General features: G+C 70.0%; 47 protein-coding genes and 2 pseudogenes (2 of these 49 running past the window's edge). 22 read left to right on the forward strand and 27 right to left on the reverse strand.

The features are described 5' to 3' along the window. On the reverse strand, positions 1-190 hold the 5' end (the start) of the coding sequence (locus F4553_RS07270; RefSeq protein WP_184833789.1) for a hypothetical protein. The gene continues 548 nt to the left of window position 1, outside the view; only the first 190 of its 738 coding nucleotides appear in the window; the start codon lies at positions 188-190; the stop codon falls past the left edge of the window. Between the two features lie 227 nt (positions 191-417). Between F4553_RS07270 and F4553_RS07275 the strand changes: the two genes are divergently transcribed. Beyond that, the gene (locus F4553_RS07275; protein WP_184833791.1) at positions 418-2,838 is read left to right on the forward strand and encodes a Xaa-Pro dipeptidyl-peptidase; all 2,421 of its coding nucleotides are present in this window, start codon (positions 418-420) and stop codon (positions 2,836-2,838) included. 160 nt (positions 2,839-2,998) lie between these two features. On the opposite strand, the gene F4553_RS07280 is transcribed toward F4553_RS07275, so the two are convergent. From F4553_RS07280 to F4553_RS07295, 4 genes are all read right to left on the reverse strand, one after another. Then, positions 2,999-4,132 (reverse strand): discoidin domain-containing protein, encoded by a 1,134-nt coding sequence (locus F4553_RS07280; RefSeq protein WP_184833793.1) that lies wholly within the window; start codon positions 4,130-4,132, stop codon positions 2,999-3,001. Between the two features lie 94 nt (positions 4,133-4,226). Continuing rightward, entirely contained in the window at positions 4,227-4,559 is a 333-nt protein-coding gene (locus tag F4553_RS07285; RefSeq protein WP_184833795.1) for a cupin domain-containing protein, read from the reverse strand. 369 nt (positions 4,560-4,928) lie between these two features. Continuing rightward, positions 4,929-5,870 (reverse strand): hypothetical protein, encoded by a 942-nt coding sequence (locus tag F4553_RS07290; protein WP_184833797.1) that lies wholly within the window; start codon positions 5,868-5,870, stop codon positions 4,929-4,931. 86 nt (positions 5,871-5,956) lie between these two features. After that, positions 5,957-6,595, reverse strand: a complete 639-nt coding sequence (locus F4553_RS07295; RefSeq protein WP_184833799.1) for a TetR/AcrR family transcriptional regulator — start codon at positions 6,593-6,595, stop codon at positions 5,957-5,959. 66 nt (positions 6,596-6,661) lie between these two features. Between F4553_RS07295 and F4553_RS07300 the strand changes: the two genes are divergently transcribed. From F4553_RS07300 to F4553_RS07310, 3 genes are all read left to right on the forward strand, one after another. Next, entirely contained in the window at positions 6,662-7,534 is an 873-nt protein-coding gene (locus F4553_RS07300) for a ketopantoate reductase family protein (protein ID WP_184833801.1), read from the forward strand. A gap of 182 nt (positions 7,535-7,716) precedes the next feature. Beyond that, the gene (locus F4553_RS07305) at positions 7,717-9,378 is read left to right on the forward strand and encodes a pectinesterase family protein (protein WP_184833803.1); all 1,662 of its coding nucleotides are present in this window, start codon (positions 7,717-7,719) and stop codon (positions 9,376-9,378) included. 116 nt (positions 9,379-9,494) lie between these two features. Continuing rightward, the gene (locus tag F4553_RS07310) at positions 9,495-10,790 is read left to right on the forward strand and encodes a C39 family peptidase (RefSeq protein ID WP_184833805.1); all 1,296 of its coding nucleotides are present in this window, start codon (positions 9,495-9,497) and stop codon (positions 10,788-10,790) included. A 107-nt stretch (positions 10,791-10,897) separates the two neighbouring features. Here the strand turns inward: F4553_RS07310 and F4553_RS07315 are convergent, their stop codons facing one another. From F4553_RS07315 to F4553_RS07330, 4 genes are all read right to left on the reverse strand, one after another. Continuing rightward, positions 10,898-11,854 (reverse strand): zinc metalloprotease, encoded by a 957-nt coding sequence (locus tag F4553_RS07315; protein WP_184833807.1) that lies wholly within the window; start codon positions 11,852-11,854, stop codon positions 10,898-10,900. A gap of 116 nt (positions 11,855-11,970) precedes the next feature. Then, positions 11,971-13,095 carry a glycoside hydrolase family 18 protein gene (locus F4553_RS07320; protein WP_221469809.1) on the reverse strand — a complete coding sequence of 375 codons (1,125 nt, stop codon included), beginning with the start codon at positions 13,093-13,095 and terminating at the stop codon, positions 11,971-11,973. 189 nt (positions 13,096-13,284) lie between these two features. Next, entirely contained in the window at positions 13,285-13,959 is a 675-nt protein-coding gene (locus F4553_RS07325) for a hypothetical protein (protein ID WP_184833809.1), read from the reverse strand. A 34-nt stretch (positions 13,960-13,993) separates the two neighbouring features. Then, complete coding sequence (locus tag F4553_RS07330) at positions 13,994-14,557, reverse strand: RNA polymerase sigma factor (RefSeq protein WP_312875127.1); 564 nt, start codon at positions 14,555-14,557, stop codon at positions 13,994-13,996. 262 nt (positions 14,558-14,819) lie between these two features. Here F4553_RS07330 and F4553_RS07335 point away from each other — a divergent pair, with 262 nt between their 5' ends. The 4 genes from F4553_RS07335 to F4553_RS07350 all read left to right on the forward strand — a co-directional run bounded on the left by F4553_RS07335 (position 14,820) and on the right by F4553_RS07350 (position 18,727). Continuing rightward, entirely contained in the window at positions 14,820-15,863 is a 1,044-nt protein-coding gene (locus F4553_RS07335; RefSeq protein ID WP_184833811.1) for a glycosyltransferase family 2 protein, read from the forward strand. Positions 15,864-15,889: 26 nt separating this feature from the next. Then, positions 15,890-16,048, forward strand: a complete 159-nt coding sequence (locus F4553_RS07340) for an LPXTG cell wall anchor domain-containing protein (protein WP_184833813.1) — start codon at positions 15,890-15,892, stop codon at positions 16,046-16,048. A gap of 223 nt (positions 16,049-16,271) precedes the next feature. After that, a complete protein-coding gene (locus F4553_RS07345) occupies positions 16,272-17,762 on the forward strand; it encodes an MFS transporter (RefSeq protein ID WP_246466216.1) in 1,491 nt (496 codons plus the stop codon). Between the two features lie 134 nt (positions 17,763-17,896). Continuing rightward, the gene (locus F4553_RS07350; protein WP_184833817.1) at positions 17,897-18,727 is read left to right on the forward strand and encodes a class II glutamine amidotransferase; all 831 of its coding nucleotides are present in this window, start codon (positions 17,897-17,899) and stop codon (positions 18,725-18,727) included. Positions 18,728-18,760: 33 nt separating this feature from the next. On the opposite strand, the gene F4553_RS07355 is transcribed toward F4553_RS07350, so the two are convergent. Further along, complete coding sequence (locus F4553_RS07355) at positions 18,761-19,657, reverse strand: RNA polymerase sigma-70 factor (protein ID WP_184833819.1); 897 nt, start codon at positions 19,655-19,657, stop codon at positions 18,761-18,763. 179 nt (positions 19,658-19,836) lie between these two features. Here F4553_RS07355 and F4553_RS07360 point away from each other — a divergent pair, with 179 nt between their 5' ends. After that, complete coding sequence (locus tag F4553_RS07360; RefSeq protein WP_184833822.1) at positions 19,837-20,223, forward strand: DoxX family protein; 387 nt, start codon at positions 19,837-19,839, stop codon at positions 20,221-20,223. Between the two features lie 15 nt (positions 20,224-20,238). Here the strand turns inward: F4553_RS07360 and F4553_RS07365 are convergent, their stop codons facing one another. From F4553_RS07365 to F4553_RS41745, 7 genes are all read right to left on the reverse strand, one after another. Beyond that, positions 20,239-20,895 (reverse strand): GNAT family N-acetyltransferase, encoded by a 657-nt coding sequence (locus F4553_RS07365; protein WP_184833824.1) that lies wholly within the window; start codon positions 20,893-20,895, stop codon positions 20,239-20,241. Positions 20,896-20,955: 60 nt separating this feature from the next. Next, positions 20,956-22,473, reverse strand: coding sequence for an alpha/beta hydrolase (locus F4553_RS07370; protein WP_184833826.1), 1,518 nt, complete (start codon positions 22,471-22,473; stop codon positions 20,956-20,958). Between the two features lie 62 nt (positions 22,474-22,535). Continuing rightward, positions 22,536-23,795: a Gfo/Idh/MocA family protein gene (locus F4553_RS07375; RefSeq protein ID WP_184833828.1), complete on the reverse strand. Its 1,260-nt coding sequence runs from the start codon at positions 23,793-23,795 to the stop codon at positions 22,536-22,538. Between the two features lie 116 nt (positions 23,796-23,911). Further along, the gene (locus tag F4553_RS07380) at positions 23,912-26,428 is read right to left on the reverse strand and encodes a DUF4832 domain-containing protein (RefSeq protein ID WP_184833830.1); all 2,517 of its coding nucleotides are present in this window, start codon (positions 26,426-26,428) and stop codon (positions 23,912-23,914) included. A 65-nt stretch (positions 26,429-26,493) separates the two neighbouring features. Continuing rightward, positions 26,494-29,166: a fibronectin type III domain-containing protein gene (locus F4553_RS07385; RefSeq protein WP_184833832.1), complete on the reverse strand. Its 2,673-nt coding sequence runs from the start codon at positions 29,164-29,166 to the stop codon at positions 26,494-26,496. A gap of 67 nt (positions 29,167-29,233) precedes the next feature. Further along, positions 29,234-30,598 carry a DUF4832 domain-containing protein gene (locus tag F4553_RS07390; protein ID WP_184833834.1) on the reverse strand — a complete coding sequence of 455 codons (1,365 nt, stop codon included), beginning with the start codon at positions 30,596-30,598 and terminating at the stop codon, positions 29,234-29,236. A 70-nt stretch (positions 30,599-30,668) separates the two neighbouring features. Beyond that, positions 30,669-33,548 (reverse strand): fibronectin type III domain-containing protein, encoded by a 2,880-nt coding sequence (locus tag F4553_RS41745; protein WP_281394995.1) that lies wholly within the window; start codon positions 33,546-33,548, stop codon positions 30,669-30,671. 258 nt (positions 33,549-33,806) lie between these two features. Here F4553_RS41745 and F4553_RS07405 point away from each other — a divergent pair, with 258 nt between their 5' ends. The 5 genes from F4553_RS07405 (at position 33,807) to F4553_RS07425 (ending at position 39,911) form a co-directional block, all read left to right on the forward strand. After that, positions 33,807-34,688 carry a carbohydrate ABC transporter permease gene (locus F4553_RS07405; protein WP_184833835.1) on the forward strand — a complete coding sequence of 294 codons (882 nt, stop codon included), beginning with the start codon at positions 33,807-33,809 and terminating at the stop codon, positions 34,686-34,688. A 14-nt stretch (positions 34,689-34,702) separates the two neighbouring features. After that, positions 34,703-35,587, forward strand: a complete 885-nt coding sequence (locus F4553_RS07410) for a carbohydrate ABC transporter permease (RefSeq protein ID WP_184833837.1) — start codon at positions 34,703-34,705, stop codon at positions 35,585-35,587. A gap of 31 nt (positions 35,588-35,618) precedes the next feature. Then, positions 35,619-36,965, forward strand: a complete 1,347-nt coding sequence (locus tag F4553_RS07415) for an ABC transporter substrate-binding protein (RefSeq protein WP_184833839.1) — start codon at positions 35,619-35,621, stop codon at positions 36,963-36,965. Positions 36,966-37,053: 88 nt separating this feature from the next. Further along, positions 37,054-38,550, forward strand: coding sequence for a glycoside hydrolase family 36 protein (locus tag F4553_RS07420; protein WP_184833840.1), 1,497 nt, complete (start codon positions 37,054-37,056; stop codon positions 38,548-38,550). Positions 38,551-38,741: 191 nt separating this feature from the next. Beyond that, positions 38,742-39,911: an ROK family transcriptional regulator gene (locus F4553_RS07425; protein WP_312875128.1), complete on the forward strand. Its 1,170-nt coding sequence runs from the start codon at positions 38,742-38,744 to the stop codon at positions 39,909-39,911. Positions 39,912-39,922: 11 nt separating this feature from the next. Here F4553_RS07425 and F4553_RS07430 read toward each other — a convergent pair whose 3' ends face one another. Both F4553_RS07430 and F4553_RS07435 read right to left on the reverse strand, forming a co-directional pair. Further along, entirely contained in the window at positions 39,923-40,603 is a 681-nt protein-coding gene (locus F4553_RS07430) for a pentapeptide repeat-containing protein (protein ID WP_184833842.1), read from the reverse strand. Between the two features lie 142 nt (positions 40,604-40,745). Continuing rightward, positions 40,746-43,208: a GcvT family protein gene (locus F4553_RS07435; protein WP_184833844.1), complete on the reverse strand. Its 2,463-nt coding sequence runs from the start codon at positions 43,206-43,208 to the stop codon at positions 40,746-40,748. Between the two features lie 105 nt (positions 43,209-43,313). Here F4553_RS07435 and F4553_RS07440 point away from each other — a divergent pair, with 105 nt between their 5' ends. Then, positions 43,314-43,685, forward strand: a complete 372-nt coding sequence (locus tag F4553_RS07440; protein ID WP_184833846.1) for a hypothetical protein — start codon at positions 43,314-43,316, stop codon at positions 43,683-43,685. A gap of 95 nt (positions 43,686-43,780) precedes the next feature. Here the strand turns inward: F4553_RS07440 and F4553_RS07445 are convergent, their stop codons facing one another. Together F4553_RS07445 and F4553_RS07450 are read right to left on the reverse strand one after the other, a co-directional pair. Next, on the reverse strand, positions 43,781-44,368 hold the full coding sequence (locus tag F4553_RS07445) for a hypothetical protein (RefSeq protein ID WP_184833848.1): 588 nt from the start codon (positions 44,366-44,368) through the stop codon (positions 43,781-43,783). A 108-nt stretch (positions 44,369-44,476) separates the two neighbouring features. After that, positions 44,477-45,097, reverse strand: coding sequence for a hypothetical protein (locus F4553_RS07450; RefSeq protein WP_184833851.1), 621 nt, complete (start codon positions 45,095-45,097; stop codon positions 44,477-44,479). A 62-nt stretch (positions 45,098-45,159) separates the two neighbouring features. Here F4553_RS07450 and F4553_RS07455 point away from each other — a divergent pair, with 62 nt between their 5' ends. Continuing rightward, positions 45,160-45,606: a MarR family winged helix-turn-helix transcriptional regulator gene (locus F4553_RS07455; protein ID WP_184833853.1), complete on the forward strand. Its 447-nt coding sequence runs from the start codon at positions 45,160-45,162 to the stop codon at positions 45,604-45,606. Between the two features lie 47 nt (positions 45,607-45,653). Here the strand turns inward: F4553_RS07455 and F4553_RS07460 are convergent, their stop codons facing one another. Continuing rightward, positions 45,654-46,964: a L,D-transpeptidase gene (locus tag F4553_RS07460; RefSeq protein ID WP_184833855.1), complete on the reverse strand. Its 1,311-nt coding sequence runs from the start codon at positions 46,962-46,964 to the stop codon at positions 45,654-45,656. A gap of 309 nt (positions 46,965-47,273) precedes the next feature. Between F4553_RS07460 and F4553_RS07465 the strand changes: the two genes are divergently transcribed. From F4553_RS07465 to F4553_RS07475, 3 genes are all read left to right on the forward strand, one after another. Further along, positions 47,274-47,678, forward strand: a complete 405-nt coding sequence (locus tag F4553_RS07465) for an RlpA-like double-psi beta-barrel domain-containing protein (RefSeq protein ID WP_184833857.1) — start codon at positions 47,274-47,276, stop codon at positions 47,676-47,678. 8 nt (positions 47,679-47,686) lie between these two features. Beyond that, a complete protein-coding gene (locus tag F4553_RS07470; RefSeq protein ID WP_312875129.1) occupies positions 47,687-48,310 on the forward strand; it encodes a cell wall protein in 624 nt (207 codons plus the stop codon). A gap of 61 nt (positions 48,311-48,371) precedes the next feature. After that, positions 48,372-49,247 (forward strand): MauE/DoxX family redox-associated membrane protein, encoded by an 876-nt coding sequence (locus tag F4553_RS07475; RefSeq protein ID WP_184833859.1) that lies wholly within the window; start codon positions 48,372-48,374, stop codon positions 49,245-49,247. Between the two features lie 112 nt (positions 49,248-49,359). Here the strand turns inward: F4553_RS07475 and F4553_RS07480 are convergent, their stop codons facing one another. Both F4553_RS07480 and F4553_RS07485 read right to left on the reverse strand, forming a co-directional pair. Further along, positions 49,360-49,743: a DUF952 domain-containing protein gene (locus F4553_RS07480; protein ID WP_221469810.1), complete on the reverse strand. Its 384-nt coding sequence runs from the start codon at positions 49,741-49,743 to the stop codon at positions 49,360-49,362. Positions 49,744-49,790: 47 nt separating this feature from the next. After that, positions 49,791-50,543 (reverse strand): hypothetical protein, encoded by a 753-nt coding sequence (locus F4553_RS07485; RefSeq protein WP_184833861.1) that lies wholly within the window; start codon positions 50,541-50,543, stop codon positions 49,791-49,793. 103 nt (positions 50,544-50,646) lie between these two features. Between F4553_RS07485 and dinB the strand changes: the two genes are divergently transcribed. Further along, positions 50,647-51,834 (forward strand): DNA polymerase IV, encoded by a 1,188-nt coding sequence (gene dinB / locus F4553_RS07490; RefSeq protein WP_184833863.1) that lies wholly within the window; start codon positions 50,647-50,649, stop codon positions 51,832-51,834. A gap of 61 nt (positions 51,835-51,895) precedes the next feature. Here the strand turns inward: dinB and F4553_RS07495 are convergent, their stop codons facing one another. The 3 genes and pseudogenes from F4553_RS07495 to F4553_RS43170 all read right to left on the reverse strand — a co-directional run. Further along, positions 51,896-52,504, reverse strand: a complete 609-nt coding sequence (locus F4553_RS07495; RefSeq protein WP_184833866.1) for a hypothetical protein — start codon at positions 52,502-52,504, stop codon at positions 51,896-51,898. Between the two features lie 110 nt (positions 52,505-52,614). Further along, positions 52,615-53,921 (reverse strand): annotated as a pseudogene (locus F4553_RS43165) (glycoside hydrolase family 18 protein); the annotation flags it as partial. After that, positions 53,821-54,993 (reverse strand): annotated as a pseudogene (locus tag F4553_RS43170) (fibronectin type III domain-containing protein); the annotation flags it as partial. The pseudogenes F4553_RS43165 and F4553_RS43170, both read right to left, overlap by 101 nt. 197 nt (positions 54,994-55,190) lie before the next feature. Between F4553_RS43170 and F4553_RS07505 the strand changes: the two are divergent. Together F4553_RS07505 and F4553_RS40050 are read left to right on the forward strand one after the other, a co-directional pair. Further along, positions 55,191-56,651 carry a glycoside hydrolase family 75 protein gene (locus F4553_RS07505; protein ID WP_184833869.1) on the forward strand — a complete coding sequence of 487 codons (1,461 nt, stop codon included), beginning with the start codon at positions 55,191-55,193 and terminating at the stop codon, positions 56,649-56,651. Positions 56,652-56,709: 58 nt separating this feature from the next. Further along, positions 56,710-57,347, forward strand: partial view of a hypothetical protein gene (locus F4553_RS40050; protein ID WP_221470501.1) — the 5' portion only. The gene runs 31 nt beyond the window's last position; 638 of the gene's 669 nt are visible here — the first part of the coding sequence; its start codon is at positions 56,710-56,712; its stop codon lies off the right edge, out of view.

Consider the following 57,347-nt stretch of genomic DNA (forward strand, 5'->3'; position numbering starts at 1 on the left):
CCGTGAACGGCGTCTCCGGCAGCGGGGAGGGCAGGCCCGATGGCGCCGAGGGGGAAGGGCTCACGCCGGCCGGTGCCGACGTCGCGGGAAGCGATGTCGCGCTCGGCGTCGGCGATCCCGGCTGTTCGGAGGCGCCGCAACCGGCAGCCAGCACTCCTACGGCAGCGATGCCCAGCACCATACGTCGCATCAGCGTCCCCCAAGGCTAGATCGAGAGCGTGACGCTAGCGGCGCCGGACCCCGAGCGCAAACCGGCCGGTCCCTTCTCGCTTGTCGGAGTCGGTGAAGCACGGCTGTCGGTGGGGGCATCACAGCCGCGAAGCGGTCTTGAATCACCATCATCGATCTGACAACATCGACAAGCATCATGCTGTCCTGACATTCGGCGACTGTCCACCACCCCTGGAAGGAAGCCACATGCGGTTCACCCACCGCGTACCCATCGCTCTCGCTCTGCTCGCGACCGCCCTCTCGGCCTCGACCACCGGAGCGAGCGCCGCGACGCCGCCGCAGGCCCCGCTCGCCCAGATCGAGGAGCGGGTCTACGTCGAGTCCAGTGTGGACTCCAACGGCGACGGGCGGCTCGACCGGATCGCCATCGACATCGCCCGGCCATCGACGGGCGGGCCGGTTCCGGTCGTGTTCGAGCAGAGCCCTTACCGCAACGGCCTCGCCAATGCCGCCAACCACGGCGTGAACGTCAGCGCCCTGCCGCAGGAGAGCCTGTTCCCGATCAGTCCGGGAAGCGCTGCGACGGCCGGGCCGGGCGTCAGCGTCGCCAAGCCGATCCCGGACCTGCCCGACTGGTACGACGACTACTTCGTCCCCAAGGGGTACGCGGTCGTGCTCGGCCACAGCCTCGGCACCGGCGACTCGGAGGGCTGCCCGACCAGCGGAGACATGCAGGAGACGCTGGGGACGACGGCGGTCGTCGACTGGCTCAACGGCCGCGCTCGCGGCTTCAACGCCTCGGGTGCCCTGGTGACGGCGTCCTGGAGCACCGGCAACGTCGGGATGATCGGCATCTCCTACAACGGCACGCTGCCGAACATGGCCGCCGCCACCGGCGTCGCCGGGCTCAAGGCGATCGTGCCGATCTCGGCGATCTCCAGCTGGTACGACTACTACCGGGCCAACGGGCTCGTCGTCGCCCCGGGCGGATACCAGGGCGAGGACGCCGACGTGCTGGCCCGAGCCGTCGTCGACCGGACCGACTGCACGAGCAGGATCAACCAGATCGAGACCGACCAGGACCGGGTCACCGGCGACTACCGGCAGTTCTGGGCCGACCGCGACTATGTCGGCAAGGCCAACCGGGTCACCGCGGGCGTCTTCGTCATCCACGGCCAGGCCGACTGGAACGTCAAGGGCCAGCACTACGCCCAGTGGTGGGACGCCCTGCGCGCCAACAACGTCCCACGCAAGATCTGGCTGCACAACGGCGGCCACGGCACGACCTCCCGATCGGACTACAAGGCGACCGTCGAGCGCTGGTTCGAGTATTTCCTCAAAGGCGTCAACAACGGCATCCTCACCGAACCCAAGGCCGAGGTGCAGTTCAAGGACGGCACCTGGCGCCAGTACGCCGACTGGCCCAACCCCGGCGCCACCGACGCGGTGTTCAAGCTCGACGCGACGTCGTCGACCGCGCCCGGCGGGCTGACCCTCGGCACGCCGACCGGCACCTCGGCCCAGTCGTTCACCGACAACGGGCGGACCAGCACCGCGACGACACTGGTCGCGAGCCCGGACAGCGCCAATGGCAGCCGCCTCGTCTACCGGACCGGCAATCTCGCCGCCGCGGTCACCCTCACCGGCTCGCCCCGGGTCTCGCTCCGGCTCGCCGTCACCAACCGCAACGACGCCAACGTCACCGCGCTGCTCGTCGACTACGGCGGCACGGGCACGAGCACCACCCCGGTGATCGTCACCCGAGGCTGGATCGACCCGCAGAACCGCAACAGCCGCGCCACCGGCGAGCGGGTCGTGCCGGGCACGGACTACACACTGGCCTTCGCGATGCAGCCCAAGGACTACGTCTTCGCGGCCGGTCACCGGATCGGCCTCGTGGTGATCTCCACCGACTACGACTACACACTGCGCCCACCGGCCGGGGCGGTGCTGCGGCTCAACCCGGTCGCCAGCACCCTGACGATCGCGCAGACCGGCCTCGCGACCGGCAACGACTACGCGATCTCGGTCTCCCCGGCGGCGGGCGCGACCAACCCCGGCGGATCGCTGAGCGCGACGGTCGCCACGGCGGTGACCAGCGGTTCCGGGCAGAGCGTGGCGCTGTCCGCGTCCGGGCTGCCGTCGGGGGTGACCGCGTCGTTCACCCCGTCGACGGTGACGGCGGGCGGCAGCTCCGCGCTGACCCTGAGCACCACCGCGTCGGTCGCGCCAGGCACATACCAGATCACCATCATCGGTACGGGCACCAGCGCCACCCGCACCGCCGCCTACTCCCTCACCGTCAACGGGCCCGGCGGCTGCACAGCCACCAACCCGACCGACGTGGCGATCCCGGACGCCGGGGCAGCCGTGGAGAGCACGATCACCATCAGCGGTTGCCCGGGAACGGCATCGGCGTCGTCGACGGCGGAGGTGCACATCATCCACCCGTACCGAGGCGATCTCGTCGTCAGCCTCGTCGCACCGGACGGGACGAGCTACTCGCTGAGCAACCGCTCCGGCGGCAGCGCCGACGACATCCACCAGACCTACCCGGTGAACCTCTCCAGCGAGACCGCCAACGGCACGTGGCGGCTACGCGTACAGGATGCCGCGTCCGCCGACGTCGGCCGGATCGACACCTGGACGCTGACACTCAGCCCGTGACACAGCACACCACCGCGGCTCCGCGCCGACCGTCCGACGGCGGTCGGCGCGGGTCTGGTCGGCGGGGGCCCCGGGTCGGCTGATCGGATGACGGCGCAGCCGCCCCGGCCGACGCCACGACAGGGGCGCGGTCACGGCATGCCGGCTCGTGTGCCTTTCGCTACGGCCAGATGGACAGCTCGGCGAGGAAGGAGATGGCGGCCGAGGGGTCGGCGGATTGGAGGCGGACATACCGTGCCGTCACGGGTGGCTTGATCATGAGGAGCGCGTATTCGGCGTTCCCGTGCCGAGCACGCTTCGTCCATCGGACACCGTCGTCGCTGGTGCGGATCTCAGGGTCGGCCGAGATGGCGAGACCATGGAGCACGACCGCTGAGATCGGTCTCGGTTCGCCGAGGTCGACCGTGATCCACGTGTTGGCGGGGCATCCCGATGAGGTCCCGGCCGGCGACTGCGACGGCGGGGTGCAGGACTGGGCGGGGAAGGAGGCGGCGTACGCCCCGTCGGTCAGCGGGCACGGCGACAGCGGTGCCGCACCGTCGCGGCCGGCCACGGAGCAGTCGCTGCCGCGGGAGGGGGGAGCTCCCGCCATGCCGGCCAGGGGAACCGACGGGCTGTGGTGCTCGATCGTGAAACCGTTCTGTCTGGTCACGGCGACCGCGTGGAGCTCGGCCTGAGCATCGGCGACAACACGCGCATCGAGCTTGCCGGAGACGCCGGTGTCCTGGGACCAGAGCGTCTGCGCCGATTCGGTGACCAGCAGGCGGTAGCCCTGCGGCTTGGGTGTGTTCGCAAACCCTGGCCATGAGTACGCGATGGATCGCGGCCCCGGCGACACGGAAAGCCCGGCGGGCTCCCAGAAGGCGATCCGTGGCAGCGAGACCGCCGCTTCGGACAGCTCGAACGTGCTCTCGACCCGCGCGCCCGAGGGTGCCGCCGCGGTGAGAACCACCCCTACCGGGTTGCCGAGGAGCGTCTTGGCGTCCTTGCCCTTCATCGCGAACCGATACGTGCCGTCGGCGGCAGTCGTCGTGCGGCGCGTGCCTTTGCACAGGGCCACCTGCTTGGTCAGGCACACGATGCCGATGCTGGTCACGGACGCCGCGACTTCGGCCAGCGCGTCCAACCCATGAGGTCGCGGGACCAGCACGACGCCGACTCCCGAGGCCGGAGTGCCGTTCGCCGCCGCCAGCACGCCGGAGACCACGACCTCCGCGTCGTCGGCGAGGTCGCTGGTGCCGCAGGCGATCCCGAGTCCGGCCACGAGAACGAAGGCCACGGCGCGCATCTTCATCGCTGGATGTTATCGGGTACGCTCCGGTCACACGGTCAGACACCGATCGCGGCGGAGCATGGCTATCCGTGCCGGAAACGGCCCGGGGATTCACCTAGCGCGGAGCTCGCGAACCGTACGCGGGGCCGAACACCACCAGCAGGGCCAGGTCCTCGGTCACCTCGACGAACCGGTGCTCCTCGCCCGCAGGCACGAAGACGACCGCACCGGGACCGACCTCGGCCGTGCCGCTCGGTGTCACGATCGTGGCCCGCCCGGCGGTGACCACGTAGATCTCGTCCTCGGTGTGCGGGCTCTGATCGTCGAGCCCGCCGGCCGGAATGCAGTATGTCCCCACCGACAGGTCCGCGACCCGCAGGTGCTCGACCCAGTCGTTGGCCGCACCGACCGGCGGCGTCCACGCCCCGGCACCCTCGATGATCCGCATGCGCCGAGCCTAACCGCTGCTCCGCATCGGACAATCAGCGAACGACGACCATGTCGAGGCCGGTGATGCGGGCCAGGACCGAGCTGTCGGGGAAGGTAGTAGGGGTGGCCCTCGACCGCCCCAGCACCGGACGGGATCGCCAGATCCATCGACTCCTGGGTACTCGAGACCCTCGTCCCGGCCGTTCTGCACCTCCTCGGCCGCAGCGCATGGTGGCTCCCGAGGTTTCTGCAGCGGGTGCTGCCCAATGTCGACATCGAAGGCGCCAACCTGGCGACGGGGACGGCCCACCCGACGCCGGCCGGAAGGGAGGACTCGCTGTGACCCTGCTCGGTTGAGTCACAGCGAGTCCTCCCGCGGCCACCTGCGCTACGCGACGTAGCCGTCGAAGACGTGGACCCCGTCGAAGGCGCCGTCCGGGTTCGATCGGTTCGTGCCGAAATAGAGCTTGCCGTCGCTGATGCCGACGCCCTCGATCTCGAACTTGGTCGAGTACTTCGAGGACGTGATGCGGAAGGAGAGGTCGGTGGCCGCGGGCGCGGTGCCGGTCGTCGTCGGCGACACGTTCCGGTAGACGAGCACGATGCTGCGGTTGTCCTTGGTCAGCGGGTTGTAGAGGACCTTCTTGGCCGCGTCGTAGAAGAACCCCTGGTTGGCGAAGGTCCCCAGGTCAGGCACCGTGGCGCCGTTGACGAGGGCGCCGTCGACCTGCAGCACGAACGCCTTCGTCAGGTTGATGGTCCCGGAGGAGGCGCGCAGCGGGAGGCTGCCGTTGTAGACGGTCCGGCCGCTCTTGAACATGAAGGTGATCGCGGTACTGGTGACCGAGACCCGGCTGATCCCGGACGGCGCCGCCACGGCCCCGGCGAGCCGCACCTGGTACGACCCGGCGTGGTAATACGTGGTGTCGTCGTAGCGGAGCCGCACCAGCTGCGCACCGCTGTCGTTCATGGTCACCACGAACATGTGGTGCTGTCCGTCGATGTCGACGATCGTCATGTCGTTGGCGTGCCCGAGCCAGGTGTTGGACGAGCCGCCGCTGGTCCCGTTGGCCATCAGCACCCGTGCACCGGTGGTCTTGTGGACGCGGTAGATGACCGAGACGTCGTCGTAGTTGGTGTGGTTCTTGATCGAGTAGAGGTAGGTGGCGCCGGCGGCGAAGCCCTGCGCCCCGGTGCAGCAGCTCGTATCCGGCGTGCTGGCGATGTCGCTGTACGTATTGTAATAGGCGGCATGGGCTGCGGGTCCGGACAGGACCAGCAACCCAAGGACCGTTGCGACCACAACCGACAGTCGGGTGGCAATTCGCATGTCGTCCTCCCCAGGTTCGTCGACGACCACAGGCCCGTTGCCCCAGAGGCCATCGAGTGCACGCTATGTGGACGACCGCAGGGCGGTCAACGCGGCAGCGGGACGGTCGGCGGCGCGCTCATCGCCGCGGCCAGGAACGAGATCGCCCAGCGCCGCGCCGCGTCGCCCGCCACCGGGGACAGGCTCGCCGGGGGGCGCTGGTGGTAGACCTGGACGCGGTCGACGGCCGTCACGGCGAGGATCCCCCGCATCCGGAACCACAGCTCCTCCGGCGGGAGGTCGGGCAGTGCGCGCCCGAATGCCGCCAGGTAGCGGTCGCGGACGGCGTCCTCGGCCGGGCCGGTCCAGCTGCGCGCCTCCTCGGCCGGGTCGCTGATGATCGTCACGATCAGCCGGGACGTGCGGGCGCCGCCCTCGTCGCCGACCGGCATCTCGTCGAAGAGCGGCCCCGCGAACGCCTCCACCAGTTCGGTGACGAGCGGGTCCGGGGTCCGGGCGAGCAGCAGGTCGAGCCCGGCGCTCTGCGCTGCGGTGATGGGCTCGATCACGCGGCGGACGACCGCGGCCAGCAGCTCCGCCTTCGAGCCGAAGTGGTAGCCGACGGCGGCCAGGTTCGCTCCGGCGAGGTCGGTGATCGCGCGAACCGAGGTACCGCGGTAGCCGTGCTCGGCGAAGAGGCGCTCGGCCGCGTCGAGGATCTGCGTACGGGTGTCGGGTGACGCCATGTGTGCGTACTATACATATGTCTGATTCAAACGAACGTATGAATGAAACGAACGTATGAGGTTGTCATGAAACTGCTCGTCTACGGCGCCGGGGTCCTCGGCAGCCTGTTCGCCGTCCGCCTGCACGAGGCCGGGCACGACGTGTCACTCATCGCCCGGGGCGAGCGCCTGGCCGCCCTGCGCCGCCACGGGGTGCAGCTCGCCGAGGGGGGCAGCCCGGCCGTCCGGCAGGTCCCGGTCCCGGTGGTCGAGCACCCGATCGGCGGGTACGACCTGACCGCCGTCTTCGTGCGTACCCATCAGGTGGACGCGGTCCTGGAGTCGCTCGCCGGCGGCGACGGCGACGTGCTGTTCCTGCTCAACTGGGCGGGCGGCCCGGAGCCGCTGGGCGCGGTGATCGGCGGCGAGCGGGTGCTGCTCGGCTTCCCCACGGCCGCCGGCACGATGGACGGCGACGTGGTCCGCTACCGCGCGCCCACCTTCACGACCCGCCGGGTCCCGATGCCGATCGGCGAACCCGACGGCCGCAGCTCCCCGCGGCTGGAGCGGATCGTGCGGGATTTCCGCACCGCCGGGATCAACGCCAAGGCCGAGCCGCGGATGGATGCCTGGCTGAAGACCCATGCCGCGTTCGAGGTGCCGCTCGGACAGGCGGTGAGCGCGGCGGGCGGCCCGGCGGCGCTGGCCGACGATCGGGATGCGGTCCGCGCCATGATCCGCCTCATCCGGCACAACCTGGCCGCCCTGCCGGCGCCGCCGGTCCCTCGCGGGTTCGCCATGCTGCAGACCCTGCCGGAAGGGCTGCTCACGGTCGCATTGCGGCGATTCCTGCGCAGCCCGACGGCAGCGCACAGCGGCCTCGCCGGCGACTCACCTGCCGTGACAGCCGAGTACGCGCGGTTGGCCGAACAGCTCAGCGCCCATGCGGTGGCCCGGTAGGCGATTGCGGCATTCGCCGAGCACGGGGTGCGGACGCGACCGACTCGACCCGCTGACATACGAATGTGTCGATTGACACTCCGGCGGGACACGCGTACGGTCCGTCGGAAAGCGCTTTCCATCCGGGAAGGCCGGCCGCACGCCCCGGCTCAGCGGCACTCTCCGCGGAAAGGACCACCCGCATGACCCTCCCCCGCTCCTTACGCCGCGCCCTCTGGCAACCGGTCGCTGTGGCTGCGGCCGCTCTGGCCATGGTCGCCGCGCTGAGCCCCTCCAGCGCCACGGCCGCTACGCTCTTCGCCGACGACTTCGAGGACGGCAACTCCGCCGGCTGGACCACCTCCGCCGGGACGTGGTCGGTCGTCGCCGACGGCACCAGCGCCCTGCGCCAGTCGGGCACCAGCTCCGACACCCGGGCCCGGGCCGGCTCGTCGTCCTGGACCAACTACACGGTCACGGCCCGGGTCAAGCCGGTCGCGTTCAACGGGTCCAACCGGTTCGTCGCGCTGCTCGCCCGCGCCCAGTCGGACACCAGCTACTACTACGTGACGCTGCGCTCCACGAACGTCTTCGAGCTGAAGAAGCTCGTCAGCGGCTCCTCCACGACGTTGGCCACCACGTCGGTCAGCGTCGCCGCGGGGACCTGGTACACCGTGTCGCTGACCGTGTCCGGCTCGTCGATCAGGGGTTCGGTCAACGGCACGACCACGCTGTCGGCCACCGACTCCCAGTTCTCCTCGGGCGGGATCGGCGTGGCCACCTACTACGCGAGCGCCTCCTTCGACGACGTCACGGTCGCCGACAGCGCCACTCCCAGCCCGTCGGCGAGCGCCTCCGCCCCACCGTCGCCCAGCCCTTCCCCCAGCTCGCCGCCGGGGACGACGATCGTGGTTGCCAAGGACGGCAGCGGCAATTACAGCACCGTCCAGGCGGCCGTCAACGCCGTGCCGACGAACAACACCCGCCGCGTCACCATCACGATCAAGCCGGGCACGTACCGGGAGCTGGTCACCGTCCCGTCCAACAAGCCCTACATCTCGTTCATCGGTTCGACGGGTTCCGCTTCGGACGTCGTCATCACCTACGACAACGCCAGCGGTACGCCCAAGCCGGACGGCAGCGGGACCTACGGCACCACCGGCAGCTCATCGGTCGTGATCGACGCCAACGACTTCATCGCCAAGAACCTCACCTTCGCCAACACCTTCGACGAGGCCGCCCACGACTACAGCGCCGAGCAGGCGGTCGCGGTCACCACCCGCGGTGACCGGCTGGTCTTCGACAACGTGCGGTTCCTCGGCAACCAGGACACCCTGCAGCCCAGCTCCCCCAGCACCGCGACGGTGAGCCGGGCCTATTACCGCAACTGCTACATCGAGGGCGACGTCGACTTCATCTTCGGCCGCGGCACCGCCGTCTTCGACCGGTGCGAGATCCGGTCGCTGAACCGCAACTCGTCGAGCAACAACGGCTACATCACAGCCGCCTCGACGACCAACACCAATCCGTACGGGTACCTGTTCACCCAGTGCACCCTCAGCGCCCAGTCCGGCACCGCCGCCCAGAGCGTCCACCTCGGCAGGCCCTGGCATCCCAGCGGTGACGTCAACGCGATCGCCCAGGTGCTCTACCGCAACTCCACGCTCGGCGCCCACATCAAGGGCACCCCGTGGGCGGACATGTCCGGATTCTCGTGGCGCGACGCCCGCTTCACCGAGTACCTCAACACGGGACCGGGCTCGACCGTCACCGCCGACCGGCCGCAGCTCGCCGCGGCGAGCGCACCCAACTACACCGCGCAGAAGTTCCTGGCCGGAAGCGACGGCTGGAACCCCGTCTCCTGAGGACGCTTCACCGGAGACCTCCGGGGCGCCCGTACGAGGGCGCCCCGGACAACCATGGGAAATCTCTTCCTATTGATCTACCCTGTGAGGAATTTTCCTTCAAGGGAGTGGGATCCATGGACCGAAGACAAGCCATCCGCCTCGCACTCGTCGCCTCCGCATCCTCGGCCGGGGTGCTGCCGGCGGGCAGCGCGTCCGCCGGCGGCGGCAAGAAGCCGACCCCGCCACCGGTCGCGGCTCGCGACATCCGCTACCGCCGCTGGAGCACCGACGCCGACTTCACCACCGGCACCGCGACGGGCCTCGCGATCTCGGCCGGAGCACTGACCATCGCCGCGCCGGTCGGGCAGCGTTCCCATGCCGACCCGGTCACCGGCAGCTCCGGGCTCTACGACTACGCCACCTGGACCTCGCCGGAGGTGGCGCTCGGGTTCGCCGCGACCGAGGCGATCGCGTCCTGGACCGCCGTCACGCCCGGCGGGACCTGGATCGAGGTCGAGCTGCGCGGGATCACCGAGCTCGGCAACACCACCGCCTGGTACAACCTCGGCCGCTGGGCAGCCGACGACACCGTCATCGCCCGCACCTCCGTACCCGCGCAAGCCGACCTCGACGGGCGCGTCTCCATCGACACGTTCGTCGCGGCGGCCGGGCACGGCTGGGTCCGGTGGCAGCTGCGCGTCACCCTGCTGCGACCCGCCGGCGGCGGCCTGACACCGCAGGTGCGCTCGGTCGGCGCGGTCGCCTCCAGGCTGCCGGCGCCGGGCTCGGTCACGCCGAGCGCACCGCAGCTCGCACAGGGCGTCACGATCGACGTGCCGAAGTACTCGCAGAGCATCCACGAGGGCGAATACCCGCAGTGGAACGGCGGCGGCGAGGCGTGGTGCAGCCCGACGTCGACGTCGATGGTCGTCGCCTACTGGGGGACCGGGCCGACCTTCGCCGACTACGCCTGGGTCGATCCGTCCTATGCGGACCCGTGGGTCGACCACGCCGCCCGCCACACCTACGACAGCAACTACGCCGGCACCGGGAACTGGCCGTTCAACACGGCGTACGCGGGCCGCTTCGGCCTTGACGGCTTCGTCACCCGGCTGCGCTCGCTCACCGAGGCCGAGCGCTTCATCGCCGCGGGCATTCCGCTGGTCTTCTCGCTCTCGTTCAAGAAGGGCAAGGTTCCCGGACTGGACTACGGCACCAACGGACACCTGCTGGTCCTGGTGGGTTTCACCGCCACCGGCCAACCGGTCCTCAACGACCCCGCCGCCGCGGCGAGCGACGCCGACGTCCGCAAGACCGTCGGCCGCGCCGAGTTCGAGACGGCCTGGCTGGACTCCAGCGGCGGTCTCGCCTATGTGATCCACTCCGCGGCGGCGGCGCTGCCGACCGCACCGGCCCAGCCGAACTGGTGAGCGCTTAAAGGTGGGACCAGCCCGGATTCGCAGCCAACTGGTCCCACTCTCCACAGCGCCGACGGCGGATCAGGCGTCACAGCAGCGCGCCGACGCCGGACGGCCGGTCAGGCGCGGTAGGCGTTCCACGCGTCGAGCATGCGCGTGGCCTGCCCGGCGGTGAACTGGAACATGCAGGCGTCGTCGGTGTAGTCCATGAAGTTGCGGATCGGGTCCAGACCCGGCTTGTTGGCGCAGGTGTCCCGGTTGACCGGGCAGCCGAAGGCGGCCGACGCCTCGGCCGGGGTGTCGGAGACCTGGTCGCCTCCACCGTTACAGCCGCCCTGGAAGGTGTGGTAGAGGTTCAGCCAGTGGCCGATCTCGTGGGTGGCGGTGTCGCCCTCGGCGTAGGGCGAGGCCGTGCCGCCCGGCACCGACTCGGCGAGGATGACCACGCCGTCATAGGTGTTCAGCTTCGACTTGGGGAACGTCGCCCAGCCCAGCAGATCGTCGCTGAGCAGGCCGGTGTAGATGTTGAGCGTGCCCGCGCCGCCGACCCGCAGGGCCGCCTTCATCTGCTTCTCCGCGCTGGAGCCGTAGACGATCGGGTACCAGGCCGGGTTCGTCACCCGGTTGATCGACTGGAGCTGGAACGCGAACGCCGTCGCCGCTCCGCCGGTCGAGCCCGCGTATGCCTGGTTCAGCACGGTGATCTGGCTGTTGATCAGCGAGTCCGGGATGTTGCCGTTGGCCCGGGTGCCGTCCTCGGAGATGACGTGCACGACGACCGGGATGGTGACCGTCGCACCGGCGGCCGCGATCGGCAGCCGGAGCTGCTCGCGCAGGCGCAGGGCGCTGCCGAGGTCTTTCTCCCGGCTCGCGAGCTCGGCGGCGGTGATCTCGTTGGGGTCGTGCTTGGCTCCGCCGCCCGGCTTCGCCTTCGCGTCGGTGTGTGCGGCGGCCGGTTCGACGCAGATCGCGCTGACGGACGCCGCGACCGGCGAGACGGCCGGGTTGACGGTGAGAACGGCCGCCGCCGCGAAGGCGGAGAGGCCGGCGATTCTGATGGTGCGCCTCAGGTTCATCGTGCTCCTTGAGATGAGGGTGAGCCAGGGTGCGGGTGTCGGCGAAGCAGTGAGGCTCGGTGACCGATCGGTCGCCGAGCCTCGTCGCCTATCAGGCGATGCATGGAAGATATTTGTCACTCACCGCTGCTGAGCAGGTCAGCTCTGCCGCAGCGGCGGCAGCGGGATGGGGATGTTGAGGCTCGTCGCGCCGACGCCCATACCGCCCTCGCAGGTGTTGGGCGGCGCGGTGCCGACGCCGCGTGTGGACGGCTTCTCCGCCGCCCAGAACATGAACCCGAGCAGCCCGGCCGTGGTGCCGGCACCGTTCGGCGCGGCCGACTGCACCCATGGCGCCGTCGCCTTGGTGACGGAGCTGTTGTAGTTGGTGCACTCCGGCCGAACCTTGCTGCCCTCGGCGATGTAGAGGCCGCCGGTGAACTTCGCCGGTGCCAGCGGTGGCACCACCGGGTTGTACTGCGACTTGCCGTCGATGTGCTCCTGCCAGTTGGCCTAGCGGTCGAGGCCGAGGGCTGGCGGGCCGAGACCATCGCATTGGCGAAGTCGAGCACCGGGGTGTCGGTGCGCAGCCAGTCCGCGGTCGCCTTGCGGTTGATGTCGATCAGCCAGCGGTCCCCCGCGGCCGTGTCGATGGTCAGGCGGGCGGTCGGGTCCGAGCCGCTGGCGTTATAGGGATGAATCGCCCGGTACGCCGAGATGAAGCTCTGCAGGCCCACCAGGTTCGGATTGGTGTTCTGCTCATAGTCGATCTCGATGCCGACGCCGAACTGCGTCGCGACCGCGGCCGCCCGCTGGCCCAGCAGCGTGCCGTTGGCGGCGAGCGCCGAGTCCCAGTCGTCGGTGTAGGTGATGCCGCCGATGGAGAACATCACCCGGATGCCGCGCGAGGTGAAGTAGTTGACGATCTCCTGCGTCATCCCCCGCGGCACACCGTTGAGCGTGGCCGCGTCGGTGGTGAGGTTGAGCAGCCGCAACGGGTTGACGAAGCTGAGCACGACCAGGTTGACCGAGGGCCGGCCGTCGCCGCGGTCGACGAGCCAGTGGTTCTGGCTGTCGAACTGCGCCACCGTCCGCACGGCGCCCCACAGGCAGGCGTCGTCGCTGCAGTGCCAGGCACCGAAGATCTGGATCGGGGTGACCGCGAGTGCGGCCGGTGCCGGCGGGGCGGCGCTGACCGCGCCCGCCGGGATGAGTGCGAGCACGAGGGCGCAGAGCGCCACCCATGTCCGTGACCGTCGCATATGGACCTCCAGTCGATAGGGGCCGGTGCACCGGCGGCGTGACTGGGGTGACCGCCGCCGGTGCACCGGGGATACCGGGGGTCGACAGTCATCGAGACCGACAACTGTTAAGACCCCTGACTGTCAGGCGCCATGCGGGCCGTCGATGTCACTGTGGTGGGGGCGGCGGGTGCGACGCCGCCCCCACGTTCATTTCGCCCGGCCGCCTCGGCTGGGGTGCGGGTGGCCGGGCTTGGCGGACGGGCCGTTCTTGCCTCTTCCGGCCAACAAGTCCGAGCAGTAGCTCTCGATCCGATCCGATCCCCCCGCCGCCGACACCAACCCGGCGAACGCCGGACTCTTCGCCGCCTTGCCGTCGGCGCGGTCCGGATGCCTCAGGTAGGACGTGCAGAGCCCCACGGCGTTGGCGGCGGGCTTAGCCGGGGTGCCGCGACCGGGCGTGCTGCTCGGTGTCGTCGTCGGCGCGGCCGAGCCGGGCACATGCGGCGGCTTCGGCGCCGGAGAGCTGGCCGCGGGTGCGGGGCGCAGCGGGTTCGGGAGCACACCGGCACCGGCCGCGACCGCGACACCGCCGACGGCGACCGCCGCCACCAGCGCCACGACCTTGACGGTGAGCAGCCGACGCCACGCGAGACGGCGTGGGGGTGCCTCCACCTGCACGACAGAGGCACCCCGTCGAGCAGCGCGGAACGCGGCCATCGCTGCCGCCTCGCCGGTGAACTCCTCGGGCCGACCCGGAGCGCCGGCGGCGCGGAGCAGCTCGGCCAACCGGTCGTCACCGGACGGCCGATCTGGCGCCGCTTCGCGCAGCAGTCGCTCGACAGCGTCGTCGTCGTGGAGTCCCCCACGTCCGTGCTCGCTCATCACATCTCCTTCAGCGCCGACGGGCCCACGAATGTCACTCCCCCGTCGCCGGAGCGATCAGCTGAGCCAGTCGGCGCAGGCCACGATAGGCGGCTGTACGAACAGCCCCCGCCCGCTTGCCCAGCACCCGGGCCGCGGACTCGGCGTCGAGCCCGACGACCACCCGCAGCAGCACCGCCTCGGCCTGATCCGGCGGAAGGGTCGCGATGAGGGCGAGCGCCGCGTCGGTGGAGATCGACTCACCCGCCCCGGTCGGCGTGTCGTGTCGGCCCGGCAGCTCGATCAGCGCCTCCGTCGGCACCGTCAGGACGGGACGTCGGCGGTGATGCCGCAGGTGGTCCATGGCCCGGTGCCGGGCGATCGTCACCGCCCAGCCGCGGAAGCCGTTGCCGTCGCCCCGAAAGGAGGCGAGGTCGCGCACGATGTGCAGCCAGGTCTCCGAAGCGACGTCCTCGGCATCGTCACCGACGAGGATCCGCAGGTAGCGCAGCATGCCGGGCTGCACCGAGCGGTAGAGCGTCCCGAACGACTCCTCCTCGCCGCGCCGTGCCCCCGCCAACGCCCGGGTGAGCTCGTCGAGGTTGTTCGGGTCGGCCACCCGGATGCCCCCTTCGTCGCGTCGGCGCACAGGCGTGCGGGCACTGATTGTGCACGGCTGCGGTACCCGGTGTGAACTGCGGCGGCAGGCTCGGCCGTTATGCGGCTTTCATCTGGCCGCCCGGCCTGCCGGGAATCGGGCCGCAGCACCCGCGGATAGGACTACCGGCATTCCACCTAACGGCTATTTGCGCTGGTGACGAGCGCGACAGCCAGACTCAGCGGCGTGGCACAAGGCGCCGACCCGTCGGTAACTTCGGCGCGTGCCCCCGCTCACCGTGCTGATCCCCGCCCACAACGAGGCGGAGACCATCGCCATGGCCATCGACTCCGTCCGCCGGCAGACCCACCCGGTCGACGAGATCATCGTCATCACCGACAACTGCACGGACGACACCGCCCGGATCGCGGCCTCGCTCGGCGCCACGGTCCACGCCACCATCGGCAACCGGCACAAGAAGGCCGGCGCCCTCAACCAGGTCCTCACCGACCTGATCCCCCGCGCCGACGACCGCGACCGGGTCCTCGTCATGGACGCCGACAGCTGCCTCGATCCCGGTTTCGTCGCCGCCGCGCTGCCCTGGCTTCCCGCCGGAAGCAGTTACGGCGGCATCGGCGGCACCTTCCGGGGCAGGCGCTCCGACGGCACGCGGCGCCTGCTGCAGAGCTGGGTCGAGGAGGCGCAGCGCAGCGAGTACGCCCGCTACGAGCGCGACGTGCGACGCAAGCGCGGCGAGGTGCTCGTCCTCACCGGCACGGCGACGATCTTCAACGTGGCGGCGCTGCGCGAGGTGGTCGCCCTGCGCGGGCAGGTCTACGACACCGAGGTCCTCACCGAGGACAACGAGCTCACCTTCGCCCTGCGCCACCTCGGCTGGCAGGTCCGCAGCCCCGCCGGGTGCACCCTCACCACCGAGGTCATGCCGACCTGGGGCGAGCTCTACCGGCAGCGGCTGCGCTGGAAGCGCGGCGCGATGGAGAACCTGCGCCAGTACGGGCTGACCCGCTTCACGCTCAAGCACTGGGGCTATCAGGTGGTCGGCTTCGTCGGCGTCGCCGTCACCGCGCTCTACCTGGCCAGCCTGGCCTACGGCGTAGGGGCGGGCTCGCTGCACCTGCAGGCCCTCTGGATCGGCGTCACGGCCGTGTTCCTCGCCGAGCGCGTCGTGACCGTCCGCAGCCGGGGCCGCCGTCCCATGCTCGTCGCCGCGACCCTTCTGCCGGAGATGGCGTTCGACCTCTTCCTCCAGGCCACGCACCTCAAGGCACTCGCCGACGCGGTCTTCGGCCGCCGACGCGAGTGGTAATCCCTCACCCCAAGGAGAACACCCCCATGTATGGATCAGGAACAGCGGCCGGCGGCGCCACCGCAGGCGCGATGCTGCCGGTCACCGGCTTCAACATCGTCTGGTACGCCGTGGCCGGCTTCACCCTCGTCTCGGCGGGCCTGGCTCTGCTCCGGCTGCTGCCCAAGCGCACCCCGGCTGCCTGACCCGAGCGGCCGTGCTGCCGGCACCCCTGAGGTACCGCCGACAGCACGGCCCGTCCCCTCGGTGCAGGAGGCTGCGCTGCGGAGCCGGGTCTCCTCGGGACCTGATCTTCCACTTATTTGCCTAACATAGGCATGATTGCCCGCAGAACGGTGCAAACATCTATCGTCGATGTCAAGCGGTCGCAGGCGCGGCCGACCGGCGTCCATGGGCACAGGTGTTGACATGACTGATCTGGCGACCCGCCGGGCCGCGACGGCGACGCTCATCGCGACCTGCGTATCCGCCCTCGTCGTGAACGCGAACACCTCCGCCGTGTCGATCCTGCTGCCCGCCATCTCGACGGACACCGGCACTCCCGTGACCACACTGCAGTGGGCCGTCACCGGCTACTCCCTCGTCGGCGCGGCGACGATCGTCACCGCCGGCGCCCTCGGCGACGTCTTCGGCCGCCGCAAGATCTTCATCGGCGGCCTGGTGCTCTTCGTCGCCTCGTGCGCGCTCATCGCGTTGTCCCAGGGCGGTGGCGGGGTCATCGCCGGCCGGTGCATCCAGGGAGCCGCCGGGTCGACCATTCTCGCCTGCGGCATGAGCCTGATCTCGGCGGCCAATACCGGCCAGGCCCAGATGCGCGCGGTCACCCTGTGGGGGGCCGCATCCGCCATCGGCGCGGCCGCGGGCCCGCTCATCGGCGGCCTGCTCGTCGCGACCACCGGTTGGCAGGGGCTCTTCTGGATCGATGCCGTCATCGCCGCTGTCTGCGTACCCGTCACGATCGCGGCCGTCCGGGAATCCAGCGATCCGAACCGACCGCGCTCCATCGACGTCGCCGGCACGGTGCTGATCGCCGCGATCCTGGCACCGATCATCTTCGCCCTGACCGAGGGATCGGCCTGGGGCTGGCTGTCGCCCAGGACGATCGGCTGCTTCCTCGTCTCGATCGCCGCCGCGATCGGCTTCGTCATCGTGGAGAAGCGCATCAGCGCACCGCTGCTCGATCTGCGGCTGCTGCGCAACAGGACGCTCGTCGGGGCGACCCTGGCGATCCTCATCGGCTCCGGCACCCTGAACGCGATCATGTACATCGTCAGCCTGTACTTCCAGAACCCGGCCGCCCTGGGCATGAGCGCGCTGGAGACGGGCTTCGCCACGCTGCCGGTCGCCGCCGCGGCGGTGATCCTCGCTCCGATGATCACCCCGATCGTCGGCGAGATCGGCGCCAGGAGCACGGTCGTCGCCGGTTTCGCCATCATGACCGTCGCGTTCGTCGTCCTCACCTTCGTCGCCGACGACTGGGGGTACTCGAGGTTCGTGCTGCCGCTCGTCGCGCTCGCCGTGGGGATGAGCCTGCAGAACGGCCCGGCGTCATCGCTGTCCACCGCGAGTGTCGCCCCCGAGGAGGTCGGAGCCGCATCGGGCATCTCCAACATGGCCCGCTACGTCGGCGCGGCCGTCATGACGGCGATCGTCGCCTCGATCTACGCCTCGGTCTCCACCAGCCATCAGGCCGCCGGGGACACCGCGAGCGTGGCACTGGCCGCCGCGGTCTCCCGGACCGCCCTGGCGATGGCGATCTGGTGCGCCGTGGGCGTGGCGATGGCTGCCCTGATCGGCCGGTTCCGCCCGGCGAAGCCCCGAGCCGTCGACTACGCCGCCGCGGCCGCCTCCACCACGCACACGCTGCAGACCCGCGTGACGCCCGTCGGGCAGTCGTGAGCGCGTCAAGATTGACGTATCGCTTCGCGGACCGCAGCTCGCGTCTACGCTCAAACAATCGACGACGGAGGGGTTCGGGCCTGCCATGACCGGCGAGCGGCCCCCCGGGAAGCCCGTGGCTGAAGGAGGCGGTGATGTGCCGGTGGCTGGCTTATTCCGGTTCGCCGATCCTGCTGGACGAGCTCCTGTTCAAGCCCGCCCACTCGCTGATCGACCAGAGCCGGCACTCGACCCTGGGGGTCGAGACGACCAACGGCGACGGGTTCGGAGTCGGCTGGTACGCCACCCCGGCCTCGCCCGGGGTGTTCCGCGGCATCGGCCCGGCCTGGAACGACCGCAACCTCGTCAACCTCGCCTCGACCGTCACCGCGCCGATCTTCCTGGCACATATCCGGGCGTCGACCGGAACTCCGGTGCAGGAGACCAACTGCCACCCGTTCCGCTTCCAGAACTGGCTGTGGATGCACAACGGCTCGATCGCCGAATTCGCACGGCTCAAACGGGACCTGGTCCTGGGCGTCGATCCGGGCCTCTACCCGGCGATCGAGGGCTCGACCGACTCCGAGGTGATGTTCTTTCTGGCCCTGACCTTCGGCCTGCGCGATGACCCGCCCGGCGCCGTCGAGCGCGCCGTGGGGTTCATCGAGGCCGTCGCCGCGCAGCACGGGGTGGACCACTCGGTGCAGATGACCGTCGCGACCAGCGACGGGACACGGTTGTGGGCATTTCGCTACTCCACCGTGCGCCAGTCCCGGTCCCTGTTCTACAGCACCGACGTGCGCGCCCTGCGCGAGTTGCATCCGGAGAACGCGCAGCTGCTGCAGGTTTCGGACGAGGCCCGCCTGATCGTGTCCGAGCCGCTCGGGCAGATGGCCGGCGCTTGGAACGCGGTGCCCGAGTCGGCCTACGGGGTGATTCAGGAGGGGCAGGATCTGATCGCCGGATTCCATCCGCAACGGCCATGACCGCTGCGTTTCCGGCGGTCGGCGCAACCGGGCTCAACGGGTCAGGGTGTTCTCCCGGTGCATGCGCGCCAGCTTCTCGGGGTTGCGGACGGTGTAGACCCCGCTGATGAGTCCGTCCTCGACACGCAGCGCCACGATGCTGTCGAACTCCCCGTCGAGCCTCATCACGAGTCCTGGGCAGCCGTTGATCTGCGCCGGTTCGAGCGACAGCGCGGCACCGACCTTGCCCAGGCCCGCGGCGAGCAGGCGGGCCACCTTGTCGGCCCCCACGATGGGCCGCAGGACAGCCTGTTTCACCCCGCCACCGTCGCTGATCACGACGACGTCGGGTGCGAGGATGCTGAGCAGGCTCTGCAGGTCGCCGGTCTCGATCGCGCGCCGGAACGCCTCGAGCGCGATGCGGTTCTCGGCGGCGGATGCCGCCTCCCGGGGCCGGCGTGCGGCGACGTGGCCACGGGCCCGGTGGGCGATCTGGCGAACCGCGGCCGGGCTCTTGCCGACCGCCTCGGCGATCTCGTCGTAGTCGGATTCGAACACCTCGCGGAGCACGAACACCGCCCGCTCCGTCGGAGTGAGGGTCTCGAGCACCAGCAGCATCGCCATCGACAGGCTCTCGGCCAGCTCGACATCCTCCGCCACGTCGGGCACGGTCAACAGCGGCTCGGGCAGCCAGGGGCCGATGTAGGACTCCCGGCGCCGGCTGAGGGTCCGCAGCCGGTTGAGTGCCTGACGGGTGACGATCCGGACCAGGTAGGCGCGATGTTCGCGGACCGTGTCGAGGTCGACCTTCGCCCACAGCAGCCACGTCTCCTGCAGGACGTCTTCGGCGTCGGCGGCCGAGCCGAGCATCTCGTAGGCGACCGTGAAGAGCAGGTTGCGGTGGGCGACGAACGCCTCGGTGGCGGGGTCCGCACTGCCTCCGGTGGCCATGGGGTGCTCCTGTCTGTCGGCTCTGGAGTCTCTCACCCACCAGACACCGGGCCCGGCCGTTCTGTGACAACGGCAGCACAGGCGAAGCGGTGGTACGCGTCACGTGGCCGGCGCTGTCACAGGAAGCGGGCGAGCGGTGTCTCATGCCCGGACAGTCGGCCCGAGTCAAGGAGTGCCCCATGAATCTGTTTCTCTGGATCGTCGCCGGACTACTCGCCGTCGCCTATCTGTTCGGCGGTGGCCTCAAGGTGATCCTCTCGAAGGAGAAGATCGCCGCCTTCGGGCCCAGCGCACGATGGGTCGAGGACTTCAGCGCCGGCAGCGTCAAGGCGATCGGAGCCCTGGAGGTCCTGGGCTCCGTGGGTCTGATCCTGCCCGCCGCGCTCGGCGTCCTGCCGGTTCTGACACCGATGGCCGCCCTCGGGCTGGCGATGATCATGGTCGGTGCGACGATCACCCGTATCCGGCGCGGCGAGTTCACGCTCATGGCGGTGGACCTGGTCTACCTCGCGCTCACGGCCTTCGTGGCGTGGGGCCGCTTCGGTCCGGAGTCCTTCACGGGCTGAGGCGCAACGGCGGCACTACTCGGGGAGCTTCGCGATCAGCACGGTGGCGACCGTGGACCAGCCGAGCGACCGGTAGAGGGCCTGGCCTTCGACGCTGCCGATGAGCAGGCCCCGGGTGGCGCCGGCGGTGACCGCGGCGTCGGCGAGCGCGGTCATCACGGCAGCGCCGAGCGAACGCCGCCGGTGCGCCTCCGCGGTGAGGATCCGGTCGGCCACGGCGGCGGTGCCGATGAGCCCGGCGTACCCGCGGGCGGCCTCCTCGCCGTCGGCGGCCTCGACGCTGACGTGCACCACCGGGCCGGTGACCTCGGTGTGCAGTCGGTAGGGTGCCGCGACCGCGCGGACCGGCTGGGTGCGCAGGTCGGTCTCCATCAGCGCCTCGACCCGCGAGACGAACTCCAGCCCGGCCGCCTCCAGGGTGGCCGCGGCCCGCTCGGGTTCGCGGGTCGGCACGGTCAGCCAGGCCGATTCGGTCTCGGCGCGCAGCAGCTCGGCGAGCCGCACCAGCGAGTCCGGGTCGTCGTCGGCGTGCAGCGCGAAGATCTCCACGTCCCGCGACTGCTGGCGGCACTCGATGCGCATGCCGCCCTCGACCAGGTGGGCGGGCGGCAGGTCCCGGCTGGCGGCCCAGCCGAGTTCCCAGGCGATGAAGGTTTCCCGCAGGTCAGACATCCGGCGATGGTAGCCGCCGGCCGAAACGTGATCGCGGGGACCTCGTGTCGGAGTGACGGGTCACGGGCAGGTGGTGTTCCCGGGCAGCGTGCCGTCGAACAGGTAGGCGTTCGCCTTCTGCTGCACGCACTCCGCACCCGACAGGTAGGCGCCGTGGTAGGGGCCGTCGTTGGTGATGAGCTGCGCGTTGCCGAGCTGCTTGACCAGCGCCGGCGACCACGCGTAAGGCGTCGCCGGGTCGCCCGTCGATCCGGCGACGACGATGGTCGTGGCGCTGGTGGGCGCCGAGACGTCCTTGGCGGCGTTGTCGCCGGCGTAGGGCCAGTCCAGGCAGCGCAGACCGTCCCAGGCCTGCCCCGCGCCGAAGATCGGTGCGGCGGCGGTGAACTCGCCCACGAACCCCTTCACCTGGTCGACGGAGTAGTGCGTGGTGTCGTCGGCGCAGCGGATGGCCCGGTTGGCCTCGTCGGTGTTCTCGAACGTGCCGTCGGCCTGCCGCCCGGTCGCGGCGTCTGCCATGGCGATGAGCCCGGTGGCGTCGCCCTTCATCCCGGCCGCGAGCGCGGCGGTGACCTGGGGCCGCTGGGAGGCCGCACCGACCGCCGAGCCGAGGCCGAGCAGGAACATCTCCTGGGACAGGGTGCGCTTTCCGGCCACGAGCGGTGTGGCGTCGAGCTGCTGCGAGAACTGCGCGATCCTGGCCCGCAGGGCGTCGGTGGTGGTGCCGAACGCGGTCAGCGGGCACGTGCCGCCCTGCTTGGCGCAGTCGGCCAGCAGCGCGGTGAGGTTGGCATCCTGCGCCTTGGCCTGCTCCAGGTCCAGGTCCTTCTGGCTCAGCGTCGGGTCGACGGCGGAGTCGAGGAACATGCGCCCGACCCGGTCGGGGAACTGGTTGGCGTAGTCGGCGCCCAGCCAGGTCCCGTAGGAGACGCCGAAGAAGTTGAGCTTGTCGTCGCCGACGGCCTGCCGGATCACGTCGAGGTCCTTCGCCGCGGAGGCGGTGCCGACGTAGGGCAGGATCTTGCCCGAGTTGGTCTGGCAGCCCTTCGTGTAGGCGCGTTGACCGGCGGCGAACGCCTGGATCTGCGCGTCGGTGGAGGGTGTGTGGTCCAGTCGGAGGAAGGCTTCGTCACCGGCGTTGTCCAGGCACGCGACCGGGCTGCTCTGGCCGACCCCGCGCGGGTCGAAGGAGACCAGGTCGTAGCGGCTCTGCAGGGTGTCGACACTGCCGAGGAGCCATCGGTTCAGCAGCGTCTGTACACCGGTGCCGCCGGGACCGCCGAAGTTGAACACGAGCGACCCGAGCCGGTTCCCGGCCGCCTTCACCCGGACCATGCCGAGCGCGATCCGCTCGCCGGACGGGTTGGCGTAGTCGAGCGGGACCGCCAGCGCACCGCACTCCACCTGCGCAAACCGGGCCTTGCACTGGTCCGGAACGGTCGCCTGACAGGGCTGCCAGGCGACCGCCGGGGCTGCTGACGGGCTCGGCGAGGCGGTCGGCGCGAGTGTCTGCCCGCACGCGGTGGCGGCCACGACGACCAGCACGCTCGCGGCGAGGCCCAGGGAACGTGCTCTCATACGAAAACACTAGGGGCGGATAGTCCACCCATGGCTCATATGCGATAAATACCGGAAACCGGTCACGGCCGGGCGACGGTGACGACGGTGCCCTCCCGCCGGGCGCGCTCCGCGGCGAAGGTCGCCAGGTGCGAGTTGAGGGTCTGCTCCGGCCCCGACAGGATGCCGCTCCGGTCGCCGGTCGCGACGGCGGCGGTAAACGCCTCCATCAGCCCGGCGTCGCCGCCGCCGTGCCCGCCCGCGGCGTCCGCACCACCGGCGGCTGCCGCGTCGTGGCTGGTCGCGGTGCCGGTGACGAAGTCGTGCACGGTCACGGCCGGGCCGTCGCAGACCAGCTCGCCGCGCGTACCGAAGATCCGGGTACGCCGGTGGCCGCCGGTGTTGAACGCGTTCATGGTGAACGCAGCGCTGACCCCGCCGTCGAACTCGATCGCCACCACCTGGTGGTCGACGACGTCGTTGTCGCAGGCGTAGACGCAGCGCCCGTAGGGCCCCTCCCGCAGTGCGGCGGTCAGCGCCTCCTCGGTGAAGACGGGTGTGACCACCGACAGCGGCCAGGCATGCTCACCTCGGGCGAGCTGGTCGAGGTAGAGCCGCGGAGCCGAGTACGGACAGTCGGGCTCGACGGCACACTCCAGGCACCGGTCGGCGGCCCCGGCCGGGCGGTTCTCCGGACGGAAATGGCGCAGCCCGCCGAAGCTGGACACCCGGGCGATGTCGCGGCCCACCACGTGCTGCAGCCAGTCGATGTCGTGGCAGGACTTGGCGAGCAGCATGAAGCTGGACAGGTCCTCGCGCCGCCAGTTGCCGCGCACGAACGAGTGGGCCTGGTGCCAGAACCCGACCGGCTCATGGTGCTGCACCGACACCACCTCCCCGATCGCCCCGCCGTCGATGAGCTGCTTGACCAGCCGGGTGTAGGGGGCGTAGCGCAGCACGTGGCAGACGGCGAGCATGACGCCGGCCTCGTGCACCGCGTCGACGATGCGCACGCACTCCTCGGGGGTCGGCGCGAGCGGCTTCTCCAGCATGATGTGCAGCCCGCGCCGGGCGGCGGCGACGGCCGGGTCGGCGTGCCCGGTGTCCTGGGTGGTGATGACGACCGCGTCGACGCCGAGGCCGGGATCGGCGAGCAGCTCGGCCCAGCCCGGGTGGCGCCCGGCTTCGGGGATGCCGTGCGCCGCCGCGAGCCGCTCGCGGCGGTCCGGGTCGGGTTCGGCGACGGCGACGATCCGGGCCCGGTCGGGGTGGGCCAGCGCCCACCGGGCGTAGGAGGTGCCGCGGTCACCGGCACCGATCAGCGCGAGTCGCACAGGGTCCATGGTCGTCGTTCTCCTTGTCGGTGGTCGGGGCCGGCCGGGCCGCCGGGGCGGTGGCCTGCCTCGTTGGAGCAGGCCAGGTGCCCCGAGTATGTCCCGGGACACCTGGCGGTGGGTACCTACTGGAAGGTGATGTGGTCGATCGTGACGGTGGAGCTGCCGCCGTACCAGAAGCCCATGGCGAGCTGGGACGGCGAGTTGCGGTTGATGCCGTTGGCGGCCATCGGGATCCGGATGTCCTGATAGGACGTGGTGACGACGGGGTGTGCCCCGCCGTCGAGGGTGAAGTCGGCGAAGAGCTTCGTCGACCCGCCGAGCCCGAGGTTGAAGTGGGCCTGCTCGCCCCCGGCCGCGCCCTTGATCCGCACCACGACATAGGTGTACGCGGACAGGTCGACGCCGATGTCGGAGCCGAACCAGCCGCACGCGTTGTAGCGCAGGCTCAACACCCCGCCGGTCACGACACCGGAACCGCCGCCGTCGAGGAAGCAGTTCCCGCCGGTCCACCTGCCGAGGTCGTTCTGCGACGCGGCCGGATAGGCCGGGGTGCCGTCGAAGTCGTCCAGCACCAGCCCGGTCGGCGCCGGGGGTGTCGCGTCGGTGGTGACCGTGACCGTGTTGCTCGCCGCGGAGCGGTTGCCCGCCGCGTCCCGGGCCTTGACCGTGTAGGTATACGCGGTCGACGGCGACCGGCCGGTGTCGGTGAACGAGGTCCCGGTCGGCGACCCGACCAGCGTCGATCCGCGGAACACCTCGTACCCGGTGACGCCGACGTTGTCCGTCGAGCCGGTCCAGGACAGGGTCACCGTCGTGTCGGTGCGGCCGGTCGACGACAGGGTCGGTGTGCTCGGCGGAGTGCAGTCACCCGAGCAGCCGGTCGTCGTCGCAGGCACCGTCGCCGATGGCCCGGACACGTTGCCCGCGGCGTCGACGGCGCGGACCGAATACTGGTAGGTCTGGCCGGGGGCGCGGCCGGTGTCGGTGAACGAGGTGCCCGTGGGCGACGCGGTGAGGACGCCGTCCCGCCACACCTGGTAGCCGGTGACACCGACGTTGTCGGTGGCCGCCGCCCACGACAGCGACACGCTGGTGTTCGTCACCCCCGACACGGCGAGCCCGGACGGGACCGACGGCGGGGTGCAGTCCCCGGTGCAGGTGCCGACGGTGATCGCGGAGGCGAGGACGTTGTAGCCCTTGGCGGCGTCCCAGATGCCGGTGTTGGCGAGGCGGATGGCGTAATCCGGTCGCGACTGCAGCCCGGCGGCCGGGTCCGGCAGCCACAGCGCCAGCCGGTAGGTCCCGGCCACCGCCGCGGCGGGCACGGTGACGCCGGTGGTGACGGTGCTCGGCCCGGCGAGCCAGTTCCGGGCGTCGACGGCGCTCAGCGGCAGGTTGTAGCGCTGGGTGCCGTTGTCCAGGACCAGGTAGGCGGTCCTGGGTTTGATCAGGCCGGACCAGCCGTCGTTGCTGAGGTGCGCGGTGAGGCCGAGGGTCGTGCCGGGGGTGACGCTGGTGGGGAAGGTGGCGTCGAGCAGCCGCAATCGATAGCCGAGCTTGCGTTTGATCCGGGTGAAGCAGGTCTCGGCCGGATCGTTGCCGCCGGCCGCCAGGTTGGCCGCCTTCCACTTGTCGGTGTTGACGGCGGCGTAGTCCTCGTTGATCTCGGTGAAGTTGAGCTTCTGCATCTCGGTCTGCGCGTTGACGCAGGCGGCGTCGTTGTATCCGTCGGCGCCGCAGGTCTCGCCGCCGACCATCTTGTTCTGCCCGGTCGAGGTGGCGAGGTCGTACATCCACTGCTTCTTCTGCTCGATGTAGTACCAGCCCATCCAGGACGGGTTGTCGTAGGTGCCCATGTCGTTGAGGTCGGCGAGGAAGCAGTCGTTGTGGAAGCCGATCCGGTCCTTCTGCGCCTGGGTCAGCGTGCAGCCCTCGGGTACGACGCAGCTGGTCGGATCGGTCACCTCCTTGATGTAGATCGGGTACCGCATGACCAGCGGGATCGTGGCCGGGGTGGTGTCGGCGATCTTCTTCACGATCCGGTAGCGGGCGGGCGCCTCCTCGACCGAGGACGGGTTGGTGAGGCCGCCGGTGTGCCACTCGCCCCAGGCGCCGAGGTAGCCGGTCTCCAGGTGCAGCACGACATCGGCGTTGGCGGTGACGACGGCGTTGATCTGCGTGATGTGGGCGAGGATCTGCGACTCGGCGACGGTGGCGTAACCGTCCCAGGTATAGGCGGGACGCAGGACGATCTTCATCCCGGCGGTGCGGACCGCCGCGAGACCGGAGGCGAGGTTGTCCAGCAGCGCCTGCGGCAGAGCCTGGGTCTTGTACTTGTCGAGGTGCACGTAGCTGTGGATCAGGGTGTTCTTGCCGGCCTTGGCCCGGGCGAAGGTCCGGTCGAGCAGATCGGGGTTGAAGCCGGGGATGGTGGCGGCGTTGACGTAGTCGTTGACGGCCGGATCGTTGATGATCTCGTAGCGGTTGTGGTAGCCGCGCTCCGGGTTGGCGAACGCGGTGGTCAGATCGGCCGGGTAGGTGACGGTGGCGGCCTGCGCGGGCGCGGCGCCGACCGCCACCGCCCCGAGCCCGGCCAGCAGCGCCGTGACGGCGAGCAGCCGCAGGGAACGAGTGGACATGGTGCCTTCCTCAAGGGGGACGAGAGGCCGCCTGGCCGCGATGATCGCGACCAGGCGGCCGACTGCTACTGGAAGGTGATGTGGTCGATCGAGATGGTGGAGCTGCCGCCGTACCAGAAGCCCATGGCGAGCTGGGACGGCGAGTTGCGGTTGATGCCGTTGGCGGCCATCGGGATCCGGATGTCCTGATAGGACGTGGTGACGACGGGGTGTGCCCCGCCGTCGAGGGTGAAGTCGGCGAAGAGCTTCGTCGACCCGCCCAGACCGAGGTTGAAGTGGGCCTGCTCGCCGCCCGCAGCTCCCTTGATCCGCACCACCAGGTGGGTATAGGAGCTCAGGTCGACCCCCACGTCGGAGCCGAACCAGCCGCACGCGTTGTAGCGCAGGCTCAACGCACCTCCGGTCACCGCGCCGGAACCGCCGCCGTCGAGGAAGCAGTTCCCGCCGGTCCACTTGCCCAGATCGTTCAGGTTCGCGGATGGATAGGCCGGAGTGCCGTCGAAGTTGTCCAGCACCAGGCCGGTCGGCGGCGGCGGTGTGGCGGCCGTCGTCACCGTGACCGTGTTGCTCGCCGCCGACCGGTTGCCGGCCGCGTCGCGGGCCTTGACCGTGTAGGAGTAGGCGGTCGACGCCGTCAGCCCGGTGTCGGTGAACGAGGTCCCGGACGGCGAGCCGACCAGCGTCGATCCGCGGAACACCTCATAACCCGTGACGCCCACGTTGTCCGTCGAGCCGGTGAAGGACAGCGACACGGTGGTGTCGGTCTTCGCCGCGGACGACAGCGTCGGCGCGGTGGGTGCCGTGCAGTCCACGGAGCAGCCGGTCGTCGTCGCCGACACCGTCGCCGAGGATCCCGAGACGTTGCCCGCGGCGTCGACGGCACGGACCGAATACTGGTAGGTCTGCCCCGGCGACCGGCCGGAGTCCGTGAACGACGTGCCGGTGGGCGAACCGGCGAGCACGCCGTCGCGCCACACCTGGTAGCCGGTCACACCGACGTTGTCCGAGGCGGCCGACCACGACACGGACACGCTCGTGTTCGTCACCCCCGACACGGCCAGCCCCGACGGGGCCGACGGCGGCGTGCAGTCACCGGTGCAGGTGCCGGTGGTGGCGATCGGGCCGAGGTTGACCCAGCCGTCGGTGCCCTGGTTGGCGTTGGCGAACGACAGCGGCACGGCCGGGCGCCACTGGTCGATGATCCAGTCGGTGAGCCGGCTGGCGGCGGGCCGGGCGCGGAGCACATCCGCGGTGACCGCCTCCAGCGGGTTGCGCACCTTCAGGACCAGGCTGTAACTGCCCGCGGGGACCCCGGCGGTGCTGAGGTTCGCCGAGAAGTTCACCGGGCGGCCGTAATCCAGGTAGGTGGGGTTGCCGCCGACGTTCCAGTCCGGGAACGCGCGGATCTTCAGCGGCTGCACCTGGCGCAGGTCCCAGCTGGTGTCCCAGGTCTTGACGATCGCACCGGCCGCGTTGCGCAGCCCGATGACGGTCGTCCACGGGTAATAGAACGGCGCGACCCCGTTGTTCTGCATCGTCACGCCGACCTTGAAGGTGCCCGGTGCGGTGGCGTTGAAGTTGGCTTGCGGGATGTGCAGGTTGTAGCCCATCTTCCGGACACCGGCCGACACGTTCGGGTCGGTGGTGCTGTAGCCGCCCGCCCCGGTCTGGTTGATCATCCAGGAGATGTGGGTGAGCTCGGTCGCGGCGAGCACGTCGTCGACCTGCCCGTTGCCGCCGGGCCAGCCCGCGTAGAGGCTGCCCTGGATCTCCGGGCGGGCTTCGCCGCCGATGGACTGGGTGATCCACCGGTTCTCGGTGCCGGTGTTGAGCTGGAGCTGCAGGAACGCGTCCTCCCAGCCGTTCATCGACACCGGCAGGGTCATGCCCTTGAGCTGCCCGCCGCGCCACTCCTTGTAGGGCCAGGAGTCGTCGTGGAAACCGATGTTCGCGGTCTCGGTGCCCGCGAGCGGGTAGCGCACCTCGACCTGGATGTTGTTGAACGCCGTGTCGGCGGCGCCGATGAGGGTGCGGATCGTGGCGTCGGTCGGCATCAGGTCGGGGTAGCCGTCGGCGGTGTCCCGGTCGTAGGGCCAGGTGTGCCACTCCCCCCACAGCCCGACCAGGCCGAGAGTCATGAACCCGATGCGCGGGTCGGCGGCGCCGCCGGGACCGCCGTGGTCATAGCGCGCACCGAAGGCGTTCATGAAGCCGACCAGCGCCGCGATGACGTCCGGGTCGTCATAATCGGGGCTGACGGTGCCCCAGAACCCGTTGGTCCGCAGCGCCATCTTGCCGTTGAGGCACGGCGGGATGCCGTTGCCGGGGTGGGTGCCGCTACCGCCGGGGTATTCGACGTAGAACCGGAACGCCACCTGGCGGCCCCAGACGGCCGCCTCGTCGAGGGCCTTCTCGAAGACGGTCCAGTCGAAGGTGGTGCAGCTGGCCGGGTCCTTCATCACCTCGTTGAGGGCGAAGTAGCTCCAGACCAGGCCGCCGGGGTATTTCGACGACAGGTTGTCGCCGGGGAAGTAGTAGGGAGCGAATCCTTTCAGCGGCTGGCCGAGGGGCGCGTCGGCGTACCCGTAGGTGTGGGTGGTGAGGCTCGGGTCCGGGCCGGGGCCCGCCGCCGGTCGCGGCGGTGGGCCCGCCGGTGCCGCGGCCGCGCCGGTGGCGACCAGCGCGAGGGTCAGTGCTGCTGCCGTCGTGGCGGCGAGCAGCGTGCGGATCGATCGCATGTGCCGTGTTCCCTTCAGGACGAAGATCAGGAACATCAGGTGGGTACGGGCGGGGAAAGGCGGACCGTCAGCGGGTGGTGACGGTGCCGAGGGTGAGCCAGCCGGAGTGGATGTCCTGGCTGGTGTTGGCGAACCGCAACGGGATGCCGTTGGGGAGCGGGTTGGCGACGCGCGCGACGATGTCGTAGCTGCCCGCGCGCAGCCCACGGATGTCGATGCGCGCGGTCAGCTCGGCGGGATCCTGGCCGGGCAGGATGCCGGTCAGGTTCCAGCCGGTGCGCCAGCGCTTGACGATGCGGCCGGAGCTGTCGACGGCGGCGAGCTCGGGTGCCCAGTCGTAGTAGAACGGCGCGGTGCCCCGGTTGGCGATCCGCACCGCCACCCGGTCCCGGGACACGGCGGCCTCGGTGACGGTGAGCTCGTAGCCGAGGGACTTCGCGGCGGCGAGGGCGCGGAAATACTCGTCGCCGGTGTAGCCGGTCCCGGCGAACGCCGCGTGGTTGATCAACCAGGAGGCATGAGTCTGCGCGACGGACTGCGGGTAGTCCTCGTACTGGGAGCAGGTGACGGGCTGGTCCCACAGGCAGGACTGGATCTCGGGGCGCAGTTCGCCGCCGACGGGTTCGCGCTGCCACTTGTCGGTGACGCCCTCGTCGATGAGGCGCTGCACGAAGTGCCACGAGGTCGGCGGCAGCGTCTCGAAGGCGAAGGAGTCGTCGTGGTAGCCGATGCCGAGAGTCTTGTTCTGCGCGCTGGGGTAGCGGGCCAGCAGCCGGGTCTTGTTGAACGAGGAGTCGAAGCGGTCGAGGATCCGCTGCAGGATGTCGGTGGAGGGCATCCAGTTCTCCGGCTGGGTCCAGCCGTCGTAGGGCCAGGTGTGCCACTCGCCCCAGAACCCGATCAGGCCCAGGGTGAGGAACCCGATCCGCGGGTCGCCGTCGTATCTGCGGCCCAGGGCGGTGATGAAATCGTCGATCGCGGTGACGAGGCGGGGGTCGCTGTAGTCCGGGGAGACGCTGACGCCGTTGTTGCCGAAGTCGGGGTAGGGCCGGGTGACGAGACCCTGGTCGAGCAGGTACTGCGGGATGCCGGAGGGCTTCCCGGGGTAGTCGAGGTAGAAGCGGAACACGGCCTGGTGGCCGCGGGCGGCGATGGCGTTGAGCTGCCGTTCGAGGGCGTCCCAGCGGAACTGCTTCGGACCGGTCATCACGTCGCGGACCGGCAGGTAGAACCATTCCTGGCTGTAGGGGAACGTCTGATAGCTGCCCGCGAAGGGCATGAAGCCCTTGAGCGGGTTGTCGGCGGGGGCGGAGGCGTAGGACAGCGCCGTCCACTGCGGCGCGGTGGGTGCGGGTGTCGCCGCGGCGGGCGTACCCGCGGCGAGGGTGAGCGCCGCCAGCAGGGCGGCGGTGAGGCGCAGTGCTCTTCTCATGGGTGTGGGGTTTCCTCGGTAGGGGTGGGCCGGCCAGGCCCCCGTCGCCTGGCCGGTGGGGCGGGACGGGTCAGCTGACGGTGATGCGGTCGATGTCGGGCGCCCAGCCGCTCGCGTTGGCGACGGTGATCGTGTTGGTCCCGGCCCCGAGGGTCAGGGTCACGGTGGTGGTGCCGACGGTGTTCCAGTCGGCGGTCGCCGCGAAGTTCACCGTCTGCCCGTTGATCACCGCGGTCCGTGCCACGGCGGACAGGTAGTGGATGGTGATCGTCCGGGCGCCGCCGGTGCCTCCGGCGACGTTGTTGAAGGCGAGGGTCGCGCCGTTGCCGACGTAGCCGACCTTCGACCCGCCCGAGCAGGAAGCGCACGAGGCGACGAGCGCGCCGCCGGTGAGCGTGTTGCCCGAGGCCTCGGCCTCGTAACCGACGGGCGAGCCGCCGCCCGCCGAGGTGGTCACGGTGAGCGAGCCGCTCGCCGCCGACCGGTTCCCGGCCGCGTCCCGAGCCTTGACGGTGTACGTGTACGCCGTGGACGCGCTCAGACCGGTGTCGGTGAACGTGGTGCCGGTCGGGCTGCCGACCAGCGTCGAACCCCGGAACACCTCATAGCCGGTGACACCGACGTTGTCCGTCGAGCCGCCCCACGACAGGGAGATCGACGACGATGTCTTGCCCGGCGAGGTCAAGCCCGTCGGCGTCGTCGGCGCGGTGGTGTCACCGGTCGTGCCGCCGCTGACGGTGATGCGGTCGATGTCCGGTGCCCAGTCGCCGGGGTTGGCGATGGTGATCGTGTTGTTCCCCGCCGCGAGGGTCAGGGTGACGGTGGTGGTGCCGACGGTGTTCCAGTCGGCGGTCGCCGCGAAGCTCACCGTCTGCCCGTTGACGATCGCGGTCCGCGCCACCGCCGACAGGTAGTGGATCGTCACGGTGCGCGCGCCGCCCGTACCCCCGGCGATGTTGGTGAAGGCGAGGGTCGCGCCGTTGCCGACGTAGCCGACCTTCGACCCACCTGAGCAGGAAGCGCACGCGGCGACGACCGCGCCGCCGGTGAGCGTGTTGCCCGAGGCCTCGGCCTCGTAACCGACCGGCGAACCGCCGCCCGCCGAGGTGGTCACGGTGAGCGAGCCGCTCGCCGCCGACCGGTTCCCGGCCGCGTCCCGAGCCTTCACCGTGTACGTGTACGCCGTCGAAGCACTCAGACCGGTGTCGGTGAACGTGGTGCCCGCCGGGCTGCCGACCAGCGTCGAACCCCGGAACACCTCATAGCCGGTGACACCGACGTTGTCCGTCGAAGCGCCCCACGACAGCGAGACCGACGACGAGGTCTGACCGGTCGAGGTGAGGCCGGTCGGCGTCGACGGCGCGGTGGTGTCGGCGCTGCCGGTGCCGACGGTCATGGCGCCGAGGCCGAGCCAGCCGTCGGCGTTCTGGGTGGCGTTGGCGAAGCGGAGCTTCTTCGCGGCGGCGCTGACGGTCTCCAGGGGGTTCTTGACCCGCAGCACCCACTGGTAGCCGCCCTGGGCGAGGCCGGTGAGGTCGACGCTGTGCTGGAAATACTGCCGGTAGCCGAAGTCGCGGTAGCTGGGGTCGGTGCCGACGTTCCAGTCGGGGAAGTTGCGGATCGTCAGCGGCTTGACGGTGCGCAGGTCCCAGGCGGTGTCCCAGGTCCGCACGACGGTGCCGGAGCCGTTCTTCAGCCCCAGGCTGACGGTCCACGGGTAGTAGAACGGGGCCACGCCGCTGTTGCTGACCTGCACGCCGACGTTCGTCGTGCCGGTGGCGGAGTCCTTGAACCAGGCGTTGTCGACGGTGAGGTTGTAGCCCATGAGCCGCGTCGCGGCCGCGACGTTCGCGTCGGTCGGCGAGTAGGCGGCACTCCCCTCGTTGATCATCCAGGTGGCGTGTTCGAGCTCGATGCAGGCCTTGAGGTTGTCGACGGTGCCGGAGCCGTTCGGCCAGGACTGGAAGGCGAAGGTCTGGATCTCGGGCCGCAGCTCGCCGCCCATGGAGCTGCCGATCCACTTGTTCTCGGTGCCGGTGTTGAGGTTGCGCTGCAGCTGGGCGTAGGAGGCGCCGCCCAACGACGCGGGCAGGGTCACGCCCTGCAACGGCGAGCCCTCGCGGAAGCAGAACGAGTCGTCGTGGTAGCCGATGTCGCGGGTGTTCGCCGCTCCCCCGCCCGCCTCCGGGTAGCGCAGCTCGATCTTGGTGGTGTTGAACGCGGCGTCGAAGGCGGCGATGAGCTGCGCGCCGTTGGCGTCGGTGGGCATGTAGTTGGGCAGCCCGTCGGCGGTGTCGGTGTCGTAGGGCCAGGTGTGCCACTCGCCCCACAGCCCGACCAGACCGAGGTGGATGAACCCCAGGCGGGGGTCGCCGTCGTAGCGGGCGCCGAACGCGGCGATGAAGTTCTTCAGCGCGGTGATCAGGAACGGGCTGTCGTAGTCGGGGTGCGTGACGTTCCAGGTGGCGTCGGCGCGGGTGGCGACGTTGCCGGTGAAGCACGGCGGGATGGCGTTGGCCGGGTGGCTGCCGGTGCCGCCGGGGTAGGTCATGTAGATCCGGATCGCGGCCTGGTTGCCGTAGCCGGCGGTCTCTGCCAGCATGCTGTCGACGATCGACCAGTTGTAGCTCGCGCAGTTCGAGGCGCTGGTCATGATCTCGGACAGGCCGAAGTATCCCCAGGTCAGCGCGTGCGGGTAGCCGTTGTTCTGGTCACCGCCGGGCGAGTAGAACCGGGCCCAGCCCTTCAGCGGGTTGTCCACCGGCCCCGCGGCCGCGGTCAGCGGATGGGCCTGCAGCGCCGGGTCGGGGGTCGCGGGTGCGGCCGGTCGGGTGGGCGGGCCGGCCGCGGCGGCCTGGGCGCCGGCCGGGGCGACGAAGGTCAGTGCGGCGCCGAGGACGACGGCGCCGACTGCGGCCAGGACGGATCTGGCGCGTGAACGTGCTTTCATGGCTGTTCTCCGTGGGAGTGGGGCGAAAGTGCGGGTGGTTCGGGTGGACGTGCCGGTCGGGCGAACGGCTGTGTCGGGAAGATCGGTCTCGTATCGATGCTGGTAGGAGCTCTGGCGCGACAGATCATGGCTGGTCGACCTCCTTGGTGTTTCAACTGCAATACGAAGAGGTGTTGACAAAATTTCGAAGGACTACATCATTATTCGAGAGCGGGGCGGCTGGCAAGAGCCAACCCGAACACCGGATCAGAGGCGAGGATGAAGTCGACAAAACAGCGTGACGACCGTCGCGCGGCATGGTGGTTCCTGCTGCCGGTGCTGGTGGGGTTCGCCGTCTTCTACGGCTACCCGGCAGCTCGCGGCATCTGGTACTCGGTCACCGACTACACCATGCTCAACACGCCCTCCTATGTGGGGACGGAGAACTACGCCAAGCTCTTCAGCGACGAGCAGTTCTGGAATTCGCTGCTGGTCACGGGCTGGTACGTGGTCCTCAACATCGGATCGCAGACCGCGCTGGCCCTGGGCATCGCCACCCTCATGCACCGCCTGACCCGCTCGGTGGTGCTGCGGGCGACGCTGCTGCTGCCATGGCTGGTCCCCAACGTCACCATCGGCCTGCTGTGGATGTGGCTGCTCGACACCAACCTCGGGTTCGTCAACAACCTGCTCAACACCCTCGGCTTCAACCCCATCGGCTTCTTCACCGACGCGACCTGGGCGATGCCCTCCATCGCCGGGATCAACACCTGGGCCTACACCGGCTACACCGCACTGCTGCTCTACGCCGGGATGCTGCAGATCCCCCAGTACCTCTACGAGGGTGCGGCGATCGACGGCGCCGGCGAGTGGCTGATGTTCCGGCGCATCACCCTGCCGCTGCTCCGCCCGGTCCTGGCGCTGGTGCTGGTGGTCTCCATGATCGGGTCGTTCCAGATCTTCGACACCATCGCGGTCACCACGCGGGGCGGGCCGGTCGCGGCCACCCGGGTCATCTACTACTACATCTATCAGCAAGCGTTCACGTACTTCCACATGGGGTACGCCGCCGCCGCGGCGATCTGCCTCGCGCTGATCCTCGGCGTGCTCACCGCCGTACAGATGCGCCTGCTGCGCGCATCGCGCTCGGACCTGATGTGAAGGGGTCGACAGTTATGACACGCAGGACTTTCAACCCCGGCCGAGCGCTGGCGTGGGTCGCGATGATCGTGGTGCTCGTGGTGACGGTCTTCCCGTTCTGGTGGATGATCCGCACCGCGCTCACCCCCGCCGCCGACATCTACACCGACAACACCGGGCTGCTGCCGGACCACCCGACCCTGGTCAACTTCGCCAGGATCCTCGGCCTGACCAGCGAGGCGGAGGCCCGCGCCGCAGGCGGCTCCGGCGCGCGGCTCGACTTCGCCCGCTACCTGCTCAACTCGGTCATCTACTGCGGCCTGATCGCCGCGGTGCAGACCCTGTTCTGCGCCATGGCCGGGTACGCCTTCGCCCGGCTGCGCTTCCCCGGTCGCGACCTGGTGTTCGGCATCGTGATCGCGGCGCTGATGGTGCCGCCGATCTTCACCCTGCTGCCGAACTTCATCCTGGTCAAAGACCTCGGCCTGATGAACACGATGGCCGGCATGGTCGCACCCACGATCCTGATGACGCCCTTCGCGGTCTTCTTCCTCCGCCAGTTCTTCCTGTCGCTCCCCCGCGACGTGGAGGAGGCAGCCATCCTCGACGGCAACGGCCCGTGGGGCATCTTCTGGCGCATCGCGCTGCCGATGAGCCGGGGCCCGCTGATCACGATCGGGCTCACCACGACGGTCTGGGCCTGGAAGGACTTCCTCTGGCCGCTGCTCGTCGGCCGCAACGAGGAGAACCGGCTCGTCACCGTCGCCCTCGGCGTGTTCCTGCAGCAGTCGCCGAACACCCAACCCGACTGGACGGGGCTGATGGCCGCCTCGACGCTGTCCGTCCTGCCCGTCCTGGTGCTGCTCGTTCTCATGGGCAAGCGCCTGGTCCAGTCCCTCAACTTCACCGGAAGCAAGTAACACCCACCCCCCTGAGAAGAAGGAATACACGATGAATCGCAGATCACGGGTCGGAGCGGCACTGCTGACCCTGGCCGTGGCGACCGGTCTCGGCGCATGCAGCCAGGCCGAGGACGACGCCGACGCGGCCGTCACCCTGAACTACTGGCTCTGGGACGACAACCAGAAGGCGTCCTACCAGCAGTGCGCCGACGCGTTCCACACCGCCAACCCCAACATCACCGTGCAGATCAGCCAGGCGGCGTGGGGTCAGTACTGGCAGAACCTCACCACCCAGCTCGCCTCCGGCGACGCCCCGGACGTGTGGACCAACCAGGGCTCCTACTACCCGCAGTTCGTCAGCGCCGGCCAGATCCTCGACATCCAGCCCTACGTCACCGCAGACGGCGTCGACCTGTCCCAGTACCAGGGCGGCCTCGCCGACCTGTTCACCAAGGACGGCAAGCGCTTCGGCCTGCCGAAGGACTGGGACACGATGGCGATCGTCTACAACACCGAGCTGCTCAAGGCGCAGGGCATCGACCCGGCCGGCCTGCAGAACCTGACCTGGAACCCGACCGACGGCGGCACCTTCGAGCAGGCGATCGCCAAGGCGACCGTCGACGCCAACGGCCACAACGGCCTGGACCCGGCCTTCGACAAGACCAAGGTCAAGACCTACGGCTACCTGGCGGAGTGGGCCGACGGCTCGCAGGGCCAGAACGGCTGGGGCAACCTCGCCGCCAGCAACGGCTTCACCTACCTCGACAAGAACCCGTGGGGCACCCAGTACAAGTACGACGACCCCAAGCTCGCCGCGACGATCGACTGGTTCAAGTCCCTCATCGCCAAGGGCTACAGCCCCGCCCTGGACAAGGCCTCCACGCTCAGCCGTGACGCACTCATGACCGCCGGCAAGGGCGCCATGACGTTCGCCGGCTCCTGGATGATCAACACGTACCTCGCCGCCGACGCGAAGGTGAAGTTCGCCCTCGCGCCGCTGCCGACCGGGCCGCAGGGCCGCAAGTCGGCCATCAACGGCCTGTCCGACGCGATCTGGGCCGGGACCAAGCACAAGGACCAGGCCTGGAAGTGGGTCAAGTTCCTCGGCTCCGCCGACTGCCAGAACATCGTCGGCGGCAACGGCGTCGTCTTCCCGGCCATCAAGTCGGCCACGAACAAGGCGCTCGACGCGCACAAGGCCAAGGGCCGCGACGTGCAGCCGTTCATCGATGAGGCGACGGCTCCCGGCGGCACGTTCTTCGTGCCGGTCACCGAGCACGGCAACGAGGTCAGCCAGATCGTCCAGGACGCCATCCAGTCCTCGGTGCTCGGCCAGACCGACTCGGCCACCGCGCTGAAGAAGGCCAACGACCAGGTCAACGCCCTGTTCAAGTAGCCGTCACGATCCGGTGCGGCGGTCCGCTCCCGCAGCCCGCCGCACCCCCGCACTCAGAGACTCCGCAACTCATCCGCCAAGGAGAACCATGGCACTGCTCATCGAGCTGGCCGGACACACCTTCGCCCTCGAACACGACGGCCCCGGCAGCCCGCAAGCAGCCGACGGGGGCCTGGTACTTCCGCCGGGACGCGTCGCCCTGCTGCACGGACTGGGCGACGCCCTGTTCTACCGGCACGGCCACAACTCCTGGAGCCCCTGCGGCTGGCGCCGGCTCAGCGAACCCCCGCTGCGCATCGCCAACCCGCAGCGGCGCCTCACCGCCGACGACACCGTGTGGGACGACCCCGCCCGTCACCACTCCTCCGCCGTCGCCGCCCTCGACACCGGCGACGGCAACATCCTGCTGCTGGGCGCACTCGGCCTGGGCAGCGCGCGGCTCGCCGCCGACCGCGACACCCTCTCCGGCTGGTACGAGCACGGCGCCCACCCGTGGTTCGCCGCCTTCGGCCCCGAGGACGAGGTGTTCGCCGCGTACGCCCGGCACCTCGCCGACCGCCTGGGCAGCCGCAGCCGCCGGGCCGGAAACGTCTGGTGCTCCTGGTACGCCTACTACGAAGCCATCACCGAGCAGCAGCTCGTCAAGGACATCGACGACCTGCGCGGCCTGCCCTTCGACGTGGTGCAGGTCGACGACGGCTGGCAGCGGCTCGTCGGCGACTGGCAGCCCAACCAGAAGTTCCCGTCCGGGATGCAGGCGCTCGCCGACCGGATCACCGACGCCGGGATGACGCCGGGGCTGTGGCTGGCCCCGTTCATCGCGCTGCCGGATTCCCAGCTCGTCCGGGAGCGTCCCGAGGTGCTGCTGCGCGACGCCGCCGGGGAGCCCGTCATCGCCGGGAACAACTGGGGCACCGGCTATCACGCCCTGGACCTGTCCCGCCCGGCCACCCGCGACTACCTCGCCGAGCTGACCCACCGGGTGGTGCACGAGTGGGGCTTCAAGTACCTCAAGCTCGACTTCATCAACGCCGGTGCCGCGCCGGGGGTACGCGCCGACGACGCCGAGCGGGAGCAGTCCTACCGCGACGGCCTGGCGCTGATCCGCGAGGTCGCCGGTGACGACGTCTACCTGCTGGGCAGCGGCGCCATCCTGCTGCCGTCGCTGGGGATCCTCGACGGGCTGCGCAGCGGCCCCGACGTGGCACCCATGTGGCAGAACTACGCCAGCGACGACCCGTCCGACGCCATGGCCCGCAACGCGGTCGTCAACACGCTGCACCGGCTGTGGCAGCAGCCGCTCACCGAGGTCGACCCGGACGTCATCTACTTCCGCAGCCGCCTCAACCTCCTCACCGACCAGCAGCTCGCCTGGCTGCGCGACCTGGCCGACATCTGCCGGTTCCGGGCGGTCTCGGATCCGCCGAGCTGGCTGTCGGCGACCGAGCTCGACGACATGACCACCTACCTCGCGGCGCAGCCGGAGATCGGTCGGGTGGGCCGCTACGAGTACACCGTCGGCGGGCGCACCGCCGACTTCACCGCGGCGATCACTCCGGCGGCGCAGGCCTACCCCATCTCCTGACCTGCTTCGCCCCGGCCGACCGGGCCCGGTTGTGCTCGCGGCACGACCGGGCCTGACCCGTCATCCGGGCCGGACCGGACAACGACCGGGCAGGGCGGGTCAACCGTGAGTGGGCTTGCGATTACTGGACGATTTTGTAAAGATCAAAGCGTATTACGCAGGGCTTTCTGCGTGCAAACAGGGGGCAGAGCGTGACAGAGCTGGCAACAACCGGAGCGGACCTTCCGCGGCTGCGCGAGCTCAACTCACTGAGCATCGTGCGCGCGCTGCGGGACCAGCCGCCGTCCACCGTGACGGAGCTGTCCCAGCGCACCGGGCTGTCCCGGCCCGCCGTCGACGTCATCGCACAGGGACTGGTGACCGACGGCTGGGCGACCGTGATCGAGCCCGGCGCCAGCAGCGCCGTCGGGCGCCCGGCCCGCCGGTACCAGTTCCGGGCCGGTGCGGGCCACGTCCTCGGCGTCGATGTCGGCGTGCACAAGATCCTCGCGCTGCTGGCCGACCTCGACGGCAACATCGTCCACTCGGTGCGGCAGGCCGTCCCCGCCGATGCCGGACCCGTCGAGCGGCTCGCCGCCCTCGACGAGGTCATCGACGCCTGCGTCACCGAGGCACGCAAGGACCCCGCCGACATCTGGGCCGTCACGCTCGCCGTCACCGGCGCCGTCGACGCGACCGGGCGGACGAGCTTCTTCACGCCGCTTCCCGGCTGGAAGAGCGTCAACCTCGCCGCGCACCTGGGCAAACGGTTCTCCTGCCCGATCCTGGTGGAGAACGACTGCAAGCTGGCAGCCCTCGCCGAGCAGTGGAAGGGTGCCGCCAGCGACGCCGACGACATCGTCTACCTGCTCGCCGGTATGCGTACCGGCGCGGGGTTGATCATCGACGGTGTCCTGCGGCGCGGCTTCGGCGGCGCGGCGGGCGAGATCGGCGCGCTGAAGCACGTCCGCTGGCTCAACGCCCCCGAGCACCTCCAGAACTGCCCCGGCGTGCCCGCGACCGTCGAGCCCGACGACGCCGCCGCCTGGGTCTTCAACGCCGCACGGCAGGGCGACAAGGCCGCTCGCGCCGCGGTCAACCGGTATGTCAAGGACCTCGCCGTCGGCGCCGCAGCGCTCGTGCTCACCCTCGACCCCCAGGTGGTCGTGTTCGGCGGCGGCTTCTCCCGCTCGGCCGACCTCGTCCTCGGCCCGCTGCGCAACGAGCTGCAGCGCCTGTGCCTGCGCATGCCCGAGGTCCGCGCCTCCACCCTCGGCGCGGACTCCGTCGCGCTCGGCGCGCTGAAGCTGTCCCTCAAGGAGGTGGACAACCTGCTCTTCAGCGCGGGGCTGTCCGCTCCGGTCGCGCCTCGCCGCCAATGACGGCTGCTTGCTCACTCCCCGATCTGGATGCCGAGCGCCCCGGCCAGGGTGTGTGACAGCGCCACGAGATCGTGACCGCTCACGGTCGCGCCGCGCAGCCGCTCGACGCTGCCGATCCCGGCGAGCTCGCACCGGGTGAACCGGGCACCCGCCGCGTCGGCCTGCGCGAACTGCGCCGCCGTCAGGTCGCAGCCGGTGAAGTGCGCGCCCCGCAGGTCGGCGTTGGTGAAGTCGGCCCGGGTCAGGTTGCAGTCGATGAAGGCGACGTCCTTGAAGCTGCTGAACCGGAAGGTCGCGAGGTCCACCCGGCACTCCCGCACCGTCACGTCCCGCCAGTTGCCGTCGACCCAGGTCAGGCCCGTCAGCCGCACCGATTGCAGCTCCACCCGCAGCATCGACGACTTCGTCGTGCGCAGGTTGGCCCAGTCGGAGTTCTCGACCCGGCAGTCCATGAACGCCGACTGCTCCAGGACGACGCCCGAGAGCGTGGCCCGGCTGAACTTGCACTGCTCGAACTCGATCGACTCCCCGGACTGGCCGGTCAGGTCCATCTCCATGAAGCCGAGCCGCCGGAAGGTCGACTCGTCCTCCAGGTCGTGGTCCGGCGAGCCGGCCGCCTCCAGCGCCGAGGGCGGCCGAGGCTTCGCGGGGGTACGCGGACCGATGGTGGTCCCGCCTGCACGACTACTCACCCGCCCCACCCTAAACCTGCCGTCACCTGCCGTCGCTCGCCGGTGCCGCAGCCCAAGATCGCCGCAACTCTTCAAGAGTTGGTCCTGAAACCGTTAGGACCAACTCTTGAAGAGTTGCGGCGATCTTGGGGATGAGCTGCGGCTACTGCTTGATGCGGGCGTTCGTCGGGTCGTAGAGGGGGCGCAGTGACGCGACCGCCGGGTAGTCCGTCCCCGCGATCTCCACCGTCCACGAACCCGCGTCGATCCAGGCCTGGTCGAGCGGCTCCCCCGCGTCGACCATCGCCAGTCCGACCGATCCACCCAGCGTGAACCCGTAGGACGCCGCCCGCAGATAGCCCACCGCCACCCCGTCGCGCCGCACCACCTCCGCGTGGAACATCAGCGGCTTCGGGTCGGTGACGAGGATCTGCAGTAGCCGCTTCGTGAGCGGCCCGCGTGCCTTCTGCGCCACCACCGCGTCGCGCCCGATGAACCCGCCCGGCTTGTCGAGCGCGACCGCGAACCCGAGCCCCGCGTCGAGCACCGAGTCGGTGTTGTCGATGTCGTGGCCGTAGTCGCGGTACCCCTTCTCCAGGCGCAGGCTGCCCAACGCCTTCAGACCCGCGTGCTTCAGGCCCACCGCGCGACCGGCCTCGACGATCCGGTCATAGACGTGCACCGCCTGCTCCGCGGGGATGTAGAGCTCGTAGCCCAGCTCACCCAGGTAGGTGATCCGGATGCAGAGCACCCGCGCGAAGCCGAGATCGATCTCCCGCGCCGCCCGGAACGGGAAGGCCTCGTGGGACATGTCGACGCTCGTCACCGCCGCGAGCAGCTCCCGCGACCGGGGTCCCTGGATGTTGAGCTGCGCATACCCGGAGGTCACGTCGGTCACGAACGCGTGCGAGTCCCCGAACTGCCGCCGCATCCGCGTCTCGGCGTGCCGGTGCGCGGTGTCGGAGGCGACGACCCAGAACCGGTCGTCGTCGAGCTTGGTCACCGTCAGGTCGGCCTCGATCGTGCCGCCCTCGTTGAGCCACTGGGTATAAGTGATCATCCCCGGCTCGCCGTCGACCCGGTTGGCCGAGAGCAGCTCCAGCTCACGTCCCGCGTCTCGGCCCTGGACCAGGAACTTCGACATGAACGACATGTCCATCGCGATGACGCCCTCGCGCGCCGCGCGGTGCTCGGCCTCCCAGTGGCCGAACCAGTTCTGCCGGTCCCACGACAGCTCCTCGACGCGCGGCTCGACGCCCTCGGGGGCGTACCAGTCGGGACTCTCCCAACCGCTGACATCCTTGAAGTAGGCGCGCTGCCCGGCGAGGCGGTGGTGCAGGGGCGACAGCTTCGCGCCGCGCGCGCTCTGCATCGACCGTCCCGGATAGTGGCACGCATAAACCATGCCCAAGGACTCGACGGTACGCGTGGCGCGGTACTCCGGATTGCGCTGGTAGCTGTGCAGCCGGTCGATGTTGATGCCCGTCACGTCGACATCCGGGCGGCCGTCGACGATCCACTGCGCCACCGCCCGGCCCATGCCGCCGCCGGTGAGGATGCCGATGGAGTTGAGCCCGGCCGCGACGAAGTAGTTGCGCAGCTCTGGTGCCTCCCCGACGATCGGGGCGAGGTCGGGGGTGAAGCTCTCCGGTCCGCAGAAGAATTTGCGCACCCCGCGATCGAAGGAGATCGGCACCCGGGCCATCGCCTTCTCCAGGTAGGGGCCCATCCGGTCCCAGTCGGGCGGCAGCTCGCCGAAGGAGAAGTCGGCCGGGATCCCGTCGACCTTCCAGGGTGCGCAGACCGCCTCGAAGAGGCCGATCATCAGCCCGGACCCCTCCTCGCGGTAATAGCCGTAGGAGGACGGATCCTCCAGCACCGGCAGCTCCGCGCTGACACCCTCGATCGGCTCGGTGATCAGGTAGTAGTGCTCGGCCGCCTGCAACGGGATGTTGACCCCGGCGACTTCCCCGAACTGACGGGCCCACATCCCGGCGCAGTTGACGACGTATTCCGCCTCGATGTCGCCGTACGGTGTGCGTACCCCCGTGACTGTGCCCCGATGGGTGAGGACGCCGGTGGCCGCGACCCCCTCGATGATCTTCACGCCCCGCATGCGGGCGCCCTTCGCCAGCGACATCGTCACGTCGACGGGGTTGACCCGGCCGTCGTCGGCGACGTAGAAGCCGGCCAGCACGTCATCGACCTCGGCGAGCGGGAAGAGCTCCTGCACCTCGCGGGGGGAGATTTCCTGCACGTCGACGCCGCAGAGCCGGTTGAAGGCGGAGACCCGGCGGTACTCCTCCAGACGGCCCGGGTCGGTCGCGACCTCGATGAACCCGCACTGCCGCAGCCCGGTCGCGAGGCCCGTCTCGGCCTCCAGCGACGCGTAGAGGTCCCGGCTGTATTTGCGCATCTCGGTGGAGGTCTCCGAGAGCGAGCCGAAGGTGACCATGAGCCCGGCGGCATGCCAGGTGGTGCCCGAGGTCAGCCGGTCGCGCTCCAGCACCACCACGTCCTGCCAGCCCAGCTTCGCCAGGTGATAGGCGACCGAGGTGCCGATGATGCCACCGCCGACCACGACGACGCGGGCCCGGGAGGGCAGCGGACTGGTGGGTGCGCTCATGGCGATCTCCTCGTCGAGTACGACACGTGTCCAGGCACGATACGCTGATTCTCGGCTCAGCCGATCCTCAGCCTTCTTCTAGATTCACCGACTATCTTCTGATGGATGGACGAGAACCGGGCACGCAAGGTCGTCGACGCGCTCCGCGACCGCGGCATCCACGCACATCTGGCCCTCGCGAGCGCGACCACCCGGCACGGCATCCGCGTCGACCTGCTCGACGGCCGCCAGGCCCTCTGGGACACCGACGGCACCGCAGGCCTGGAAGCGCAGGTCATGCGTGACGGAATGCTGGTCGGGTTCGTCCCCCAGATCCCCGATTCGGAGAACTTCACCATCGAGCAGGTCATCGACGCGATCGCCCGCACCGACTACGACCAGCCCATCGCCCGCCAGCGCAAGACGGCGCCGCCCCCCGAGCCGGCCTTGCCGATGGAGGGCGGCTTCTTCCGCCGCCTCATGGACGGCCTCCGCTAGCCCTTAAATTCGCGTTGATCAAGGGAAGACTCGCCGCACATCGGACACCCGAGATGGCGAGTCTTCCCTTGATCAACGCGAATTGGGGGCGGCGGTCAGTCTGCGGTCATGCCGCCGGCCTTTTCGAAGGACAGGGGGGCGTCGGGGCCGTAGCGCTGGCGGAGCTTCGGTTCGGCAGCGGCCGGGTCGTCGGTGCCGATCGTGACCGCGGTCCCGTCGTGCTTCGGCCCAGACATGTTGATATGCACGCCGTGCTGCTGCCAGTACTCGGAGTCGTCCATGATCCGCTGGTGCAGGGCCTTGAGCTCGGCATTCGTATGCGGGGCGTCGCGGATCTCCATGCACTGCCGACCGGCGGCCTGGGCGATGAAGGTGTCGAAAGCCGCCGACGGAACCCGGTAGACGACTCCCCGGTTGCGCTCCGGGATCACCTCCAAGCCTGCGAAGGAGTCGGCGAACCGGCCCTCCCCCTGCACCCGCAGCACCTCCAGCAGGTCGCTCATGTTCTGCGTCGTGCCGAACATCGTGGCGTCCGCCGTCACGATCGGCTCCGGCGCCGGGCCCTGCTGCGAGCAGCCCGGTGTCTCGATCCCGCCCGGGCCGGCCTCGTCCGAGCCCTGCCCGGCGCACCCCGCCGTCATCGCCACGGCCATCAGCGCGACGGCCACCAGTCCCCGTTTCATAGACGCAAGCGTATGGCCCGCGCTCGACCCCCGTTGTCCCGCCATACGTGTGAACTGATGGTGCGCTCTACGTCGCCGGGGCGATGCAGAGCGCACCGGGGTCAGCACTCAGCGCGTGGCGAGGGAGCGCCCGCGGATGCGGAGCAGTGCCGCCGCCAGCAGGCCGACCACGGTCCAGAGGTAGACGAAGGCGAAGCCGGCGAACTTCACCGCCGCGACGGTCGAGTAGACGATCGCCAGGGCGCCGTTCACCTGCGCCGGGTCGCCGAGCAGCACGAACGAGATCAGGTTCTCCAGCACGTCGAGTGCGGGCGCCACCAGCGCGAGCGGCACCAGCGCCACCGCCCTCGTCCGCGCCGCCCTGCCCGGCGGCATGGCCCGCGCGACCAGGAGCAGCACGGCGGTGAAGAACAGCGCGGTCGCAGCGATGAAGCCGAAGTCGACGAACTGCGTCTGCCAGTAGATCCCCAGCGTCCCACCCTGCTCCATCGCCGAATACCACTCCGACAGCTTCCGTCCGCTGAAGGAGAGCTGCCCGACGTAGTAGGGCACCGGATAGCCCGACCGTGCATAGAACCCGTCGAGCACACCCTGGCTCACCCGCTGCGCGACGAAGCCCACCCCGAGCAGGCCGAGCAGGAGGGGAAGCCGCGCCGCCGTCGTCCGTCGCGCCGCGATGCGCAGCCGGGCGTACGCCGAGAGCCGGTCAGTGGAGATTTCATATTCCATGGAATGCATCTTGACCGGGTGACGCTCCCGCTGTCAAGCGTTCCATGGAATATGATTGCGCGATGCGACCGGAGCTGCAGGGACAGGCGTTACGGGAGCTGTCGATCCTGCATCAGCTCACGACCACTCGACTCAACCGCGCGTTGCGTCCCCTCGGCATCACGATGACCCACACCAGCCTGCTCTTCCACCTGATGAGCACGCCGGAGGGCACCTCGATCGGCGAGATCGCCGACGCCATGGAGGTCAATCAGCCGGCCGTCTCCAAGACGGTCAAGGCGCTCGTCGACCAGGGCGCCGTCACCGTCGAGTCGGCACCCGACGACGCCCGGCGGCGGGTCGTCAAGCTCACTCAGACCGGTGGCGAGCTGCTCACTCGGGCGATGATGGCGATGCACCCCGACGCGACCCTGGCCTTCGAGCCGCTCGACGACGACCGCCTGCGCGGACTGATCGGCCTCATCGCCGAGCTCAACGCGCATCTGGATGCCGCCCGAGACGCGCGATAGTCCCCCGTCGTCGGGATGACGACGGGGAACGCGCACGAATCAGGACCTCAGGCGGTGGGCGTCGCCGACGGCGAGACGGCCGGTGAAGCCGACGGGTCGGGTGTCGTCGGCGCGGGCGCGACATAGGGAATGGCGCTGCCCTTGACGTAGTCCTCCCACGGGCGGTCCCAGTCGGTCCAGCCGTTGTTCCATTCCAGCTTGCGCGGCGTGCCCTTGATCGTCACCGGGTCGCCCACGCGGGTGATGCTGAACAGCCACTTCGCGTTGGCGGCCGACATGTTGATGCAGCCGTGCGACACGTTGCGCTTGCCCTGGTCGCCGACGGACCACGGCGCCGAGTGGATGAACTCGCCGCCCCAGGTGAGCCGCTGGGCGTAGTCGATGGGGGTGACGTAGCGGTTCGCGGGGTTGGGATCCGTCCGGGTGTCGAAGACGGTCTTCGCGAGCCGCTCGATGATGACCATGGTGCCGCTGGATGAGGGCATCGTCGCCCGGCCGAGGCTGACCGGGATCCGGCGCAGGATCACGCCGTCCTTGACGACGGTCATCACCTTGGGCTTCGCCTTGTCGTCGACGGTCATGACGAGGGCCGAGCCGGTGCTGCAGTCGAGGGTGAGGTCGACCTTGCCGTAGGAGTCGCCGACCTTGACGCCGCCCATCCGGACGTCGACGAAGATCTTCGTGCCGGCCTTCCAGAACTCCTTCGGGCGCCAGTGCATCTCCTTGCCGCTGTACCACGTCCAGATGCCTTCCTGGGCGGGCTCGGTGCGCACCTGCATGCGGCGCTGCACGGCGGCCCGGTCGGCGGTGGAGTCGATGCTCTCGCTCAGCCGGATGATCATCGGCATGCCGACGCCGACGACCGCGCCGTCGGCGAGGAAGCTGCTGAAGTTGATCGTCTTGGACGGCTTCGCCATCGTGGTGAAGGTCGCGGTCGCCTCGGCGGGTCGGTTGTCGTCGCCGGTCGCGGTGACCTTCGCCGTGTAGGTGGCGCCGTAGGCGAGCGTCTTGCCCGGCATCCACCCGGTGCCGTCGGGGTGCATCGCACCCTCCACTGTGGCGCCCGATGCGTCGGTGAGCACGACCTCGGTCTTGACCGCGTCCTTGGCCGAGAAGACGATCTCGACACCGGCTGGCACGTCCTTGGCGTCCGCGGCGGGGGCCGTGATCGTCACGCTCGCCTTGGGCGGCGGACCGGCGGGGCTGTCGCCGCCCGCGCTGGATCCGGGCTGGCCCGGCGTGCCCGGCTCGTCGTCGTCGGTGCAGGCCGAGAGGCCCGCGAGACCGGCGCCGACGAGGCCGAGCGCGGTCAACGCGCGGCGGCGGGTCCAGGTGCTGTTCGGGTGTTCGGCTGGCATTTTTCCTCACCGGGGTCGAGGGGTGTCAGTGCTTGTGAAGAAGGCTGCGCGCACGGCGCACCCATTCGAACTCCTCCGGCCGAGCCTACCCGGGATGGGCCGGGATGGCTCCCCCACAGGTGTGGATCACTCCCGACCCGTGGGCCCGGTCACATCCTCCGCAGGGGCAGCGATCCATGTCACAGCATCATTTCTGTAGAAATATTTCACTGTATCGCTTGAATTTGGCAACCTCCTTCGCCATGATAGTGACCAACGTCGATGGGCCCACCGCGTACCCGATCCTCCACCATGAAGGAGAGGTAACCCATGGCGCTATACGGTGAAATGTCATGGTTCTGCTGCGGCAGTTCCTGGGGACCCTGCGGCACGGCCGGGCACGGTGCCTGCGGCACCTGCAACTCCGGCAGCATGCAGCACGCCTGGCCCAACACCTCCGACGCCTGCCTGGCGATCACCCACCCCGAGGCCTGCGGCGAGCCCCTCGCCCGGCGCGGCTGCGGATTCACCCACTACACGACCAACCGGTGCAACGGGAAGCGCGTCGCTACCCGCATCGCCGACTGCGGCCCGCAGACGGACCTCTTCTGCGGCGAGCGCACCTGCTGCGGCTCGGTCTGCGGTTCCAACCGCATCATCGACCTCACCCCGGCGGCGTTCAGCGCGATCGCCAGCCTCTCCGGCGGGCTCCGGCCCGTCCTGATCGAGGCGTGAGGCATCCCGTGGACACACCGATGGACCGCCGCCGCATGCTCAGCGCAGCCGCCCTGGGCACCACCGCCGCCCTGGTCGGAGCCACCGCGTTCGGCTCGCTCGCCCCCGAGGCGGCCTTCGCCGCAACGGGACCCGCAGCAGGGCCCGCAACCGCACCCGACCTCGACGCGCCCGACCCCAACTTCGCCGAGGGCCGCATCACCGGCATCGCCGGAACGACCCTGCTCGTCACCGGCTCCGACAAGACCCTGTGGCGGATCAGGGTCACCAACGGGTCGAGCATCTGGAAGCTGCGCCCCACCACCTTCGACCGCATCGCCGTCGGCGACGGCCTCTACGCCCGGGGAGCCCGGCTCGCCGACGGCTCGCTCGCCGCGGACTCGATCTGGGTCAACATCGTCAACCTGCAGGTGCACATCGCCGCCATCGGCCGCAACGTCGTGCACTTCGACCACAAGGGACGCCGCATCGTCGGCCACGTCGTGCCCGGCACCTCGGCGGCCGTCTACAACAGCACCCCCGCCATCGGGGACCTGTCGCTGCTCAAGGTCGGCGCCCACATCCAGGTCCTCGGCGCCTGGCTGCCCGACACCAACGAGATCGAGATCGCCACCGTCTACGCGGCCGCGTGACCCACTCCGGGCAGGCACCGCACGCCGCCTGCCCGGACCCTTCCCCGCAAAGGAGTCAGCGATGCCGCTGTGGGTCGCGTCCGTCCAACCCCTTCTCATCGCCGCCGTGCTGCTCTGGGCAGGCGTCGGCAAGCTCGCCGGTCGGCAGTCGGCCGACGCGGCCCGCAGGTCCGCGCTGGCACAGCTCCTCGGTCCGGAGCGGGCCGTTCCGGCGTACACCCTGGTGGGTTTCGTGGAGGTCGCGCTGGGCGCGGCCCTCGCGCTGCCGCCGGCACCGCGGGCCGAGGCCGCCGTCGCCGCGGCGCTGCACGTCGGCTTTCTCGCCTATCTCGGGTACGCCAAAGTCGCCGCACCCGAATCGTCCTGCGGCTGCCTCAGCGCCCAGCGAGCGCCGGTGCGCTGGCGGGGCTTCGCCCGGGCCGGCCTGCTCCTGCTCGCCGCCCTGGCAGCCTTGACCACGACGGAGTTCTGGCTGGCGGCGGCGACCGAGCACCCGCTCGCCGCGACGGTTCTGCTGCTCGCCGAGGCCGCCGCGGTCGTGGCCCTCTCGGCCGAGCTGGACGGCTACTGGCTGGTGCCGCTGCGGCGACTGAAGGTCCGGCTGACCCATCCGCTGCCGACCGGATCCTTCGAGGTGCCGATCGCCTCGACGGTCGAGCAGCTTCACCGCAGCGGGGTCTACCGCCGCATCGCCGACCTCATCGAGTCCGACGTGCGCGAGCACTGGGACGAGGGCGAGTGGCGGATCGTCTGCTTCACCGCCCGCTACCAGGGGCGGGTCGGTTCGGCGGTCTTCGCCGTGCCGAGGCTGAGCTACCAGCCGGGCGCGGTCCGGGTGGCGATCGTCGACGAGGAGACCCGCGAGGTCCTGCTCTCCCTCAACCCGATCCCCGATCCGGTGGCGGAGGCCGGCTGGCCGGTCCCCGCACCCGCCTGATCGCCGACCTGGCGACGACCGACGAGACCGGCGAGAAGCACGATCCGCGCAACCTCACGATCGGCATCCGCGCAATCTCATGATCGGCGCAACTCTTGAAGAGTTGCGCCGATCATGCCTGTGAGCTGGACAGATGTGCGACGAGGTCGGTGACCGCGGCGGACAGCCCGTCCGCCGTGATCGCGGCCTCGATCGGCAGCTCCCCGGCGGCGAAGACCGCTGCGAGCGGCAGGTCGGCGTAGAGGTGCGGGAAGAGCGCGCCGCCGCGCGAGGGCTCCCAGCGCAGCTCCGCCTCGACGCGCTCGGGGTCGACCGCGAGCAGCGTCAGCGGCGGTGCGCCGACGAAATACCGTGCTGCCGTCTCCGCCACCTGGTCGGCGGTGGAGAAGTGGATGAAACCATCGGTGCGGTCGAGTGCCGAGCCCGTGTAGACGCCGTCCTGGCGGGCTTGCGCCCACTCGGCGGTGGTGAGCAGCTTGTAAACGATCGCAGACATGGACCCCAGCATAAGGACGGCGGGGATTCACGCAAGCGGTGCGATCCCTACTTGATGCGCTTCTCGACCAGAGCCCGAACCATCAGGGCCACCTGGTCATTGTATTTTCCGCAGCTTCCGTGAAGCCCGGCGAGATTGCGGAAGGCCAGGATCCCGAAGGAACCCCGGTCGCTCCACAGGTACACCGACGAGGGTTTCCCGTGCAGCGTGAAGACGTGGCATCCGGCCGCGCCGCCCAGGGGTCCGGTTGCCGCGCCGGACGGGATCTGCCGCGTGGGGTACTGGAAGAACTGCTGGTACATCGTGAGGAGGAAGTCCGCGTAGTCCGCGTTGTCGCCGGTCGCCGCCATGATCTCGACATCGAAATCGTAGCCGGGGGACGTGTAGGCACCCGTCACCTTCGACGTGACGGCGAACGGCGGGACCACCGCGCGGAAATCGTCGTCCACCCTGGTCTGCGACTGCGCGGTGGAATCGCGCTTGAAGTCGATGACGGTGCCCCCCGTCGTCTCCTTGAACTTCGCCGGAAGCGAGAGCTTCACCGTGATCGGCGGCTCCGGCGCGGGCTTCGGCGACGGGCTCTGGACCTTCGGGCTGGCTGACGGCGTGGCGGGTGCGGCGGCCGGCACCTCGTCGGCTTCCGCGCCGGACAGGAGCGCTCCGGCGACTCCGCCGGCGGCGAGCAGGAGGACCAGCGTCCCGACGACGGCCCACAGCCGCCGCCTCGACCCCACGGTCGGCGGGTGCGCTGCCGTCGCGGCAGTGTCGTCGGTGGAAGGTCGCAGGTGGGTGTCGGACACCATCACTCCAAGGTCGAGGGAGCGTGAGCGTAACGCCGACCTGCCGCTGTCACGCAGGGCGCCCAGGACCCCCGGATTCGAACATGTGTCCTATGATCACCGCATGCGTGACCTGGCCTGCATCCTGCACGCCGACCTCGACGCGTTCTACGCCTCGGTCGAGCAGCGTGACGACCCGCGCCTGCGCGGCAGGCCGGTCATCGTCGGCTCCGGCGTGGTGCTCGCCGCGAGCTACGAGGCGAAGCGCCGCGGTGTCCGCACCGCCATGAGCGGCCGGGCCGCCCGGCAGCTCTGCCCCGACGCGATCACCGTGCCGCCGCGGATGTCGGCCTACAGCGAGGCGAGCAGGGCCGTCTTCGAGGTCTTCCGCGACACCACCCCGCTCGTCGAGGGCGTCTCCATCGACGAGGCGTTCCTCGACGTCGGCGGCCTGCACCGCATCGCCGGGACGCCGACCGAGATCGCCACCCGTCTGCGCATCGAGGTGCAGCGCCGGGTCGGGCTGCCGATCACCGTGGGCGTGGCCCGGACCAAATTCCTCGCCAAGGTCGCCAGCCAGGTCGCCAAACCCGACGGGCTGCTCGTCGTGCCGGTCGAGGGCGAGCTCGCCTTCCTGCACCCGCTCCCGGTCGAGCTCCTCTGGGGCGTCGGCAGGGTCACCGCCGAGAAGCTGCGCGAACGCGGCATCCGCACCGTCGGCCACGTCGCCCGGGTCGGCGAAGCGGCCCTGATCGCGATCCTCGGCCCCGGCGCCGGACGCCACCTCGACGCGCTCGCCCACAACCGCGACCCGCGCCCCGTGCAGACCGGCAAGCGGCGTGGCTCCATCGGTGCCCAGCGGGCGATGTGGCGGGGACGGCACACCGCCGAGGAGATCGACGCGACCCTCATGGGTCTGGTGGACCGGGTCACCCGGCGGATGCGCAGCGCGCAGCGGCCGGGCCGGACGGTCACGCTGCGGCTGCGGTTCGACGACTTCACCCGGGCGACCCGTTCGCAGACCCTGCTGCGGCCGACGCTGCAGACCGAGACGGTCCTCGCGGTGGCGCGGAGGCTCGTCGACTCCGTCCGCGAGCTGATCGAGACCCGCGGCCTCACCCTGGTCGGGATCTCCGTGGGCAACCTCGACAACCGGGGCTTCGAACAGCTCGCGCTCCCCTTCAGCGCCGACCCGGCCCTGCTCGACGGTGCGCTGGACTCGATCCGGGACCGGTTCGGCTCGGCGGCGGTGACCCGCGGCGCCCTGCTCGGCCGCGACCCCGGCCTGACGATGCCGATGCTCCCGGACTGAGCCCGTCACGTGGTGCGGCACAGCATGGCCATCCTGTGCCGCACCACGTGACGGGGACGCCTCAGCAGAAGTCGGTGCCGCCGAGGTAGCTGTCCTTGAGGTAGGTCGCGTCACCGGCGATCATCGACATGACCTTCTTCTTCTGGTCGAAGTCGAAGAGCAGGCCCTGACCGGTGTCGGTGGTGACGAGGAACGCCACCGCACCGCCACCGCCGTCGAGCTGCTTGCCGATCGTGCCGTAGATCGACTGGATCGCGGCCATCGTCATGCCGAGCCACGCACCCGACGGGGTCGGGATCTTCGCCGACCGGTTGACCGCCATGTAGAGCTTGCCGTCGGGGCGGAAGGAGAGATTCAGATCCTTCCAGTCCCCGGTGCCCTTGGCATAGGTGTTGGTCGGGCAGAGCTCGTTCGTCGTCGAGACCGCGTCGAGCAGGTTCTTGTCCTTGAGCGACGTCAGCGTCGCCCCGATCTCATAGGGACCGCCGCCGTCCACGGTGAAGACGACCGCATCGGAGGACGGGCTGGCGGCCGTCGACGGGCTCGCCGCATCGGTGGGGTCCACCGAGGTGGAGGTGCCGGTGGTGGGGGTGGCGGCCGGGTCGGCATCTTTGGAGCAGCCGGCGACGGCGAGGACGAGGATGACGGCGACGAGGCCGAGACGCTTCATGTCACCCAGTGGAGTCGATCACGACACGGAACGCTGTCCGCTCGACGACACAGCAACCGAACCGGAATGGAGGCGGGGGCGAGCCGAAGCCCGCCCCCGCCCGGATGAAACTAGTTGAGACCGTTCTTCATCGCGGTGATGAGTTCACCGTTGGTGGTGTCACCGGTGAGCTCCCAGAAGAACGCACCGCCGAGACCCTGGCTCTTCGACCAGCTCATCTTGCTGGCGATGGTGGCCGGGGTGTCGTAGCTCCACCAGTTGCTGCCGCACTTGGCGTACGACGTGCCGGCGAAGGTCGCCGTGGGCGGGCAGGTGTTCTTGAGGACCTTGTAGTCCTCGATGCCCGCCTCGTAGGTGCCGGGTGCCGCACCGGTGGCGGTGCCGCCGGGTGCCGTCTGGGTGACACCGGTCCAGCCTCGGCCGTAGAAGCCGATGCCGGGCAGCAGCTTGCTGCCGGGCACGCCCTTCGACTTCAGCTTCGCGATCGCGGCCTCCGTGCAGAAGCCCGCCTGCGGGATGCCCGAGTAGCAGTTCAGCGGCGAGTGCGGGGCCGTGGGGCCCTGCGCGGCGAAGGCACCGAAGAAGTCGTACGTCATGACGTTGTACCAGTCGACGTACGCCGCCGCGGGGCCGTAGTCGGCGGCGTCGATCTTGCCGCCGCTGCTGCCGTCGGCCGTGATGGCCGCCGTCACCAGGTAGGACGAGCCGAACCGGGTACGCAGCGCCTGCATCACGTTCTTGAAGGCCGCCGCACCGCTGCTGTCACAGGAGAGACCACAGGCGTTCGGGTACTCCCAGTCGATGTCGATGCCGTCGAAGACATCTGCCCAGCGCGGGTCCTCGACCAGGTTGTAGCAGGAGTTCGCGAACGCGGTCGGGTTCTGCGCCGCCTGGCCGAAGCCGCCGGACCAGGTCCAGCCGCCGAACGACCACAGGATCTTCAGGTTGGGGTTGAGCCGCTTGAGCTTGCGGAGCTGGTTGAAGCTGCCGCGCAGTGCACCGGCGTCCCAGGTGTCGGCGACACCGTCGACGCTGTTCGCCGTCGTGTACGCCATGTCGTAGTCGGCGTACGCGTCACCGATCTGGCAGGCGCCGTTGGTCACGTTGCCGAACGCGTAGTTGATGTGCGTCAGCTTCGAGGCCGAGCCGCTGGTCTGGATGTTCTTCGCGAAGTACTGGCGCTGGTAGACGCCCCACTCGACGAAGTAGCCCATCAGCTTGTTGCCGCCGCCGGTGCAGCCGGTGGTGGAGCCGCTCGCGGCGGAGCTCGCCGGACCCTCACCGTTGGCGTTGTAGGCCTTCACCGTGTAGGTGTGGCTGGTGCAGGTGCCGAGGCCGGAGATCGTGGCGGAGGTGCCGGTGACCTGGGCGACCTGGGTGCCGCCCTCGTAGACGCGGTAGCCGGTGACGGTGCCGGAGGCGGCACCCCATGACAGCGCGATCGAGGTGTTGGTGACGGTGCCGACGGTCAGGTTGGTCGGGGCGCCCGGCGTGGTGGTGCAGCCGGTCGTCGACGCGGTGACCGCGTTGCTCGCGGCGGACTCGCCGCCGGAGTTGTAGGCCTTCACCGTGTAGGTGTGCGTCGTGCAGGCACCCAGGCCGGAGACGGTAGCCGTGGTGCCGGTGCCGGTGGCGACCTGGGTGGAGCCCTCGTAGACCCGGTAACCGGTGACCGTGCCGGACGACGCGCCCCACGACAGGGAGATCGACGACGCGGTGGTGCCGGTGGAGCTCAGCGTGCCGGGGGTCCCGGGTACGCCGACGCAGCCCGTCGTGGAGACGGTGACGGGGTTGCTCGCCGTCGACTCGCCGACGCCGTTGTAGGCCTTCACCGTGTAGGTGTGGCTGCTGCAGGTGGCGAGACCGGTGATCGAGGCGGTGGTGCCGGTGACCTGGGCCCGCTGCGTGGTGCCCTCGTAGACCCGGTAGCCGGTGACGGTGCCGGAGGAGGCGCCCCACGTCAGGTTGATCGACGACGCGGTCTGGCCGTTGGAGGTCAGCGTCCCGGGCGAGCCCGGAGTGCCGCTGCCGCCCGGCCCCTGCAGGGAGATGTCGTCGGCGTAGTAGGTGCCCTGCCCGTACCAGCCGTGGGTGTAGATCTGCACGCTGGAGCTGGTGGCGGTGAAGGTGAGCGAGAGCTGGGTGTAGCTCGACCCGCCGGGCGTCCAGGTGGAGGTGCCGCCGGTGACACCGAGGTAGGTGTAGGCGCCGCTGAACCAGCCGGAGAGCGTGTAGGCGGTACCCGAGACGACCGAGATCGTCTGCGTGCACTGGGCGTTGTCGGACGCCGACGCGGCGGCGGCCAGGGCCTTCGTGCCGCTCTTGACCGGGCTGGAGACGACGCTTCCCAGGTTGCCGGAGCAGGACCAGGGCGACAGGGACCCGGTCTCGAAGCCACCGTTGATGGCTAGTTCCGCTGCCGACGCCGGTTGGGCGACGACGGTGATGCTGCCGAGGACGAGCGACAGCACCAGAAGAGCACGTTTCATCGACTAACTCCCCTCACTGTTACAGGTGTGGACGGTCGATCGGGATAAATTAGTTAACTATCCTTAAAGTACTTGAGACGTTAATCGGATGATCATTAACTGTCAATGCTTGACCTTCATTCGCGGATCTGGCTAGCATCGACCGCTATCTGTTAGGCAAATTGACTATTAATCGAGCTAACGAGGGAGACCACACCATGCGCAAGCATGTCGCCCTACTCGGTGCCGCCGGACTCGCGATCGGCCTGCTCTTACCCGCCGCACCGGCGAGCGCCGCACCCGTCCGCTACGAGGCCGAGAACGCCGCGATCAGCCAGGGGCTCGTCGAGGCGAACCACACCGGCTACTCCGGCACCGGATTCGTGAACAACGACAACGTCATCGGCAGTTCCACCCAGTGGACTGTGAACGCCGCAACCGCGGGCACCGCGACGATCACCATCCGCTACAGCAACGGCTCCGGCGCCAACCGGCCCGCCGACATCGCCGTCAACGGCAGCGTCGTCGCGGCGGCCTCGGCCTTCAACGCCACCACCAACTTCGACACCTGGGCGAGCAAGACCCTCACCGCGCCCGTCACCGCGGGCAGCAACACGATCCGGGTGACCGCCACCAGCGCCAACGGTCCGGCCAACCTGGACTACCTCGACTTCGAGGTCGCCGCCGCGCCGCCCGCTACCGTCTACCAGGCGGAGAACGCCACGATCTCGCAAGGGCTCGTCGAGAGCAACTGGGCCGGTTACACCGGCACCGGCTTCGTCAACGTCGACAACGCGGTCGGCAGCTACGTCCAGTGGTCCGTCGTCCCGGCAGCCGCCGGGAGCACCGGGCTGACGATCCGCTTCGCCAACGGCACCACCGCCAACCGGCCCATGTCGATCACCGTCAACGGCACGGTCGTCAGCGCCAACCAGGCGTTCAACGCCACCGGCGCCTGGACCACCTGGTCCGAGGTGACCGTCAACGCGACCCTCACCGCCGGGACCAACACGGTCCGGGCCACCTCCACGAGCGCCACCGGCGGCCCCAACCTCGACAAACTCACCCTCGGCACCGTCGGCGGTGGTGGCGCCCCCACCGCCGCCGAGCTGCTCGCCAAGGTCGGCAGCTGCAACCAGATCTCCAACGGCAGGTACAAGACCGACTCCGACGTCGCCACCGCGACGATCCCGGTGTGCCAGAAGACCGGCGCGGTCCTGTGGCAGGCCGACATGGACATCGACTGCGACGGCATCCGCACCGCGCAGTGCAACGAGGACACCGACTGCTGCTTCCTGCCCGACACCGCCTGCCACGCCTCCAACGGCAGCGCGCTCAACGCCGCGCAGCTGCCCTACGTCGTGGTGCCGAGCTCCAGCTCCATCTGGAACTATGCCAACTTCCAGATCGGGTGCGGCACCGTGGTCGCGGTCATCTACAACAACCAGGTCCTCTACGCCGTCGTCGGCGACACCGGGCCGACACAGATCATCGGTGAGGCGTCCTACGCGACGGCCGCCGCGCTCGGGATCAACCCCGATCCCAGCAACGGCGGCACCGACAGCGGTGTCACCTACATCGTCTTCCAGGGTTCGCAGCGGGTCAGCCCCATCGAGAACCAAGGAAACGCGGTGACACTGGGTCAGACGCTCGCGCGCACCTTCGTCAACAGCAACTGATCACCTCGCCCGTGGCGGTCGTCCCGGCCGCCACGGGCATCTCCCCCGAGGAGGAGCCATGTGCCGTCAGGCCCGCTGGATCACCGGGCTCGCCGCCGCCGCCGTCTGCGCGCTGACCGGCTGCTCCGGGCCGACCCCGATCGGTCCCGTCATCGTCCCCGCCCCGCCCGCGACCGGTGCGCCTTCGCCGAGCGTCACCTCACCGGTCGCCACTCCCGCGCCGGGCACTGCGGCGCCGAGTGGTGCTGGTGCGCCGACGGCACACCGGATCACCGGGGACCTGTGCGCCGCCGTCGACCTCACCCCGATCGCGGACCTCGCGGCGCAGCCGGTCTCGCGCGGCACCGGCGACCACAGCGACAAGTCCGGATACACCGTCCACACCTGCCAGCAGGTGTTCCGGCACGGCAGCGTCGAGACCTCCGGGTTCGTCACCGCCATGCTCTTCACCGGATCCGACGCCGCCGCGCAGGCGCGCGCCCGGCTCGACGACACCCGCGCCAACCTCCCCACGGGCCGGGTGGTCGAGCCGGTCGACCTGCTCACCCGATCCTGGGGGTACGCCACCGAAAGCGCCCAGGCACGCACCTGGCAACTGTGGGCGCTGGACGGGAACCTGCTGCTGGGCGTACGCGTCAAGGCGACCACCAACAGCCCCGGCGGCCAGGAACAGCTCCGCGCTGCCGCGGTGGCGAC

The organism is Allocatelliglobosispora scoriae (assembly GCF_014204945.1).
GTDB lineage: Bacteria > Actinomycetota > Actinomycetes > Mycobacteriales > Micromonosporaceae > Allocatelliglobosispora > Allocatelliglobosispora scoriae.

Excerpts from the sequence above, each read along its gene's own strand:
- F4553_RS07435 (WP_184833844.1), bottom strand. The coding sequence starts at position 43,208 with ATGAGCGCACCCACCAGTCCGCTGCCCTCCCGGGCCCGCGTCGTCGTG.
- F4553_RS07340 (WP_184833813.1), top strand. The coding sequence starts at position 15,890 with ATGTATGGATCAGGAACAGCGGCCGGCGGCGCCACCGCAGGCGCGATG.
- F4553_RS07410 (WP_184833837.1), top strand. The coding sequence starts at position 34,703 with ATGACACGCAGGACTTTCAACCCCGGCCGAGCGCTGGCGTGGGTCGCG.
- F4553_RS41745 (WP_281394995.1), bottom strand. The coding sequence starts at position 33,548 with ATGAAAGCACGTTCACGCGCCAGATCCGTCCTGGCCGCAGTCGGCGCC.
- F4553_RS07325 (WP_184833809.1), bottom strand. The coding sequence starts at position 13,959 with ATGAGCGAGCACGGACGTGGGGGACTCCACGACGACGACGCTGTCGAG.
- F4553_RS07355 (WP_184833819.1), bottom strand. The coding sequence starts at position 19,657 with ATGGCCACCGGAGGCAGTGCGGACCCCGCCACCGAGGCGTTCGTCGCC.
- F4553_RS07320 (WP_221469809.1), bottom strand. The coding sequence starts at position 13,095 with ATGCGACGGTCACGGACATGGGTGGCGCTCTGCGCCCTCGTGCTCGCA.
- F4553_RS07405 (WP_184833835.1), top strand. The coding sequence starts at position 33,807 with ATGAAGTCGACAAAACAGCGTGACGACCGTCGCGCGGCATGGTGGTTC.
- F4553_RS07305 (WP_184833803.1), top strand. The coding sequence starts at position 7,717 with ATGACCCTCCCCCGCTCCTTACGCCGCGCCCTCTGGCAACCGGTCGCT.
- F4553_RS07365 (WP_184833824.1), bottom strand. The coding sequence starts at position 20,895 with ATGTCTGACCTGCGGGAAACCTTCATCGCCTGGGAACTCGGCTGGGCC.
- F4553_RS07280 (WP_184833793.1), bottom strand. The coding sequence starts at position 4,132 with ATGAAGATGCGCGCCGTGGCCTTCGTTCTCGTGGCCGGACTCGGGATC.
- F4553_RS07505 (WP_184833869.1), top strand. The coding sequence starts at position 55,191 with ATGCGCAAGCATGTCGCCCTACTCGGTGCCGCCGGACTCGCGATCGGC.
- F4553_RS07380 (WP_184833830.1), bottom strand. The coding sequence starts at position 26,428 with ATGTCCACTCGTTCCCTGCGGCTGCTCGCCGTCACGGCGCTGCTGGCC.
- F4553_RS07385 (WP_184833832.1), bottom strand. The coding sequence starts at position 29,166 with ATGCGATCGATCCGCACGCTGCTCGCCGCCACGACGGCAGCAGCACTG.
- F4553_RS07460 (WP_184833855.1), bottom strand. The coding sequence starts at position 46,964 with ATGCCAGCCGAACACCCGAACAGCACCTGGACCCGCCGCCGCGCGTTG.
- F4553_RS07465 (WP_184833857.1), top strand. The coding sequence starts at position 47,274 with ATGGCGCTATACGGTGAAATGTCATGGTTCTGCTGCGGCAGTTCCTGG.
- F4553_RS07310 (WP_184833805.1), top strand. The coding sequence starts at position 9,495 with ATGGACCGAAGACAAGCCATCCGCCTCGCACTCGTCGCCTCCGCATCC.
- F4553_RS07360 (WP_184833822.1), top strand. The coding sequence starts at position 19,837 with ATGAATCTGTTTCTCTGGATCGTCGCCGGACTACTCGCCGTCGCCTAT.
- dinB (WP_184833863.1), top strand. The coding sequence starts at position 50,647 with ATGCGTGACCTGGCCTGCATCCTGCACGCCGACCTCGACGCGTTCTAC.
- F4553_RS07450 (WP_184833851.1), bottom strand. The coding sequence starts at position 45,097 with ATGGAATATGAAATCTCCACTGACCGGCTCTCGGCGTACGCCCGGCTG.
- F4553_RS07415 (WP_184833839.1), top strand. The coding sequence starts at position 35,619 with ATGAATCGCAGATCACGGGTCGGAGCGGCACTGCTGACCCTGGCCGTG.
- F4553_RS07370 (WP_184833826.1), bottom strand. The coding sequence starts at position 22,473 with ATGAGAGCACGTTCCCTGGGCCTCGCCGCGAGCGTGCTGGTCGTCGTG.
- F4553_RS07445 (WP_184833848.1), bottom strand. The coding sequence starts at position 44,368 with ATGAAACGGGGACTGGTGGCCGTCGCGCTGATGGCCGTGGCGATGACG.
- F4553_RS07440 (WP_184833846.1), top strand. The coding sequence starts at position 43,314 with ATGGACGAGAACCGGGCACGCAAGGTCGTCGACGCGCTCCGCGACCGC.
- F4553_RS07300 (WP_184833801.1), top strand. The coding sequence starts at position 6,662 with ATGAAACTGCTCGTCTACGGCGCCGGGGTCCTCGGCAGCCTGTTCGCC.
- F4553_RS07345 (WP_246466216.1), top strand. The coding sequence starts at position 16,272 with ATGACTGATCTGGCGACCCGCCGGGCCGCGACGGCGACGCTCATCGCG.
- F4553_RS07480 (WP_221469810.1), bottom strand. The coding sequence starts at position 49,743 with ATGTCTGCGATCGTTTACAAGCTGCTCACCACCGCCGAGTGGGCGCAA.
- F4553_RS07290 (WP_184833797.1), bottom strand. The coding sequence starts at position 5,870 with ATGCGAATTGCCACCCGACTGTCGGTTGTGGTCGCAACGGTCCTTGGG.
- F4553_RS07275 (WP_184833791.1), top strand. The coding sequence starts at position 418 with ATGCGGTTCACCCACCGCGTACCCATCGCTCTCGCTCTGCTCGCGACC.
- F4553_RS07315 (WP_184833807.1), bottom strand. The coding sequence starts at position 11,854 with ATGAACCTGAGGCGCACCATCAGAATCGCCGGCCTCTCCGCCTTCGCG.
- F4553_RS07495 (WP_184833866.1), bottom strand. The coding sequence starts at position 52,504 with ATGAAGCGTCTCGGCCTCGTCGCCGTCATCCTCGTCCTCGCCGTCGCC.
- F4553_RS07295 (WP_184833799.1), bottom strand. The coding sequence starts at position 6,595 with ATGGCGTCACCCGACACCCGTACGCAGATCCTCGACGCGGCCGAGCGC.
- F4553_RS07285 (WP_184833795.1), bottom strand. The coding sequence starts at position 4,559 with ATGCGGATCATCGAGGGTGCCGGGGCGTGGACGCCGCCGGTCGGTGCG.
- F4553_RS07375 (WP_184833828.1), bottom strand. The coding sequence starts at position 23,795 with ATGGACCCTGTGCGACTCGCGCTGATCGGTGCCGGTGACCGCGGCACC.
- F4553_RS07455 (WP_184833853.1), top strand. The coding sequence starts at position 45,160 with ATGCGACCGGAGCTGCAGGGACAGGCGTTACGGGAGCTGTCGATCCTG.
- F4553_RS07350 (WP_184833817.1), top strand. The coding sequence starts at position 17,897 with ATGTGCCGGTGGCTGGCTTATTCCGGTTCGCCGATCCTGCTGGACGAG.
- F4553_RS07420 (WP_184833840.1), top strand. The coding sequence starts at position 37,054 with ATGGCACTGCTCATCGAGCTGGCCGGACACACCTTCGCCCTCGAACAC.
- F4553_RS07390 (WP_184833834.1), bottom strand. The coding sequence starts at position 30,598 with ATGAGAAGAGCACTGCGCCTCACCGCCGCCCTGCTGGCGGCGCTCACC.
- F4553_RS07475 (WP_184833859.1), top strand. The coding sequence starts at position 48,372 with ATGCCGCTGTGGGTCGCGTCCGTCCAACCCCTTCTCATCGCCGCCGTG.